This window comes from Nonomuraea sp. NPDC049028 (assembly GCF_043197735.1).
Lineage (GTDB): Bacteria > Actinomycetota > Actinomycetes > Streptosporangiales > Streptosporangiaceae > Nonomuraea.
Genome location: NZ_JBICTR010000013.1, coordinates 230,687 through 288,357, shown reverse-complemented (window position 1 = coordinate 288,357; position 57,671 = coordinate 230,687). Strand labels below are relative to the sequence as shown.

Below are 57,671 nucleotides of genomic sequence, written 5' to 3'. Positions count from 1 at the left end.
CGGTACGTCGTTCGGCGTCTGGGTGACGAAGAACACGCCCACACCCTTCGACCGGATCAGCCGTACGGTCTGGGCGATCGACTGCAGGAACGCCTTGGACGCGTCGTCGAACAGCAGATGCGCCTCGTCGAAGAAGAACACGAGCTTCGGCTTGTCGACATCCCCCACCTCGGGGAGCTCGTGGAACAGGTCGGCGAGCAGCCACATCAGGAAGGTGGAGAAGAGCTGCGGCCGGTCCTGTACGGCGGGCAGCTCGAGAACGGAGATCACCCCATGACCGTCCGGCGTCACCCGGAGCAGGTCGCGCACGTCGAACTCCGGCTCGCCGAAGAACGCCTCCGCCCCCTGCGCCTCGAAGTTGGTCAAGGCACGCAGGATGACCCCGGCCGTCGCCGCCGACAGCCCGCCGATGCCGCTCAGCACCTCCGGCGTGGTGGTCAGATACCGGATGACCGCGATCAGGTCTTTGAGATCGAGCAGCGGCAGCCCTTGCTTGTCGGCGAAGTGGAAGATCAGCCCGAGAGTCGACTCCTGCGTCTCGTTGAGCCCGAGGACCTTGGCGAGGAGGGTCGGGCCGAAGGCGGTCATGGTGCCGCGGATCGGGATGCCGTCTCCCAGACCGCCCAGGGAGAAGAACTCCACCGGACAGGCCGCGGGCTGCCAGGTCTCGCCCACCTCGGCGGCGCGCCGGGTGACGCGCTCGGAGGCCGTACCCGGTGAGGCCAGGCCCGACAGGTCGCCCTTGATATCGGCGAGGAAGACCGGGACTCCCTGGGCGGCGAGCTGCTCCGCCATGAGCTGGAGGGTCTTGGTCTTTCCGGTCCCGGTGGCGCCGGCGACCAGTCCGTGCCGGTTCAGCATGCTCAGGGGGATGCGGATCCGCTCGGCGGAGTCGGCGGTGCCGTCCTCGCGCACCAGAGCACCAAGCTCCAGTGCCGCTCCTTCGAAGTCGTACCCCTTCATCGCTTCTCCCCCTCCGGACGTCCACCGAGGGGTCGTGCGCATCATGCTCACTTCGCAGGTGCGAAAAACCCGCGTCTGGGCAAAAGCGATTATGCGCTGGACGAGTTCTGTGACTTTTGACTATCGTGTGGCCTATGTCCAGTCCTGAGGCGTCAAGACGCTAGCCACCGGTTCTTCCGGTGGCTTCTCGTGATGTCACGCGGCAGCGCCGCCCCCTGAGGCCAGCGCGCCCTTTCGTCACTCCCGCCGCCGGATCACCGTCGTACGGACTGATTCGTTCCAGGAGTTCCGCCCCTGTCGTGGTGCCGGACCTGGTCCTTTCCTTTCACGCGGTAGCGCCCGCGTCCCTGATGGACGCTGGTGCGCGCCGCGTCGTCCTGTGATGCCCTTTCAACGCGGCCTGGAGTCTTTCGCTCATGCCCTTCGCCATCTACATCCTCGGACTGGCGGTCTTCGCCCAAGGAACGTCCGAGTTCATGCTCTCCGGACTGGTTCCGAACATCGCCGCTGACCTGAACGTGTCCATCCCGGCCGCCGGCGCGCTGACGTCCGCCTTCGCCGCGGGAATGATCGTGGGAGCGCCGCTGATGGCGGTGCTCAGTATGCGCTGGCCACGTAGACGGGCATTGCTCGTCTTCCTGGTCGCGTTCATGCTCGTGCACGTCGCCGGCGCCCTCACCGCCAGCTTCTCGGTGCTCCTGGTGACCCGGGTGCTCGGAGCGCTGGCCAACGCCGGCTTCCTCGCCGTGGGGCTCGCGACGGCGGCCGGCATGGCCCCGCCGAACGCCAAGGGGCGGGCCACCTCCATCCTGCTGGGCGGCATCACGCTCGCCTGCGTCGCCGGGGTGCCCGCGGGTGCCGCGCTCGGTCAGACGTTCGGCTGGCGGTCGGCGTTCTGGGCCGTGGCCCTGATCTCCCTGCCGGCCGTCTTCGCCGTGCTGCGCTCGGTGCCGGACCTCGCGCCGGCGACGGGGGGCCCCCGCGCGGGGCGCGAACTCCGGGCCCTGCGCGGCCCGCGACTGCTCGTCGTGCTGGCGCTGGCCGCGCTGGTGAACGCCGCCACCTTCTGTACGTTCACGTACCTGACCCCATTGGTCACCAACGTGAGCGGCTTCTCGCCGGGCTGGGTGCCGGCGGTGCTGGCGCTGTTCGGTCTCGGGTCGTTCGCCGGGGTGACCATCGGCGGGCGCCTGTCCGACACGCGGCCGACGCTGGTCCTGATCGCGGGCGGGATCGCCCTGCTCGCCGGGTGGGCGCTCTTCGCCGCCACGGCCGGCAGCCCGGTCGCCACGCTCCTGCTCGTCTTCGTCCAGGGGACCCTGTCGTTCGCCGTCGGCTCGACCCTGATCGCCCAGGTTCTGTACGCGGCCACCCAGGCGCCCTCGCTCGGCGGCTCCTTCGCGACCGCGGCCCTCAACGTGGGCGCGGCGGCCGGTCCCGTCATCGGGGGCGCCACCATCGCCGCCGGGCTCGGCTACCACTCGCCTCTGTGGGTCAGCGCCGTGCTGGTGGCGGCGGCGTTCGCCACAGCGGGCCTCGCCGAGGCCGTACGGCGTCACGCTGTGGTGGCCGCACGGTAACCTAGGGCCACCTGGCGCGCTCGCGCACGCGTGCTTTTGGTCGTTCCCTACAACTGTGGAGCCTTGGTGTGCTCCCTCTGCGACATTTCCCTACGAGCCGGCAGAGGCAAGGCTGTACAGGTGCGGGGGGTGCCACAGGGAAGGCGCGCACAGTCAACAGGAGGGCTCGGTCGGGTGTTCAGTCGTGTCGCCATCGTCAACCGTGGTGAGGCCGCGATGCGGCTCATCCACGCAGTCCGGGAGCTGGCCGCGGAGACCGCGACACCGATCCAAACCGTCGCGCTGCACACCGACGTCGACCGCGCCGCCACGTTCGTGCGCGAGGCCGACCTCGCCTACGATCTCGGTCCGGCGTCCGAGCGCCCGTACCTCGACCTGAAGGCGCTGGAGCGCGCGCTGGTGGAGACCGGGGCCGACGCCGCGTGGGTCGGCTGGGGGTTCGTCGCCGAGGACCCGGCGTTCGCGGAGCTGTGCGAGAAGATCGGCGTCACCTTCGTCGGGCCGAGCGCGGAGGCCATGCGCCGGCTCGGCGACAAGATCGGCGCGAAGCTGCTCGCCGAGGAGGTCGGCGTGCCGGTCGCGCCGTGGAGCCGCGGCGCGGTCGAGACCCTGGACGCCGCCCTCGCGGCGGCGGCCGAGATCGGCTACCCGCTGATGCTGAAGGCGACCGCGGGCGGCGGCGGGCGCGGCATCCGCGTGGTCACGGACGAGGCCGAGCTCGCCGACGCCTACGAGCGCACCAGCCAGGAGGCCGCTCGGGCGTTCGGCAGCGGCGTGGTGTTCCTGGAGCGCCTGGTCACCGGCGCCCGGCACGTCGAGGTCCAGGTGATCGCCGACGGCCAGGGCACCGCGTGGGCGCTCGGCGTCCGCGACTGCTCGGTGCAGCGGCGCAACCAGAAGGTCATCGAGGAGTCGGCCTCGCCGGTGCTCAGCCCCGCGCAGACGGCCGAGCTCAAGGCGTCGGCCGAACGGCTGGCCGTAGCGGTCGATTACCGGGGCGCGGCGACCGTCGAGTTCCTTTACCACCCCGGCGACCAGCTGTTCGCCTTCCTCGAGGTCAACACCCGCCTGCAGGTCGAGCACCCGATCACCGAGTCCACCACCGGGTTCGACCTGGTCAAGGCGCAACTGCGGGTGGCATCCGGCGGCCGGCTCGACGGCGCGCCGCCGGTGGAGCGCGGGCACGCCGTCGAGGCCCGGCTCAACGCCGAAGACCCCGACCGCGACTTCGCGCCCTCCCCCGGCCGCATCGCCCGTCTGGACCTGCCCGCCGGGCCGGGCATCCGCGTGGACACCGGCGTCAGCGAGGGCGACACCATCCCGGCCGACTTCGACTCGATGATCGCGAAGATCATCGCGTACGGCGTCGACCGCGACGAGGCCCTCGGCCGGCTGCGCCGGGCCATGGCACAGACCACGGTGATCATCGAGGGCGGCGCGACGAACAAGAGCTTCGTGCTCGACCTGCTCGACCAGCCCGAGGTGATCGACGCCAGCGCCGACACCGGCTGGATCGACCGCGTCCGCGGCCAGGGCAGGCTCGTCTCCCACCGGCACTCCGCCGTCGCGCTGGCGGCCGCCGCCATCGAGGCGTACGAGGAGGAGGAACGCGCCGAGCGGCAGCGGCTGCTGTCCACGGCGTTCGGCGGCCGCCCGCAGGTGCAGCACGAGAGCGGCCGGCCGCTGGACCTCAAGCTGCGTGGCGCCGGCTACCGCGTGCGCGTCGCGCGGGTCGGCGCGCACCGCTTCCGCGTCGGCGTCCAAGCGGGTGACGACGTCCGCACCGCCGACGTCGAGCTCGAGCGCTTCGACCGGCACACCGGGCGGATCATCGTCAACGGCACCCCCTACCGCCTGCTCACCGGCACGCACGGGCCGATCCACCTGGTCGAGGTGGACGGCGTGACGCACCGGATCAGCCGTGACGAGGGCGGCGTCGTCCGCTCGCCCGCGCCCGCGCTGGTCGTCGCCACGCCGCTGAAGGTCGGCGCCGAGGTCGAGGCGGGCGCTCCGGTGCTGGTGCTGGAGAGCATGAAGATGGAGACGGTCCTGCGGGCGCCGTTCAAGGCGCGGCTGAAGGAGTGCGTCGTCTCCGTGGGCAGCCAGGTCGAGACCGGTGCGCCGCTGCTGCGGCTGGAGCCGCTCGCCGACGACGACGCCGAAGCCGCGAGCACCTCGGCCGCCGCGTCCGTCGAGCTGGACCTGCCCGCCGCGCCGGGCGAGATCCCGGCGTGGAAGCGCGCCGCGCGCGGCCAGGAGGACCTGCGCAGCCTGCTGCTGGGCTTCGACGTCGACCCGCACGACGAGGGCGGGGTGCTCGAGGACTACCTCGCCGCGCGCCGGGCGGCCACCGAGGAGGGCCATCGGCCGCTGGCCGAGGAACTCGCGCTCATCGAGGTGTTCGCCGACCTGGCCGAGCTGAGCCGCAACCGGCCGGCGGGCGAGGACGGCGGCGCCGGCCACGTCTACAGCGCTCGCGAGTACTTCCACACCTACCTGCAGAGCCTCGACGTCGAGCGGGCCGGGCTGCCGGCGGCCTTCCAGTCCAAGCTCGCCAAGGCGCTCGGGCACTACGGCGTCACCGACCTGGAGCGCTCTCCCGAGCTCGAGGCCGCGGTGTTCCGGATCTTCCTCGCCCAGCAGCGCGCGTCCGCCGACGCCGCGGTGGTCACGACGTTGCTGCGCGCCTGGCTGCGGGAGTCGCCGCCGGACGAGACGCTGCGCGAGCCCGCCGGTCTCGCGCTGGAGCGCCTGCTGGCCGCGACTCAGGTCCGCTTTCCCGTGGTCTCCGACCTCGCGCGCGGCGTGGTGTTCGCCTGGTTCGCCCAGCCGCTGCTGCGCCGCAACCGCGCCCGCGTCTACGCCGACGTCCGCAAGCACTTGCGCCACCTGGACGCGCACCCCGACGCGCCGGACCGCGCCGAGCGCATCGCCGAGATGGTACGCACCACCGAGCCGCTGGTACGCCTGCTCGGCCAGCGGCTCACCCGCGACAACCTGGACAACGCGATCATGCTGGAGGTGCTGACCCGGCGCTACTACGGCAACAAGGGTCTGACCGGCGTCCGCACCAGCCAGGCCGCGGGCTGCACGTTCGTGGTCGCCGAGCGCGCGGGCTCCCGCGTGGTCTCCTCCGCGGTCGCCTTCGAGGATCTGGGCAGCGCGCTGCGCGGGCTCGCGGAGCTGGTCAGCGGTGAGGACGCCGTCGACGCCGACATCTATCTCGCCTGGGAGAGGCAGCCGGAGGGCTCCGAGGCGATGGCGGCCGCGCTGCACGAGGTCATCAGCGCGCACCCGCTGCCGAGCCAGGTCCGCAGGCTCACCGCCACCGTCGCGGGCAGCGGCGGCACGGTGATGCACCACCACTTCACCTTCCGCCCGTCGGACACCGGGATGACCGAGCAGCGGCTGATCCGCGGCCTGCACCCGTACATCGCGCAGCGGATGCAGCTGGAGCGGCTGAGCAAGTTCGACCTGACCCGGCTGCCGTCGTCGGACGAGGAGGTCTACCTCTTCCAGTGCGTGGCGCGGGAGAACCCCTCCGACGACCGCCTCGTCGCCTTCGCCCAGGTGCGCGACCTGACCGAGCTGCGCGAGCACGACGGCCGGCTGGTGGCGCTGCCGACGGCCGAGGACACCATCGCCACCTGCCTCGACTCCATCCGCCGCGCTCAGTCGCGGCGGCCGTCGGAGAAGCGCTTCAACACCAACCGGATCGTGGTCTACGTCTGGCCACCGAGCGGCATCACCCGCGCCGAGATCGAGATGATCGCCGCGCGCGTACGGCCGACGACCGTGGGCGCCGGCCTTGAGGAGATCCTGTTCATCGCGCGGCAGCGCGACCGGACGACCGGCGAGCTGACGAAGATGGCCGTACGCATCACCTTCGACGCCACCGGCGGCACCGACCTGACCATCGGCGAGCCGTCGGACGAGCCGGTCGAGCCGCTGGACGACTACCGGCAGAAGGTGCTGCGCGCCAGCAGCCGCAACACGGTCTACCCGTACGAGCTGACCGGCCGGCTCGGCGACTTCGTCGAGTACGACCTCGACGACGACCACGCGCTGGTGCCGGTCGACCGGCCGAAGGGGCGCAACACCGCGGCGATCGTGGCGGGCGTGGTCACCACGCCGACCCGCCGGCACCCGCAGGGCGTCACCAGGGTCCTGCTGCTCGGCGACCCGACCAAGTCGCTCGGCGCGCTGTCGGAGGCGGAGTGCCGCCGCGTGATCGCCGCGCTGGACCTGGCCGAGCGGATGCGGGTGCCGCTGGAGTGGTACGCGCTCTCGGCCGGCGCCCGGATCTCCATGAAGTCCGGCACGGAGAACATGGACTGGGTGGCCGCGGCGCTCAAGCGGATCGTCGAGTTCACCCAGGACGGCGGCGAGATCAACATCGTGGTCGCGGGCATCAACGTCGGCGCGCAGCCCTACTGGAACGCCGAGGCGACGATGCTCATGCACACCAAGGGCATCCTGGTGATGACGCCGGACTCGGCGATGGTGCTGACCGGCAAGCAGTCACTCGACTTCTCCGGTGGCGTGTCGGCCGAGGACAACTTCGGCATCGGCGGCTACGACCGCGTGATGGGCCCGAACGGGCAGGCTCAGTACTGGGCGCCCAACCTGGCCGCCGCGCGGGACGTGCTGATGTCGTACTACGACCACACGTATGTCGCGCCCGGCGAGCAGGGGCCACGGCGGGCGAAGACCACTGACCCCGTCGAGCGCGACATCTCCGACTTCCCGCACTCGTTGCCGGACAGCGACTTCACCACCGTCGGCGAGATCTTCTCCATCGAGGCCAACCCCGACCGCAAGAAGCCGTTCGACATCCGTACCGTGATGCGGGCGCTGTCCGACCAGGACCACCCGGTGCTGGAACGCTGGGCGGGCATGGCCGACGCCGACACCGCGGCGGTGCAGGACGTGCATCTCGGCGGCATCCCGGTGTGCCTGCTCGGCATCGAGTCACGGGCGGTGCCGCGGCGCGGGTTCCCGCCCACCGACGGCCCGGACACCTACACCGCGGGCACGCTGTTCCCGCGCTCGTCGAAGAAGGCCGCGCGGGCGATCAACGCGGCCAGCGGCAACCGGCCGCTGGTGGTGCTGGCGAACCTGTCGGGCTTCGACGGCTCGCCGGAGTCGATGCGGAAGCTGCAACTGGAGTACGGCGCCGAGATCGGCCGCGCGATCGTGAACTTCCGCGGGCCCATCGTGTTCTGCGTGATCTCGCGCTATCACGGTGGCGCGTTCGTGGTGTTCTCCAAGGCGCTGAACCCGAACATGACCGTGCTCGCGCTGGAGGGCTCGTTCGCCTCGGTGCTCGGTGGCGCCCCCGCCGCCGCGGTGGTGTTCTCCGGCGACGTCAACGTCCGCACCGCGGCCGACCCGCGCGTACGGGACCTGGAGGCTCGCACCGCGGCCGCCGCCGGCACCGAGCGCGCCGCGTTGACCGCGGAGCTCGACGAGCTCCGCGCGTCGGTCCGCGCGGAGAAGCTCGGCGAGGTGGCCACGGAGTTCGACCGGGTGCACAACATCCAGCGCGCGGTCGAGGTCGGCTCCGTGGACGCCGTGATCCGCGCCGCCGAACTCCGCCCACGCATCATCGAGGCCATCGAGTCGCGTCTGCGTTAGCCCTCTGTGAGCGCCGCTTTCATGACGTCCCGCAGGGGCGTCGGCGGGTGGCCGATCAGGTCGGCCAGCGCCGGGCCGACCTGGGCGAACTCGCCCTGCCTGCTGGCGGCGAACATGCCCACGAGCATCCGTGCCCGCGGCTCCGGCACGCCATGGGAGAGCAGGTTCGCCACGTACTGCTCGTCGGTGATGGTGACGCGCCTGATCGGGCGTCCGGTGAGTTCGGCGGCGATCTCGGCGACGTCGCCGAGGTCGAGGGCTTCGGAGCCGGTGAGCGGCGGGGTCGGGCCGTTGAAGCGGCCCTCGTCGGCCAGGACGATCGCGGCGGCCTCGGCCAGGTCGGCGTGGGCCGTCCAGGAGACCGGCCCGTCCTGCGGCGCGGCCAGTTCGCCGGTCCGCAGGGCGTCGCGCAACAGCATCAGCGTCGTGGTGGCGTAGAAGCCGTTGCGCAGCGAGGTCCAGGCGACGCCGGACTCCCCCAGCGCCGCCTCGGTGGCGGCGTGGTCGGGCATGGGCGCGAAGAGCGAGGACGGGTTCGCGCCCATATGGCTGGTATAGAGGATCCGGCGCGCGCCGGCCCCCCTGGCCGCCGTGATCGCGGCGCGGTGCAGACTGAGCGCCGTGTCGCCGGTGGCGGCGGCGGACACGATCAGGACCTGGGAGGCGTCCTCGAAGGCGTGGGCGAGGCTCGCGGGCTCGGCGTAGTCACCCCGGCGGACGCGGACGCCCCGTTCCCGCAACCACTGTGCCTTCTCAGGGTCGCGGACGCTCACCGCGACCTTCTCGGCGGGGACGCGTTCGAGCAGATCCTCCAGAATCGCCCGGCCGAGCTGTCCGCCGGCCCCGGTAACGATGATCATTATGACCTCCAGTTGTCGCCTTGCAGCAGAGTCGCCGGGGTCAGATAAACTCCCGCGCATCACTGCTAACGAGACGGACGTTATCACCGATAAATAGTGATGCTAACGCGAATCTGTTATCGTTGCCACCATGGATGCCGATGACGTCGACGCCGGGGGCGGCCCTCGCGAACGCATCCTCGCCGCCACGGCCAAGCTGCTCGCCGAGGGCGGCCGGGAGGCCGCGTCGACGCGTGCGGTGGGCGCCGCAGCAGGAGTGCAGGCGCCGACCATCTACCGGCTCTTCGGCGACATGCGGGGCCTGCTCGACGCGGTCGCGGCCGAGGGCTTCGCCGCCTACCTGAGCAGCAAGACCGACCGGGAGCCGACCGCCGACCCGGTCGAGGATCTCCGTGCCGGCTGGGACCTGCATATCGGGTTCGGCCTGGCCAACCCGGCCCTGTACCTGCTCATGAACGAGCCCCGCCTCGGGGACGTCGCCGCCCCGCCCGCCGCCGTCGCCGGCGAAAAGGTCCTCGCCACGCACATCCGCCGGATCGCCGAAGCGGGCCGGCTGCGCGTCAGCGAGGAACGCGCCGCCCACCTCGTCCAGGCCGCCGGCCTGGGGGCTACGGTCACCCTGATCACCATGCCCGCGGACCGTCGCGATCTGGAGCTGTCCGTCCTCGCCCGCGAGGCGGTCATCGCCGCGATCACCACCGACGCTCCGGCGGCCACGCCTCCAGGCCCGGTCACCGCCGCGGTTACCCTGCGCGCCGTCCTGCCCCGGACCACCGTCCTGACCGACCCGGAGCAGCGCCTCCTGGAAGAGTGGCTCGACCGCATCGCCGACCCGGCCACCTGACGGTCCCCCGGGGGATTCGTCACACAACCGTCTCGGTCCGTGGTGGCTGGGGTTCTTTGAGAGGGATGCCCCCTGCGGGGAGAGGAAGACAACGGTCGGTCGTGACGCGTCATGTACGGGGCCCGCCGCCCCGCACGCGCCCGCCTCGTGTACCACAAGGTGACCATGAGCTCCCTGGCCTTCGCTTCGGGCACCTAGGAATCGGGGCGACGGACTGGGGGACCTGGCGGCGTCGGACCTGGACGGCGGAGCTGAAGTGCTCGCACGCCGAGGCGCAGCCGCGGTCGGTGAGCACCACCAGCGGCAGGTTGAGCAGCGCGACGCTGTCATCGGGTCTGCATGGACTCGCACCTGCCGTCCACGGCGCACTGGTACGCCGTGACCTTGCCGCATCCAATTGGGAGGCCGAAGGGAGACCGCCAGTTTCGGACGCCTCCCCCACAGCCACCGCCCGAGGCACCAGAACGGCAGTGGTTTCGAGACCGCCCGCCGCCTGACCGAGGCCGGGGCGGTCCCGCAAGCACTGTCAGAATCTACGTGGTGATGATAAAAATCGACACTGTGTAGACTTTGAGATGGGGAGCAGTCCAACTCCTCGCGAGTCTCCTCAGGAGGAACAATGCAGAGGCAGAACTGGCTCATCACCGGCGTCAGCACGGGCCTTGGACGTGCCTTCGCCCAAGCCGCCCTGGCCGCCGGTCACACCGTCGTCGGCACGGTCCGCTCCGAGGAGGACCTGCGGGCCTTCGAAGGGCTCAAACCCGGGTACGCTCACGGCCGCATCCTGGATGTGACCGACGACGCCGCCGTCTCGAGTGTGATCACGGAGGTGGAACAGAGCGTCGGCCCCCTGGATGTCGTCATTGCCAACGCGGGCTACGGCCTGGAGGGCACCTTCGAGGAGACGCCGCTGGCCGACGTGCGGCGGCAGTTCGAGGTCAACGTGTTCGGGACAGTGGCCACGCTGCAGGCGGCCCTGCCCCACATGCGCCGGCGGCGCCGCGGGCACCTGATGGCCGTCACCTCCATGGGCGGGCTGATGGCCGTGCCCGGCATGTCCGCCTACTGCGGCAGCAAGTTCGCCCTGGAAGGCATCCTCGAGGCACTGGGCAAGGAGGTCGCACAGTTCGGGATCCATGTGACGGCGATCGAGCCCGGCTCCTTCCGCACCGACTGGGCCGGACGGTCCATGACACGCACCGCGCGGTCCATCGACGACTACGACGAGCTGTTCACCCCCATCCGTGAGGCGAGGCAGAAGGCCAGCGGGAACCAGCTGGGCGATCCGGCCAAGGGCGGGGAGGCCGTCGTGCACATCGCGTCGGTCGACCAGCCGCCGGCCCACCTCGTCCTTGGCTCGGATGCGCTGCGACTGGTCACTGCCGCGCGCAAGGCTGTGGACGAGGACATCCGCGCATGGGAGCCCCTCTCCCGTACGACCGACTTTGCCGAGGGTGCTCAGCTCTGATGCCCAGCCACCACTCCGCGCGGAGCCGGCGCGCCACCGAACGCAAGGGCGATGTCCGGGAGAGGGCCATTCTGGACACCTGCGAAACTCTACTGGTGCAAAAGGGCTACGACGCCATGACTGTCGGCGACATAGCTCAGGGCGCCGGTATCACCCGCGGCGCCCTGTATTTTTACTTCGGCTCCAAACAAGAAGTGGTCACGGCACTCGTGGCCCGAACCGTTGAGCATCTGTGGGAGCGGTCCCGGGCCACTGCAGAGACCGACGAGCCGCGCCAGGCCATCGCAGCAGCCATGCAGCGCACGGTTGAGCTGTGGGATGAGCACGGTCTGGTCATGCGCACGGCGATCGATCTGTCGTTGACCGTGCCGGAGATCGGCGAGCTGTGGAGCCACACGGCTGACCTGTTCATCACGGCCATCACCGCTGTCCTGGAACGAGCCGGCGTTCAGGCCGGCACCGAACCAGAACAAGCGTCAGCGATGGCACGCGCCCTGTGCTGGATGATCGAGCGGACCTTCTACCACGCCTCGCAGGAATCCCGCGAGAATTTACAAAAGGCATCTTCGACCTGCGAACACATCTGGCTGACCAGCGCCGGTCTCACCACCTGAATGAGGCATCTGGCCTGGAAGTGAAGGCGCAGACATGCTGGCGCCGGCACATCCCAGCCCGAGATCAATCTGATCGAGAACCGCCGTACGACCGCCTCGGGCGGGGTTCGGGGGCCGGGAAGAGTGGCCGCCACCGCGTGGCGAGGTCGAGGTGGGAGTTCATGTCCAGCTCGACTCGGCCGTAGGGGTTCACGTGGGTCCAGAACAGTGGCGACAGGGCCCGCCGGTCGGCGTCGGTGGGCCGCTTCTGCCACTCGCCGTACGTACCGTGCGGCCCAGTTCCTCGATCGCCCGGTAGGCGGGGTGCTTGGGCCCGCCGCCCCCCCGCACCGCCTTCAGCACCAGCCGCGCGGCCGCTTGGCGCTGTCGTGATACAGCTGCGGCAACACCGAAACGTAGGTGCCGGCGGTCAGCACGATGCTGGCACGCCCCAGCGTGCCCTGCACTGGGTGGCATAAGAGCGGACAAGCATTCTCCGCAGCTTGAGGACCGGGACTCAAGCCGACTTGCGCCGGTCGGGACGACAACACAGCCGGGGTCGGTCTGGACCTCGCCGCCTTCCGCCGCGCCGGTGAGCAGGGGACGGTGCTCCGTCACGGTAGGGTTCTGGCGGACTTTCTATAAGGTGGACGGCACGTGTGAGCAAGGCCAATGAGCTGATCGGCGCGGCGATGGAGGCGCTTGCCAGCGAGGATCAGGCGGCCTTCGACTCCGCTGCCGCCTTCCTGGCCGACCGGGACGACGCCGATCGCGTGCTGGTGGAGGTCGTGACCCGTGCGATCTCGGGGTTGTGGCGGAACGGCTGGCAGCCCGCCGACGTGGTGAGGATCGCGGCCAGGCGGCTGACCGACTGGCACGGGCGGGCGGCGGCCGACCTCATCGCCTGGGAGATGCGGGCCTATGAGCCGGCCACGGTTGATGAGCGCTGGCGCGACCAACTCGCCGGCTTGGAGGCCGCGGTGTGGTGGAAGGGCGGCTACCTGGCGGCGCGGCAGGCGCGCGACGGGGCCGGCCGTCTGGTGACCGTCTCCGGTGTGCTGGAACTGCTGGGGTTGCTGACCGGGCTGCCCCGGCTGGAGTCGTTGAGCCCGCCGCCCGGGGCCGCTCGCCGTACGGTCCAGGCACGCTCGCACGTGGTCAGTGAGAAGACGCTCGGGCGGGTGCGGGCGCTGCTTGCCAAGGCGGAGTCGACGGCGTACGAGGCGGAGGCGGAGACGTTCATGTCGGCGGCGCAGAGCTTGATGGCGAAGTACAGCATCGACGCGGCGATGCTGGACGCGCAACCAGGCGGAGGTGAGGCCCCGGCGGGCATCCGGGTCGGCATCGACGCGCCGTACGAGCAGCCCAAGGCCGTGCTGCTCGTTCTCATCGCCGAGGCCAACAGGTGCCGGGTGATCTGGTCGAAGGAGCTGGGGTTCGCCACTGTGCTGGGGTTCTGGGCGGACCTGTCCTGGGTGGAGATGCTGTTCACCTCGCTGCTGGTGCAGGCGCAGACCGCGCTGGTGAACTCGGGCACCAGAAAGCACGGCACCGGCCGATCGAGGAATAAGACGTTCCGCCAGTCGTTCCTGTCGGCGTTCGCCTCCAGGATCGGGGAGCGGCTCGCCGAGGCCACGGCGGCCGCGGTCTCGCAGGAGAGCGCCAGCCGGGGCACCGACCTGGTGCCGGTGCTGGCGGCCCGCGAACAGGAGGTGGAGCAGGCGGTCGAGCGCATGTTCCCGAACCTGGTCTCGCATGCGGTCCGCACGTCCTGGGACCGGGAGGGCTGGGCGGCGGGCCGTACCGCCGCCGATCAGGCCAGCCTCGGGGCGCGAGACCGATAGCGCTCCGGGTGCGGGGGACCAGGCGCCCGTGTGGCCGGGTATCGCCGACTCCAGGGCCGCTCGCGGATGCGCGCCGCCGCGGGCCTCGCCGGTGTTGTCCACGTTCGACGAAGGCGAAGGCCGCGTACGCCATGGGGACGATCCCGCGCGCCGAACACCAGGGGATCCAATGCCGCGCGGAGACGACATCAGCGTGTCCTCTCGAGAGGCGGTCCGAAAGGTGGTCATGAACAGGGCCTCGATGCTTTCGTCGTCCCCTCTTGCAGCAGGCCCAGCCGCAGTTAAGGAGCTGGCACTCCCGGAGCGGTCCATCAGGCTGGAGCCTTGCCATGACCAGCGGGATACGTGATGCTTACTGACCTCTTATGTGAATCGGCCGAAAGCTCCCAGAGCGCATCACTCGTGCTGTTACGTCTGCACCGACGTGGCGACGGGAGCAACCAGAGAGGTAGTTCGTCCCCGTGACCCATGGCCCGTGGCCCCAGCAGCCTGCGCAAACATCACCGTCGACGCCTATTGAACCGCTGCTGACCAGGGAATACGACGCTGATCCCGCGCTCGTGCACGAGCGCCTGCGCGCCACGTACGGACCGGTCGCCCCGGTCGACCTCCTCGGGGTGCCGGTCTGGTTCGTCCTTGGCTATGAGGAAGTGTTGCGCGTCCTGCAGAACACGGGCGGCATCTGGAGCAAGCACGTCGACAGGTGGCAGGCCAACATCGAGGGGCGGCTACCGGCGGATTGGCCGCTGCTGCCCGTCTTCCAGGTCAACAGCTCGGCCTTCCAGGAGGGCGCGACGCAGCGCGAATTGCGGGGCGCGTGGACCAGCGCGCTCGCGCCGTTCCAGAACCCCGGCCACCTCCAGGCGCAGCAGTTGGAACGTTCGATCGTGCGGTACGCCGACGACCTCCTCGACACGCTGGCGGAGGGCGGTGCCACGGGATGGGCGGATCTGGCGGCGCAGTACGCGCGGCCACTCCCCCTGATGGTCGCCAACCGCATGCTCGGCTTCGCCGCCTCACGTGGCGAGGACGTCGTGATGGATCTCTGGCGGATGATCGACGCCGGGCCGGACGCGCCCGCGGCGTTCGAGCGGCTGTACGCGGCCATGACGGAGCTCGCGGCGAGCAAGCGTGAGAGCCCCGGCGACGACCTGCCCTCCTACATGATCGAGGCGAAGCCGGACTTCACGCTGGACGAGCTGGCCCGCGAGCTGCTCATGCTGCCCGGCCTGCTGGACTTCACCGCCAGCCTCGTTTGCAACGTGGTCGTCGAGGTCATCTCCAATCCGGATGTCCGGGAGAGCCTGTCCGTGGGTTCGATCGACGAGACGGTCAACCGGGTCGCCCTGCTCAATCCGCCGATGGCCAACCTGACCTTCCGGTTCCCGATGACGGACGTGAAACTGGGCAACTACACGATCGCCGCCGGGGATCCGGTCATGCTCTCGGTCGCGGGCGCGCACGCCGACCCGCGATTCGCCGGGGCGATCGATCGGCAGGCCATCCGCAGCACCCGCGCTCATCTCGCCTGGGGCGCGGGGCCGCACAGCTGCCTGGGTCAGCGGCTCGCGACCCAGATCACCACCATCGCCGTACGCCGGCTCTTCAACAGGTTCTCCAAGATGAAGCTGGCGCTACCGGCCGACCAGTTGCCCTGGCGCCCCTCTCCCTTCATGCGGGCGCTGCGGTCCCTGCCCGTCCAGTACGAACTCGCCAGCCCCCACGTCCCCGCGACCGCCCCCGCTCCCGTGGACGTGCAGCCGTCCCCGGCGGGTGAGGCCGCCACCGGTCAAGGGGCGCCCCGTTCCGCGCTGTGGAACTTCCTGCGCGGGCTGCGTCGCGGACGATAGGCCCTTCAGGTGGAGGGGTCGCTCCAGTTACCGTGCTACGGTATCCCGGTAACTGGATAACCCACTCCAGTTACCGGGATGGAGGATTCGTGCCCTACAAAGGACCCCTGCCGAAGCAAGTGGTCACCCGTGTCAACGCCTGCGCGAGCGCGCTGCGCTCCTCTCCTCGCTGGGGCAGGCTGGTGCGCAAACACCTCACGATCGTCACCTACACAGGACGTCGCTCGGGACGTGTCTTCAGCACACCCGTCGCCTACCGGCGGGCGGACGACGTCGTCACCATCGGCGTGCAGATGCCGGACGCCAAGAAGTGGTGGCGCAACTTCCTGGACGAGGGCGGCCCGATATCGCTGGACCTGGACGGCGCCGACCGCACCGGGCACGCGGTCGCCCGGCGTGACGGAGCGGGCCGCGTCACCGTCACCGTGCGCCTCGACGGCTAGAAGCAGCCCTCTCCCTCGGTGCAGCCGGGAAGCGGGATCGAGGCGTAGCGCTGCGCCTGGCCCGGAGTCAGCGTCAGGGGGACGCGGTTGGTCTGGAAGAAGAGCACGGCGTCGGCCAAGGCCTGCCGGACCGTCGGATCCTCGCCCTTGAGCCCCCGAGGGGTGGTCAGCGGACGCGCGGGATCGAACGGCACCCGCCAGGGACTGAACCTGGGCTCTCCCGGCTTGGTGGGACGCTCGAGCCGGGTGTAGAACTCCCGCCACAAAATGGCCCCCTGGCCGTCGAGAGTGGCACGCCCGTTCCAGTCGCCCAGCGTCCGGCAGGCCTCGCGCAGGTTGGCGGCGCTGACGTCGGCCAGCACGTACGCGACCTTGTGGGTCTGGCCGACGACGAGCACCGGGCCGTAGCGCGAGGTTTGACGTGCTCCTCGCCCTGAAGAGGCGGGGATTCCCGTGCTGCTTACGCAGCAGTCCGTGCCGCGTAAGCAGCACGTGCTGTGGAACAGGATGCTTGACGCCTCACTGACCCGCCTACCGGCAAGTCTCCACGTCCTGTCACCGCCCGTCCGGCGGCCTCGTCATACCGGTGAATCCAGGAAGCGATCTCACGGCCAGCTTGGTTATCGCTTGCCCGTTCAATCACGGAAACCTTACCGTACGTGATTGAAGCGTCGCAAGCAGTTTCGATCACTGCACGCTCACGCCCCAGAGGGCACTCACACGTGGGCCTACACCATCCCGCCTGAAGACAGGAGCACTAGCCCGCATCTCGGTAGACGTCGCTGGACAGGTTGGTGACCGGGCGGACCGGGTCGTCGGACATGGCCGTGGCGCCGAAGTAGCGGGACCGCTCGCCCCGCATGGTCACCACCCACGAGGCCAGCACGCACAGGTTGTCCTGCGCGAAGGCGTAGCCGTACCCGAACCCGAGGCCGCCGTAATCCTTGGCGGAGATGTGCGGGATGCCGTACTCGGTGCGCCGGATCGTGGCGGAGTAGCGCTCGTCGGCGGCAGCGGCGGACGGCGCGGTCGCGTTCACTACCACGGAGGAGGCGAGCACGAACAGCGCGACCAGCACGGCCGGTCGCGGTATGAGCTTCATGTGGCTCCTATTCGAAACGGGCGTTGTCGGGCGCGGTCAGGCGCCTGAGCAGCGGCAGGCCGGCGAGAATCACCAGCAGGGAGGCGGTCAGGCCGCCGCCGACGGTCGCGAAGTAGACAGGGCCGGGCAGCGCCAGGGCGGCCTTCTTCATCGCGAGCTGGCCGATGAGCGGTTCGGCCACGCCGAAACCGGCGCCGGCTGCGAGCACGGCGGCCAGGACGAGCGGCAGCGCGGACTCCAGCAGCACCACTCCGGCCAGGGTCCGGGTGGGGGTGCCGGCCAGCCGCAGCAGGGTGAACGGCTGCCGGCGTTCGACCAGCCCGCCGCCGACCGCCACCACGAGGCTGCAGCCGCCGACGATGAGGGTCAGGGCGACGACGGCCAGCGCGATGTTCTGGCCCTGGGTGTACAGGGTGGCTCTGACCTGGGCGACCTCGGCGAAGGTCATCGGGGCTTCGACGGTGTGCTCGGCCAGCAGCGTGCGGAGCCGCTCCACCGCCGCCGGGTCGGCCGTGGAGATCAGGATCGCCTCCATGGCGAGGCCGGTGGTGGAGGAGACGGATCGGCTGCCGGCTCCCGCGACGGGCAGGATCTTGTCGATGGTGAGCGGGTTGTCGGCGCCGGCCACGCGGTTGAAGACGCCCGCCACGGCGTGCGCGTCCGCCGGGCACCGCCCGAGCACGGGGAAGCGGGCCAGGCTCGCGCATTCGACGGCGGTTCGCGGGGGCGGCGGGCCGTCCGTGGGCATAGGGGCGGCCGCCGGCTCCGCCAAGGCGTAGATCGGCAGTATGTCCACGCCCGGGAAGCCGCGCAGCCGGGCGAGCACATCCTTCTGCGCCTGCTGGGACAGCCCCGCGCTGCCGGGCCGGTCGAACTGGGCGCGCAGTACGTGGTTCAGCGCTCCCCCGGCCACGGCCCGCTGGCCGGACAGCACCGCGGGGACGATGCCGGCGAGCGCCGTACCGACGAACACCGCCAGCATGAGCCCGCTCACCGCGCGGAAGGCGGCCTTGGGGTCGGCGGCCATCCGCTGCGCGGCCAGCAGCGTCGCCGCGCTCCGGGTCCGCCGGGCGGCCAGGCGAGCGGCCCGCATCGTCAGCCAGGGACCGGCCAGGATCAGCCCGACCATGATCAGGGCGAGCCCCGCCACGGCCAGCACGGTGTCGAGGTCGTTGCCGCCGCGGAACACCGGGCCCGCGAACAGCCCCAGCCCGGCCAACAGCGGGATCACCCGCCACGCCCTCGGCGCAGGCGCCGCGCCCTTCCTGGCCACTCCGAGGGGTGAGATCCGCACCCTGCGCAGCGACCATAGGGCGGCGCCCGCCGCGGCGACCGGCACGCAGGCGAGCACGGCCGCGTACTGCCAAGGATGTGGGGCGATCAACTCGGGAAAGAAGCGGACACCGGTGATCCGCACCCCGGCCAGCGCGGGCCGTACGACCTGGAAGAGCGCCAGGCCGGCCAGCGCGCCGAGCAGCGCGCCCAATGCGGCGTCCACCGCGGCCAGCACGTTGATCTGCCGGGAGGTGGCGCCCACCAGCCGGATCGCCGCCAGGCGGGTCTCACGGCGGGCGGCCGCCAGCCGGGTGGCGGTGCCCACGAGCGCCAGCAGCGGGACGACCAGCGCGATGGCGCCCACGCCGAAGCCGAACCGGTAGATGTCGGCGTAGCCATCGGTCGCGGGCCCGGTGGCCACCGTGTCGACCTGCGCGGCGCCGGGCATGGCGGCGACCTGCCCCGATGTCCGCCCCACCACGATGGCCAGCTCGTCGGGCCCGGACAGCCCGGCCTCGCCGATCAGCCCGGCACGGGTGCCGGGGAAGCGATCGGCGAGTCGCTCGCGCGGCGCCGAATCCAGCAGCCTGGCCAGCGCGGGCGAGGCGTAGTACTGGCCGGGAGCGGGCATGCGGGACAGGCCGGGGATGACCGGTGCCCGGGCGCCGAGCGCGGCGGCGTCCAGCCTCGTGATCGTCTGGCCGGCGTAGTAGTCCTCGTGCAGGTTCCACAGCGCGCCGTCGGCGGTGGCGTCCAGGGCCCAGCCGTTGGGGGCGGTGCCGCGCGTGCATTCCCAGCACTGGCGGTCGTTGGTGGCCTGGAAGGCGTTGAAGAGTGACAGCGTGCCCAGCAGCACCGCGACACCGGCCGCCACCCCGCCGACGATCAGCGCCAGCCTTGCTGCCGCCTCCCTGCCGCTGCTCAGCGACAGCCGCAGGCCCAGCCGGATCATCGGACGATCCCGCTGGCGTACGGGTCGGTGACCCGGCCGTCGCGGACGACGACCTCCCGGTCGGCACAGGCGGCCACCCGGGCGTCGTGGGTCACCACGATCACGGTGGTGCCCTCCTGGCGGGCCAGGCTCACCAGCAGCTCCATCACGTGCTCGCCGGTGAGCGAGTCGAGCGCGCCGGTCGGCTCGTCGGCGAAGACGACCCGCGGCCCGGTCACCAGCGCTCTGGCGATGGCCACCCGCTGCGTCTGCCCGCCGGACAGCTCCCCCGTACGCCGGCCGCCCAGGTCGGCCAGCTCCAGCCGTTCCAGCCAGGAGGCGGCCCGCGCGTAGGCACGACGGCGGCGGGTACGGCCGAGCAGCAGCGGCAGCGCCACGTTGTCGGCCACGGTCAGCTCCGGCACGAGCTGGCCGAACTGGAAGACGAAGCCGAAGGCGCTGCGCCGTAACTCGCTGCGGCGGCCGTCGTTCAGCGTGTCCAGGCGCCGCCCGTCGAACCACACCTCGCCGCTGTCCGGGGTGAAGATTCCGGCCAGGCAGTGCAGCAGCGTCGACTTCCCCAACCATGAGTTATGACAGTTCTATTGGGTAGAATTACAGGTGAAAGCCCAGGTCAGAGAGGATGTAGCCGGATGGCACGCAAGGTCCAGAACCCCGCTCTTGCCCCCGACGAGCAGGCGCGTATCACGGCAATCAGGGTGGCGATGCGCGAGGGCGCATCAATGAGCGTCAACGACATCCCCGGCCAGTGGGACCCGCGCGGGGAGGTCTGGACGGCGGATGTCCGCCCGTCTGGGGCCGCCCTGTTGCTTGTCCGGATCTCCGATGCTGACCCCGGCGACATCAACGGCGTAGCCCGCCAGGTCCAGGACACCATCAGAAGCGCGACTCGTAGTGGGTGGCGCGTGGGCATGATCCTTGTGGAGAACGACACGAGCGCTTTCAAGCGTCGGAAGATCAAGCTCCCCTCTGGGGAAATCCAGCTCCGCACGGTCCGCCCGAAGTTCCGGCGCGCGTTGGAACTGCTCAGCAAGGGCACCTACCGGCGGTTCATGACCTACCACCTTGACCGCACCGTTCGTGACCCGCGTGACCTCGAAGACCTGATTGACGTGGTCGAGGGTTCCCGCCCTCGCATCGTGGTGGGGTCCTGTACCGGCAGTCTGCGCATGGCCAACGACACCGACATCACCTCCGCTCGGATCCATTGCGCTATCGCGAACCAGGCATCCCGCGACACCGCACGGCGGGTCTCCCGCAAGCGTCAGGAGCAGGCCGAGGAGGGGCGGTTCGGCGGTGGGCGCCGCGCCTACGGGTTCGAGCCCGACGGAATCACACACCGCCCCGAGGAAGCCGAGCACATCGCCCACTACACCGCCGTGGCGCTGACTGGCGTATCCATGAAGGAAGTAGCCCGCGACATGAGACGCGCAGGCGTGATCACCGTCAGCGGCAAGCCGTTCTCAGCGGCTGAGGCACGGGCCATGCTGCTACGCCCGCGTAACGCGGGTCTGACCGTCTACCGGCCAGGGCGTGACCACGTCACCCCAGTGGACGCCGACGACTACGAGGACAACGACGACAGCGAGAAGAGCCAGCAGGAGGAGGTCACCCGGCCCCGGCACTACACCCCGGATGATGTGGTGGGGACTCTTCCCGGTGACCCGATTGTTGACCCCGAGGACTATTGGGCATTGGTGCGCAAGCTGACCGACCCCGACCGGCGCACCAACCACGTGGGCACGGCCCCGGTCCTGCTGGGGTCATGCATCTACAACTGCCCGTGCGGTGACAGGCTGCGCGCGCAGAACAAGCGCCGCAAGGTCAAGGACCGTGAGACGGGGGACGTCCTCCGCATCGATGAGGAGCGGCATTACCGGTGCGTGATCACGGGTCCCGGACACGTCTCGGTTGCCGCCGCAGACCTTGACCTGTTGGTGGCCGCGACGATCCACGAGCTGATCACGCTCTCTGACCCCGCCGAGATCATCGGGCACGAGCCCGGCAAGAAGACGGCGGACGTGCCGACGCTGCGCGCCGAGATCGCCAAGCACGAGCAACGGCTGATCGAGATCAGCGAGGAATACGAAGACGACGAGATCACCAAGACGCAGATGAAGGCCCGGACCATCAAACGGCGTAAGAAGCTCGACGCGGCCAAGGCCGCACTTGACCGAGCCCTGCAGAACACCAACCCCGTCGCCAAGTTGATCGGTGTCGCGAACATCGAGGAGGCATGGGAAGAACTCAGTCTCGGCGAACAGCGGGAGATCTGCCGCCGCATGGTGAGCGTCACGGTTCTACCGGTCGGACGCGGCAGACGCGGTGTCCCCATCCGTGAACGCGTCCGCATCGACAAGCACCAGCCCCCGGCCAACCAGCCCCCAGAGAGCACCACCCCGCAAGCCGCCTGACCTGCACACGCGGCGATGCCCCGGAAGACGATCCCCGGGGCATCGATCACACGCGAGCCCTACCGGCGACGGTTGCCGAAGACCAGCGCCAGGTAATCCCGATCTTCCTCCGCAAGCGGGCCGATCGCCGCCGCAGCACGCCGCGCCCATTCGCGATCTTCCGCCGACAACCGATCAGCGCCAGAGGCCCCCGTCGGCGCAGGGTCCTCCACGGCTTCGCGGGCGCGCTGGGTACGCCGCCGCGACCTGCCCGTCCCGCTCTCGTCTCCCCGACCATGATCATCGACAGGGGGGTTGCTCTGCCGCGCGCTGTCGGCGGCCCTCCCACCCGCCCCCGGCTCCGTGATGGCTGACCGCCGACCGCCATCCTCGGTATCCCCACCTGAAGTCGTGCCTTCGGCGCTGCCCATCCTCGTGCGCCCCTCCTCGTGAACCGACCCCGCCGCCCCGCACGCCAAGTCCTCCAGACCCGGCAACGGCAGTTGCATCATCGCACCACCTCCAACTCTCCCGGCCCCGATTTCGCCCGTTCCATCTCCCTTCGCCATCGCTGCCGTTCAGCCACCAGCGACATCAGCCGCAGACGCAGCGGAGGCACGTCCCGGTCTGACGGGCTCAGCAGCTCCCACACGAACCGCTGAGGGTCCGACGCCTCCACCTCGATGCCGAGCGCTTCCAGCACCCAGGCCCGCCGATCCCGCACATGCGCACCCAGCGTCTTGCCCGACCACTTACGGCTGACCAGCACCCGCCGCCCGCCGTAACCGAGATGTTCCGCCCGATGCGCCTTGTTCCGGCACCGACCCGGCACCAGGCCCGCCCTGGCGTCTTTAGGCTGCACCCCGTAGCGCAGCCAGTTCGCGCACGCAGGCGAACACGGCTCGAACCGCAGCGCCTCCATCAACCGGGCCACGTGCGCACGCCGAGCCCGCCCGGCCGACCCCTGAGCCGTCAGCGCCCCCTCACTGACACTCTTAGTCACGTACTTGGCCAGATACCTGATGCACGTGTCAGCGTCCTTGCTCCCCGCCAGCACCCCCTGCACATCGACCTGAGCGCCGAACCGCGCCACATGCACCGGAACCGCCTCGGAGTCCTCCCCAAGCCGGTCCAACGCCTCATCCCACGTCGGCAACGCCTCACCCATGCCCGGATCGACATAGCCCGCCCCGTCCCGCCAGACCGGCAAGTGACCGCCGTCGTAGACGACCCGATCCACCGCAGGCCACCACACCTGGTGATAGGTCGCCTCCACCACCCGACGCAACTCCGCACGCGGCAACGTCCCCCGAACCGCCATGTGCAGATGCGGCGTCAGCCGCTTCTGAAACTCCACCGCCGCGAAATACTGCACATCGAACCCCGCCACCCGGCGAAGATTCTGCACGAACCGATCCACCAGCTTGGCAAAGTGCAACGCATCCCGCGCCGCCCGCCCGTAGTCATAGCTCTCCGGATCCACCGGCACCCCGCCGCGCACCCGCCCATAAGACGGCAGCGTCAGCGTGACGAACATCGACGGCCGCAACACCTTCCCCTCCGACGTGGTGAACGTCCGCCCGAGCGTGCTCGCCGATTGATCCCGCTTGGGCAGATTCGGCGCATCCTGCCGACGCCGTGTGGACCGCACCCGCCGAGCGCCATCCCCGCCCTGAACCTCTCCCGCGGAATCGATCATGCAACTGCCGGCCGATTCCTTGACCTGCCCGCCATCCCCGCTTGAGCCGGTAACCGGCTCCTCCTCCAGATGCCAGCCCTCGCGACACTGAGCCATCCGCGCCAGCCGGTTGCGCTTGGCACACGGCGGACACTTACTGTCCAACCGCGCCCCGCACGCCACGTTCACGATCCGGCTCTGACCGCCCTCCACATCCAGCACCCGAAACGCCAGAGGCCGGATGCACACCCCGTTCTCGATGGCCACCAGTTCGGCTACTTCGGAGGACAGGAGCCGCGCACCCGCCAGCGCACGCGGCACCCCCTCAACGGCACCGACCGTCAAGCAGCCCCCCTCTCCCCGCCGATCTCGGCGTCGAAGTCGACGCCGCCCACGCTCCCGACCCCGCTGCCGCCCTCGGTACCGACATCGACACCTGCGTGCCCGTCCCGTTCCGCCCCCGCCTCACGGAGCACGAAGGTCAGCTCCACCCGCCCCGGCGAGGGAAACGAAACCTGGCAGCTCACCGCCCCGAACCCGTCCAACCACGCCGCCCCGTCCTGGTCGTGACCCACCAAGATCGCGACCGCCACCGGATCCGCGTACTGACACGAAGTGACCTTGAGCAGACCAGGCAGATACCGCCGCCCGCTGATCGGCCCGGCCAGCCCCGCAATCGCGATCACCGCCCGCACCCGGCGCTGATACACCACCACCCGCCGCCACCAGCCCAGCACCGGGCGAGCCCACCGAGCCAAGCGTGGCGACCACAGCGGCCACATGTCCGGGCAGGTCACCACGGCGTAGCTCACCGCCCCGAGCAACCAGACCGCGCCGAGCAGCCAGACCGCCATCGTGCGCCAGCCCACCACCCAGACACACGCCAGGAACGTGCCCGCCAGCCAGAACACGACCAGCGCCCGCCACCACGCCCTGACGAAGGCGACCGACCGCCGCCACACACCAACCACCGCCGCGACGACCCCCCGCCTGCGAACCGCGATCACACGATCCCCCTCTCCGCGTCCATCTCCGTGCCGGAGCCGGTGTCGAACTCTTCGCCGAACTCCTCGCCCGGCAAGTCCTCCTCCAGCAGGCCCGCCAGGGTCCGCGCCCCGCAGCACCGGCACTCCACCAGCACCCGCACCACGTCCAAGACCAACTGATCCTCTTCGCCACACGCCGCGCAGCGCAGCCCGTACAAGATCTCCTCGTACCTCACTCCGCCTCCCCAGCCGCCCCGTACTGATGGACCATGTCCCTGATGTCGGCGTCGCTGACGTAGGCCGCCCGGACCCGGATCGGTTGCGGCCGGTTCTCCAGCCGGACGAACCCGATGCCCGCCCCGACCTGCGGATTGTTCGGATCGCGGGCGATCTGATCGGCCAGCGCGCCCCGATCCCGCGCCCCGTCGCCCAACACCATGTCCACCTGTTCGGCCTCATCCAGTCGCAGCGCGACCCGGTCGGGGAACAGATTGCGGATGTTGAGCACGTCCTTACGCGGGTCCTGAAGCGCGGCCACCACGCCGATGCCCACCGCGCGCCCCTGCGTGGTCAGCGTGGACAGCGCCGCCATGATCCGCGCCTTGAGATTGCGATCGGGCTGGTAGGCGGTCAGGAAAGCCACCTCATCCACGATCACCACGATGAACGGGTCCCTGCTCGTCGGCACGTGATCACGCCGCACCCCCGCGTACCGCTCCGCGCGTTCCTGCATCACCTCCACCGCTCGTTCCAGCAGCAGCGCGCACGCCGTAGGCGAAGAGGCGTACTGGTGGAACAGCGGCATACCGTAGGACAGCTCCATAAGCTTGGGATCCAGCGCCCACAGCTCCGCCAGCCCCTCCGCGACGGCGGGCAGCAGCCCCCGCACGATGCACCACAGCCACGAGCCCTTCCCGGCCCCGGTCGCCCCGGCCAGCAGCACATGCGTTCCGTGCACCTTCAGCCAATACCGCCGCCCGGTCTCATCGAGCCCGATCTCGACCTTGCGCACACTCGTGCTCACCGGATACGGCAGCGCCGCGATCGGCTCCGCCAACGCATCCCGACGTGGGAAGGACAGCAGCAGCCATCCCGGCTTGAGGACCGCCATCTGACACGACACCGCGCCGAACCCATGCGCCAGATTCCCGCCCTTCGTGGCCCAGTCCTCATCCGACTGACCGCCCAGCATCTTCACGGTGACCTTGTCGGCCCACGGCCCCGACTGCACTCGCGCCAGATCCGGCAGGAAACCCCGCCCCCCGACCGAATGTCCCAGGCCGGAGACCGCCATCACCCCCCGCCAGCGACGCCGATACACCACCAACCAGCGCCACCAGCTCACCAGCGGCCAGCGGACATACCGCGCGAACGAACGCGGCCACACCGACCCCCAGATCCCCAGCAGGCACGCCTCCAGCGCCAGCGCCAGCAGCATGGCCTTCCAGCCGAAGACGTACAGATACGCGCCCGCCGCCCCCCACAGCGCGCATGCCATCGGATGCCGCCACACCATCCGCCCCAGCGCCGAGAACAGCTTGAACAGATGGCCGAACAGGAACACGATGCCGGGGGTTCGCACCACCAGCGGCCGGTAGTGAATCGAGGTGTCCGGACGGGTCGAGACGACGTTCTCGACATGATCACCAGGCAGTTTGCGGAGCACGAAGCACGCACCTTCCACAGGAGGATTCCCGAACCGGGAGGACAGACCGCTCAACGCGATCGAGAGAAAGGGACGCCGAACCAACGGCAGGTCATGACGCGTGTCCGGAAAGCCGCCCGATCGGCACCGACCCTCACGGGCAGCTCCCCAGACCTCTACGGCGCGGTGTTCCTGATCACCTCACCGCGCGCGCTTGCTGCACCACACGCACGCAGGTGGCGGCCACGTAGCCGTACGGGCTTCCGTTGAAGGTCCGGCGACCCGACACGACCCTGTACCAGTCGTAACCGGCCCGCCCGCACTTGCTGCCGTAGCCGGACCCGCTCGGATGCACGAGCTCACAGCTCGTGAAGACAGAGCCACGCGACACAATCCGCAAGATCAGACCGTTGACGAAAGGAAAGTCGCGAACGGCGACCCGGCCCCCGACGACCTGGATCGTCCGGCACACCGACGCCGAGCCCCGCGCCGTGCTGCTCTGCGCGTTGACCGGACCGGCAGCTGCCATAAAGACCCCGAGCGCGGCGAGGATGGAGGCGGCCAGCTGCGTGGACGGCTTGAACATGATGCTTCTCCCTTGGTGCATGGGATTGATCCCGTTGGACACAGGCTGTGCACGTCCCGGAGGGCGACACGGACAGGTGACGCGGACAGCGCAACCACCGCCCGCCCATCTCCAGGAACTGACGACGGCGCGCAGTTCGACCGCGTACACCGCCAAGCCGGACGGCCGCGTGTCACCGCCGCAACCACAGGCGGAGCCGCAGACCTGACCAGAGAAGACCCGCGCGGATCAGCGCAGCGCGGATGCGCAGCCGCCGCTACGACCACCGGCCCCCAAACCGACAGCCGCACCAAGGCAGCGTGTTACGCGGGGATACGCCCCGCAGACGCGCCGGGCGCACCACAGCCCGGTCTATGCCAAGCCGCCACCGTGGACGGCCCGACCCCCCTCCCACAGGGCACGACCACCAGCGGCCCGCAGGCGAGCACCCCCGCCCCGGACATCAGGCGGCTTCCTTCGAGCCGCCCCTGCCCGACTTCGCGCCCTGATCCGGCGCGGCACGCAGGCCCGTGGCCTTGAACGAATACGCCATCCGGCCATTGGCCGCGACGTAAGGAGTCACCGTCAGCCCGTCGAACACCACCGGCACGAACGGCAGCCCCGCCATCGACGCCGGGGGAGCGGGAATCGTCGGCTCCACCCCGGAAAGGATCTTGACCGCGACCGCCTTAGCGGACGCCTTCAACGACGGGTCAGCATCCATCACCGGAACCGACCACATCAGCTCCCCGGTCGTCTTGTCACGCGCCGCAACCGGACGATCCTTGGTCGAAGCGTCGAAGTCGAGCACCGGGGACACCTCCCCCACGACATAGCAGCCATGTGGGAACACCATCTCGTGAGAGACAGGAATCGCACCTTGTAGAGCCATCTAACTCCCTGGGTAATCGAACAGTTCCTACGTTTGAGTAACGAGCCATATACCCTCCGTAGTTCCCGCGTTCCCACAGCCCCAGGCACCATTACCGCACTTACGGACGCCCCATAAGAAAGACGAAAACAAACGAAATCACGACGCACCGGGGCGTAAGCACTCCACAGGCAGACCCGTATGACCCTTCCGCCCCATTGATCTCCGCATTCCCGCGACAGAAAGGGATTCAGTGTGATCTACGCCACACCATGAGTGGTCGTCGCCAGTCGCCGCGCGGTCGCCCTGAGTAACACGGCAAGCCAGTCCCCCAGCACCGTCACGCACACGGTGACCTGATCACGTGGCCCCGCGCGCCATGCTGCTGACTCGGCGGCGCCCCTTGACCCACCGGAGACGCGTACTGGACGAAGGCGCCTGACGACCGTGTCTCAGAATCATCAGGCGCCTTCGTCCACCGCGTGGCCAGGAGCCTCCAGTGGCCCCCGGCGGGCCCTTGGGCCGCAGGTCTCAAGATCCCACGTGCCACGACGGCGAGCGGGGAGCGTTCCAGGTCCACGCCATTACCGAACATGCCTAGCATCCCTGCGGTGATCATCGCCGAAGAAACTCCGGCGCTTTCCAGAAGGATCACCTTGTCAATGCTGAAGGCAACCAGCGGAGACCTGGAAATCCAACAGGCTTGGGATGGGCAGATCGCCCCCATGCATGGGGGCGCGGTACCCCAACGTGTGACCCTGAGCGGAAGTCAGGGACGCCTTGGGTGGATTCGAACTCCTCACCCTTTCACCACACGCCCCGGACGCGCCCTTGATCTCGACTTGACTACAGAAAGTTATATTTCAACTGCGAGACGTAGCGACATGTCGGAGTCCTGGAACTCAAGGCCACTAATTCGAGCTATGCCCTCGCTTCTCACCTCATCCTCGCTTGAACATCGGAGCAACGATGCGTAAACCGTTTGCCGTGGCTGCTGCAGCCATCGGCCTTGGCCTCGCCGCGACGACCGCCCTTCCAGCCCTGGCTGACGACACGACCACCACGTTTACGATCACCGGCGGCGCCCTCACGATCAACGCGCCCGCCACCTCGAACCTGGGCTCCGTCACCTCCGGCGCCGCCAGCGTCTCCGGACAGATGGGCGCCGTCACGGTGACCGACGCTCGCGGCGGCCTGGCCAGTACCTGGAGCGCCAGTGTCATCAGCACCGACTTCACCACCGGCGGAGCCACCGCTCCCGAGACGATCCCTAACATCAACGTCACCTACAGTCCGGGTGCGGCCACCGGCACCACGGGGACAGGCACCTTCACGCCTGGCCCCGGCGGCATCATCAACGTGCCGCGCGTCGCGTTCACCGGAACCGAGCTCGTCGGCGACAACACCGCCACCTGGAATCCCACGGTCAACGTGACCATTCCGGCCGGCAAAGTCGCCGGTGTCTACACCGGCACCATCACCCACTCCGTCGGCTGACCCCACCAGGGACAACGACAACCGTGCGTTTTCACAACCTCCTCGCCGGGTTGCTGGTGGCCGGAATCCTCGCTCCGGCCACCAGCATGTTGCACGCGCCAGCCTCCGCAGCCGCCCACACACGCGGAAACGGCATCGGAATCCGCCTGGTCGACGCGCCTATCCAAGCGCGAGCCGACTCACGAGCCCGCCGCTACATCGTCGATCACCTCACGCCGGGTTCGGTCATCCAACGGCGCGTTGAGGTGTCCAACACGAGCAGCCTCACCCAGCATGTGTCGCTCTACCCGGCAGCAGGGGAGATCCGCGACCGGAGATTTCAGTTCGCTCCCGGTCGCACCGCCAACGATCTGTCCACCTGGATCAGCACGAGCCGAACCGACGTGACCCTGGCCCCGCAGTCTCGCTCGATGCTCACCGCGACCATTGCCGTGCCGAAGAACGCCGCCCCCGGAGAGCGGTACGCGATGATCTGGGCGGAGGTGACCAAGGCCCCACCGCCCGGAGGGGGCTTGCGGCAGATCAACCGCACCGGCGTGCGGGTCTATCTGTCCGTCGGCGGCGACAATCCGCCAGCAGCCGACTTCACCATCGACTCACTCACGGCCCAACGATCGCTGAGCGGACAACAGAGCGTCCTGGCCCAGGTGCACAACACCGGAGGCCGCGCACTCGACCTGAGCGGCGAACTGACCCTCTCCAACGGCGGCCTCAACGCTGGCCCGTTCATGGTCGCCACGGGTACCACCCTCGCACCGGGCGACGTCGGATCCGTCTCCGCGCCGCTGACCCAACAAGTGCCCGATGGCCCGTGGCACGCCCGCATCCATCTCGAAAGCGGACTGACCGAACACACCGCCGAAGCGACCCTCCAGTTCCCCTCCACTCCGGGGACCGCGAAAGCAGTCGCCGTAGAGATGGACCACGACAACTCCCTCATAGCGGCCTTCGCCACCGGCATCGGCGTGTCCGCCCTCGTAGCAGCAGCCTCCTTCCTACTCATCCGAAGAAGACACCGATCATCGCGGCCCTCACTCGCCAAGGCGCGCCGCTGAGTTGCCGAATTATTCTTATGGGTATCAAGGGGCGGCACCGCTCCCCGCAGCGGCACGGCGGGCGACGCCCGCCGTGCCGCCCGGCCAGCGGATCCGGGCATGCGGCCTGGAGGCCGGTCCCGGCCCGCGCCGTACGACACGGCACGCGCAACCCACCGCCCACCGACCAGGGCCAGCCGCCGCACCCACCGGCCCCGCCGACCGCCAACCGCTCAGCCGCCCGCCTGCTATCCGTGAACAGCCCAGCCCCGTGGCGTGTTTGTCCCGTGCAGGTCTTAAATGATCATTACCGGGTCCGCGGTGGCCTGTGATGATCATGAAAGGTCGTGGCGGCGCCGGCCGAACTCGCTCACGCTCGCCCTTCGGGTGGCCTACGGCCATTCCGCCGGCCCCGCCACTCCCGGCATGCTCCGCAACGGTCTTCCCAGCACCGCTCACACGAGCCGGACACGGCGAAGGCCCCCGACCAGAATCAACCGGACGAGGGCCTTTCACTACCGCCTATCGCATGGGCGGCGTTGCAGGTATCCGCGAAGGAGGCAGATGCTCTTTCGGTTCCGGATCGCTGAGGGCCAAACGGCCACCAATCGGTGACGCTTTCCGCTCCTATTGTGGGAGTCGCCACGTCAACGACTCATGGGCGGGTATGAAAATGTTCTGCTGGCCGGGGGTGACAATGATTCGGAATTCGTCGATGCCGGGCGATCCGACCTTCCGCCAGTCGGTTATCGCGCTCTCGATGCTGCTCCAGATCGCGACGGGACCGATTTCCCGGACAAGGGGCATACCATCATCTTGCGGGGTGACGGTAGCGATAGAGCCCGTGGTGGTGTCTACGTAGTAATCGACCCATGGGCCGCCATCCACGCTCTTGCCAACGCATTGGGCGTCGGGGGCCGCGAGTTGCGCGATGAATTGCGCAGTCCAATCGTGAAGAGTGTCAGGGTGGATGACGGCCGGTCGGGGTTGGCTGGCGTCTATTTCTTTGGTGTCCCCCAAATCGACCGGTGGTGGCATGTGGGGGCGGGCCAGCATGAATGAGTAAGTGTCGGGCAGGAATCGGCCGGAGGCGGTTCCGTCCGCTTCAACGGTGAGCCTGACGTATCCGGATCCGTATTGCCAGCCGGAAAGTGTGGTCAGGATGGTTGCGCCTGGCTTGCTTTGGGAAATCCACGCGGCGGGGATATGTCGGACTGAGCAGGTCGCGATGATCCGGTCATAGGGTGCCTGTGGTGGGAATCCGTCGAGCCCGTTGCCAGTGATAAGCGTTGGTTGGTGTCCAGTCTGATGAATCGCACGGGCCGCACGCACGGCAAGATCAGCGTCCGTTTCGATGCTGACGACGTTTTCGGAACCGACTCGCTCACACAGGAGCGCTGTTGAGTATCCGGTACCGGTTCCGATTTCCATGACATTGCTGTCATCGCTCACGTCCAGGTCTTCGAGCATCGCGACCACGAGTCCGGGAAGTGTTGATGACGAGGTGGGGTTTCCGGCGGGAACCGGTTTTTCCGTCTCGCTCGGGCGAATATGTCCGTCGATTTGCGTGACCCAGGTTTTGTTTTCGTAGGCTAGTGTCATCCATTCGTCGATTCCGTTACTTTTCGGCGTAACCGATTCCCACATCATCCCTTCGGGAGTGGTGACGGAGCGAAAGAATTCCGGAATGAACAGATGGCGGGGGATTGTTTCGACGGCTGCGCGCCACTGCGGTGATCTGAGGTCGCCGGATTCTTGTAGCTGCTCGGCTAGTCGCTGACGCAGTTGTGTTTCGTTCACGATCGGCCCTTTTCTAGGAGATCGGCGAATGCGGTCGCCATGGGCAATTCGGTCGGAGCTTGCATCCAAGCCCATTGCCCGTTTGGGTTGCATTCCAGAAATACGGGCCGGTCGTCGGTATCGATAGCGAAGTCAAAGCATCCCGACACGAGGCGGAAGTGGTTCAGGTAGAGATGTATCTTGTCGGCGATCTTATCGGGAACTTGCATGACTCGATATTCTATCTGCTCGTAGTCGTGCCGCCAGTCGAGCAAAGGGGAATGAATCCGCACGGCGAACATTGCTCCCCCGGCAACGGTGATCCTCAGATCCCATTTCTTGGGCACCACCCGTTGAAATAGATGCATGGTCCCCGCAACCCTGTTGTCTATTTCATCGGCGGACACTTCTTGCGTCCATACCGTGACGGCCGTCCCGTCGATTTCGTACTCGGCGGAGCGGAGCGGTTTATAAACGACTCTCCGATGGTCGTTTATGAACCTGCGAGCTTTGTCGGGATCGTTGGTGATGAGAGTCGGAGGGACGTCGAATCCCAATGCGATCGCTGTTGAGAGTTGCGCCGGTTTGAATTCCGCGTCTGCGATCGCATGGGGATGATTCACATAAAGGCAATCCGGCAGGGATGCCAGCACACCACCCAAACCATATCTTGCCTGGAGGGTCGCGAATCGCGAATCCTGACCGTCAAGGCCAGGAAAGGCAAATCCGGAGGGACGGCGATAATACAGTGACCGCACCGCCGAAAGGTCGGCTTCCCGTGTCGCCGTGGTCAACTGTCCCGACAGTCCACACCCGTCGCCGATTTCCGCTGACATGGTGAGATCGCGTGGGAAGTCTGCGGCATCAAAACGCACGACCGGCACGTTGCGGTAATGCAGTTCAGCGATCACCAGGTCAGCAGTCATGTCGTCTGCTTGGGTGACCACCATTACCGGCCGCTTGTTTTCAGTCCTGGTCACTGTCCTGCGACGTGTCCTCGTCGAAAGCCTTGGGTGAACTCCCGTCGCCCTTTGACGCCCGCGTCTTTTGCTCGGTGCCGGTATTGGACTTCTTGTGCTTCATCTCTACAACGACGCCGCTTTCGCCGACGTATCGACCGATCTGTGTCGCAGGGTCAATGATGACCGTGTATTCGGGGAATTCGATGACGTCCGGATAGGGGGACATGCGGGAAACTCCCCACGGCTGTATGGCTGTGGATTCACCCTGCATTTTGGGGGGATGGGACATGGGGATTCGGTCTGCGTGGCTAAACATTTCCGGAAGGCTCCTTTCAAGGGATGTTCGACCGCGCCGTGATCGCGGGCGGTTCTAGGCCGATCTTCTTTTGTTTCGGATCGATAATACCTCGCCCGCTCTCGCCTGGCGATCCCCTTCAGTCAAAAGGGCGAACATAATACTGACGCTTTGTCGAATGAATTTGGCGCAGAGAAATATCGCTCTCCGCACTAAAGCTGCTTATCGAGTGGAAATAGCGGAAACTCAGGCTACATACTGCCCCGAGGCCGCACCTACCGATAGTCGATGCTGATCGACGTAGCCGTCTTCGCGCACGGGGCGCTCCCGTATCAGGCCATACGTTCAGGCGGATCACGTGATCCGCCGCCCCCGGCTGCCAGCTCCACGCAGTTGGCGCAGGCTCTGTAGGCCGAGGCCACGCATCGCCGGGACCAATCGGTGAACGGCAACGGCCGCACCTCAGCCCCGCAAAGGCCCGTACTCGTCTCCGGCCGTATCGCATGCTGTACGGTCCTCCGGCCACGGCCCGTAACACCCAGGCGATAGACGGTCTCCCCAACGCGACCGTGCCCATCAGCCTCGATCACGGTCAGGTCATCCAAAGCGAATGACCAACGACGCACTCCCTGTGGCCAATCGCACGAGTCACCGTCGAGTCGCACCACGGCAGTGTTGCCGAACTTGGAAAGCGACACGATGACGCCGCACCAGCCCTCAAGCTGATCTCCGAACAAGCGCGTCATCGCCGGACTGTGCATCAGCTCCGTGATCATCACCCGGTTACCCGGAACCTTCAGGCTTGTCACAAGCAGCCCCCACCCGAGACAGGGCGACCCCACCAGCCGGCCTGCACCGATACCCACCTCATCGAAGGTGTCCCATCAGCACGGCAGTCCACTGCGCCATGGCCACCCCGCCATCCCATCGCGGACTCTCCTCCGTCACCGTGGCCCGCCCCTCCATCCGGACCCGGCGGATGAACCGCGAACAACCCGACTGCCACAGCTCGTAAGAAGTCCCTTGACAGGCGCAGCTCCGCAGAAGGAGAAAGTCAGTCCCCAGATCCTGGCTTGGGGCGGTCCACACCCCCTGCTCGTAATGCGATGTCGGCGGGCAGACGTGAGGCCCGCCACATCCACGCGGCCTGTCAGCGCGACTGCGCCATCTGGCCGCTTCGGGCTGCTCAGGCGGCGGAAACTCCCAAAGAACCATTCAGCTCACGCCCCGATCTCTCGTGTCAGAGCCTTGCCGGTCGCCTCGCACAGGTACGCGGCGTCCATCACCGTGGCGAACCGCGCCCAGACCGTGAGGTGGCCAGAGCCCAACCAAGGCGGCATCCACCCCATCCCACTAACCCGCCCCTCCGAGGCCATCACGCCGCCGCCACTTCCAGCGACACCAGCGACGCAGCAGGGGGCGGCGGCCCCTCCATGGTGAGCACCTCGGCCCACACCATGCAGCCGGGAAAGCTTCGCCTCACGCCCCACCGGACGGACAACGCCTCCACCAGCTGCAGGCCGCGCCCGAAGTCACCGCCGTCGCCCGTCTGACGGGGGAGCGGAACGGCCCGGTCTCCATCGTCGGCGACCTCGATCCGCACTAGCCGATCACCAGCGTCCGAGATATCCACCGCGACCAGGCCGCTGGGATCGCCCGAACGGGTATGCAGCACGGCGTTGTTGAGCAACTCGCCAAGGACGAGGAGCACGTCGTCCAGGTCTCGGTGTCCCGCCGCAGTCAGTACCAGCTTGGCGTAATGCCGAAGCAGCGGCACTGAAGAGTTCAGCCCCGGAGCGACCACCTCAGAGAGAAACCGCGTACCCGTCGTGTGTCCTCCCAGATCTTGGCCGCAGCCGCCATCCGTACCGTCCTGCCCGCCCCACGAGCCCGCGTCCATTACGACACCGCCCGGTCTAGGATCTTGAGCGCCGCGTCGCTCTGCGTAACCGGGATATGCGCCCAGCGCCACCGCCCCCAAGAGAAGACGTAATCGCCCCGGTACCTCTCGACCCTTACCCGAAGCGCCCGCCGCCGCCCAGACGGGGACAGAATCAGCAGATCGGGGCATTTACCGACAGACCGTCCCGGAATGACGATATTTGCCCCCAGAAGGAACAGATCGTCTGCCAACTGCGCAATGTATGCCATTCGTCGCACCTCGTGAGCACTATCGGGCATGTCGAACCTCTTTCGAGCGCAGAGGGTTGCCGTTTCCGTCCTCGCCCCAGCTGGCGGGGTGTATGAGTGCTAGTGTTCACCTGCCAGTCCATAGATGCAAGCCATTCAAATGACAGCCAGTTATTTATGACCGAAGGGAAAGGAGGAGATCATGGCTCGTGGCAAGCACATACCGACCGTGGCGAGCACGCGTCTGGCAGCCGAGCTTCGGAGCCAGCGAGAGAAGTTGGGCATGAGCCAGGAAGCCGTGGCCGAACGGATGGGCTGGGCCGAAAGCAAGCTCTACCGGATCGAGAACGACAAGAGCCGGGTCTTGGTGCGCGACGTCAGACGGATGTTGGGCCTGTATGAGACCGAACAGGCGCAGGCCGACGCGATCATCGAGTTGGCCCGAGTGGCTGGCGAACCTGACTGGTGGCATCAGTATTCCGGGGCCATCCCCGAGTGGTTCCAGGTCTATGTAGCGCTTGAGACATCCGCCTCGCATGTGCTCGGATACGACTCCGAACTCGTTCCGGGCATCATGCAGACCGAGCGTTACGCACGGGCGATCATGATGACCGCCCCCGGACGCGGCCCGGATGAGGAGATAGAAGACCAGCTCAAGGTACGTGTGAGCCGTCAGGCGCGACTCACCGGAACGAACCCTCTCAACCTCTGGGCAGTTCTGAACGAGAGCGTCATTCGCCGCAAGGTAGGCGGTCCGGATGTCATGCGCGAACAGGTTGAACGCCTGGTCGAGATCGCGCAACTTCGTACCGTCACGCTCCAAGTTCTGCCATTCGAGGTCGGCGAACACAGTGCTATGCACGGTTCATTCACGATCTTGCAGTTCCCGCCAGCGCACGACCCCGACAAAGTGTATCTAGAACAGCAGATCGGGGGCATATACACACAGAAGATGCAGGAAGTCGAGCGGTATAGGCTTCTATTTGACGACCTGCGTGCCCGGGCGCTTGGCCCTGGGGAGACGATCGCCATGCTTCGCTCAACCATCACAGAGTTAACGTGAGAACGCCCGGCAGCAAGGGAGAAGGATCGTGGACTTGACCGCCGCCAAATGGCGTAAGAGCGCCCAGAGCGGCAACAACGGCGGCCAATGCGTAGAGGTCGCAGTGGTGCGTGGCCGCGACGCAGGGGTCACCAACAAGGCAGACGAAGAGTTCGTTGTACTCGTTCGAGACAGTAAGAACCGAGGCCGTGAGCCGCAGGTGTTCACGCTCGCAGAATGGGATGCCTTCTGCGAGGGTGTGCGAGGCGGGCAGTTTGAGCCCTCGGCCATGATCAAGGACCTTGGGCCAGTTCCTGCCATTTGATCAATGCTGAGGTGTACAAGGTGCCTGGTTGCCGGACAGCAACCGGGCACCTTCGCATGATGGCGAACCCCGAGCGCTCCTCGTGATTCAGGGCTTTACCGAATCGTTTCGGAGCCAAACACGCGGGGACCCCTCCAAGATCACAAGAGGGGGGCGGAGGGGCCAATTACGAGGGCAGGGGCGCTGCCCCTCCCCATTGGCTGGCCAGCGTAATGCCCCCCTCTTGTGATCTTGCCCCGCGTGTTCAGCACCACCGCAACGATTCGTCAAAGCCCTACAGAGTGCAGGTCCGTCCACGCCCGCCGACCTGGCCGCGAGTGGCTCCAGTCTGTTTCAGTAGTGTCACAATCCCGTCTTAGGCTTGCCGGAGCCGCTGGGCCCCATGACGGCCAGGACCTCGCCCGCGCTCACCGACAGGCTGGCCTCGCGCAGCGCGGGCGTGTTGCCGAAGGCGCGGCTGATGCCGTCGGCCCGCAGCACCGGGTTGACGATCATCGTTCGCGCACCGCCGCCGTCAGCGCGTCCAGCCGGGCCTGGGTGACGTCGATCCACCGCAGATCGGCCTCGAGGCGGAACAGCCCGTGATCGGCCAGCAGCGCGTCGACCAGGTTGCCGGCGCGCTTGATCTCGGTCAGCTCGCGCATGCGCCGCAGATGCGTCGCCCGCTGGGCGTCGAGGTAACCGGCCGCGTCGCGGCCCAGCATCAGGGCCAGCACGACCTTGGTGAACAGCACGGTCTGCAGGTACGGCTCGGCCGCCACCGGCTCGGCCAGCCACTCCTCGACCTCGCCCGTGCCCACCGGGGTGATGGCGTAGCGCTTACGGTCGGGCCCGTCGCCCGGCTCGCTCGCCCCGGCGGTGATCTTGCCGTCTCTGGCCAGCCGGCCGAGCGTGGAATAGACCTGGCCGAAGGGCAGGGGCTTACCGCGGCCGAAGAAGGTGTCGTAGTCGCGTTTCAGGTCGTATCCATGGCTCGGCTCCCGTTCCAGCAGGCCGAGCAAGGCGAGGGGGACGCTCATGGGACGCCACTATACCCCGAGGGTATATACGACGGGGATAACGACATCCACTCAGCCCGATGTGGGCCGGACCCCCACGACGGCAGTGGCGAGCCGGGTGAGCTGGGCGCGCTGAGCGGCGGAGAGGCGGTCGGTGAGCCCCATGACCCGGCGGCCGATCTCGGCGGCGCACCCCTCGGCGAACCGCCTACCCTCGGGGGTGAGGCGGACCAGCACAGCGCGGCCGTCATGGGGGGAAGGCGAGCGCTGGACCAGTCCGCGCTTCTCGGCGCGGCTGACCAGGCCGGTCATGGAGGACTTGTCCAGGCCGAGGTAGCCACCGAGTTCGAGCATGCCGCACTGCCGGTCGCGCAGGATGCCCAGCAGCCTGATCTGGATGATCGACAGGTCGTGCTCCGCGCCGGCCTCGGACAGGACGCGCTGGACCAGGAAGGACAGCTGCACCAGGGCGTCCACCGTGTTCAGGGGCCCGTCGGCCGGGGTGGAATCGGTCGTCATGGGGTCAGCCTACTTGACCTAGTACGTGGCACAAACTACTTTCAAAGTAGTACGCGCCACAAACCAACTACGGCAGGAGAGCCCTCATGCGCGCCGCAGTCGTCCACTCCTTCGACGCCCCGCCCCGCTTCGACAATTTCCCGACCCCCACCCCCTCAGGGGAGCACGAGGTCCTGGTCGACGTGCTGGCCGCCGGGCTGCACCCACGGGTGCGCTCAGCCGCGAACGGCAGCCACTACACCTCCGACGGCACCCTGCCCCTGGTGCCCGGCATCGACGCGGTCGGCCGTACCGCGCAGGGCGAACTGCTCTACTTCGCCGCCCCCGACACCGCGCTGGGCACCATGGCCGAGCACGCCGTCGTCGACCGCCGCCGTGCCATCACCCTGCCGGCGGGCACCGATCCGGCCGCCGTGGCCGCGGCCATGAACCCCGGCATGTCCTCCTGGGTAGCGCTGCGCCGCCGCGTGTCCTTACCGCCCGGCGGTTCCGTCCTGGTCATGGGCGCCACCGGCAACGCCGGACAACTCGCCGTCCAGATCGCCAAACACCTCGGCGCCGCCCGCGTGATCGGCGCCGGCCGCGACCCACTACGCCTCGACCTGCTGAAGAGCCTCGGGGCCGACGAGGTGGTCAGGCTCTCCGACCCCGACCCCGGCTCCGGCTCCGGCTCCGGCTCTGACTCCCACGACGTCGCCGAGCGGCTCGCGCGGGCGGCCGCGGACGTCGACATCGTCATCGACTACCTGTGGGGCCGGCCCACCGAGCAGGCCATGCCCGCCCTGCTGACCGCCCGCTCCGACCGGTCCAAGGCCCTGGCCTGGGTCCAGATCGGCTCCATGGCCGGCCAGGACCTAGCCCTGCCCTCGTACCTGCTGCGCGCGGCGAACCTGAACATCATGGGCAGCGGCCAGGGCTCCCTGACCACCGCCGGCATCATCGCCGAACTGCCGTCCCTCGCCGCGGAGATCGCCTCCGGCGCCTTGGCCGTGGACCCCCTGCCCATGCCGCTGGACCAGGTCGAGCAGGCATGGAACACCCCGACCGCCCCCGGCCAACGCCTCGTGCTGACCCCTTCTCGCCGGTGATCCGTTCTCCGCGGAGCCGCCGCCGGGCGACCGGTGGCGTCTGAGGAGATCGCCGCCGCAGGCGTCCGGGATCCCAGAGCGAGTATCTAGGTGAAAGAGACTGGGCCCATGACGAGGACCCGGACTCCGTGATCTGGAAGTGATCGCGCCCCGACGTGGCGGCGGTTAACCTGATCATGTGACGGATGCGATCCCGGTCGAGCGTATGCCGACCGCCATGCGAGTCGCCATGTTCGTCCTGACGCTCGATGTGGCCTTCAGCCTCTTGGGGCTCGCCATCATGATCGGCACGGTCGCTTTCGCCTTCAGTGGGCCGTTTCTCCTACTGCTGCTCTACAGCGCCGTGATCACAGCGTTCATGTGCTGGCTGCTCGCCCGCTGGACTTCGCGGCGTAAGCTCGTCCGCTGGGGTGCCATCGCCGTCGAAGGGGTCTCGGTCGGTGGTTCCCTCCTCAGGAACGCGATCGACGGCGGTTTCGGCTGGACCACGCTGCTCCCGGCCATGCTCCTGCCGCTGGTGCTCGTCATCATGCTGCTCACGCCTTCGGCGGCCCGCTGGTTCGACCGCTGATGACATAGCGGACCGCGCAGGTTCGCTACAGCACGCTCAGTGGACGCCCGCTTGGCGGTCAGACGCTTGGCGGTTGGGTGCCTTGGGTGCCCAGAGCTGGTCGGCGTCGCCGGCGGCGAGCCGGCCCCGGTAGACGTCGATCTTGTGGTCGATGAGCCGGAGGTTCTCCTGCAGCTCGGCCATCTTGGCGAGCACGTCGGCGCGGTGGCCCTCCATGAGGGCGAGTCGTTCCTCCTCGTTGCCGTGTCCGGCGGAGACGAGTTCGGCGTAGCGCCGGATGGCCTTGATGGGCATGCCGGTGGCCCGCAACCTGGTGCAAATGGTGATCCACTCGAGGTCCAGCTTGCGATAGCGCCGCCGGCCGCCGGCGGTGCGGTCGACGGCGGTGACGACCAGGCCGGCGCGTTCGTAGTAGCGCAGGGTGTGCGCGCTGACCCCGGTGAGGCGAGCGGCCTCGGCGATGCTCAGGCCGGCGTCAGGGACAGAGCGGGTAGGGATAGAGCGGGTAGAGACAGCGGAAGCAGGGGCAGAGCGGGCAGGGCCGGAGCGGGCAGGCTCGGGTTCCGGCTGCGACTCGACCGGCTGCGGCTCGACTTCCGGCTGCGGCTTGACTTCGAGCATGCTCTAAATCCTAGCGTCGTGGTCATGAGTGACTCAATGCGGCCGAAGGCGACGGCCGTCGAACGCGGGCCGGTGTCGCGTGACGTGCCCGGCCTCAGCCGGCGCCGTCGATACCTGGTGCTCGCCATCTGCTGCGCCAGCATCATCGTCGTGGTGATGGACATCTCCATCGTCAACGTGGCGCTGCCCGCGATCCGTCACGACCTCCACACCTCGGTGTCCGGCCTGCAATGGTCGGTCGACGCGTACACCCTGGTGCTGGCCGCCTTTCTGTTGCTGGCCGGGTCCACCGCCGACCGGGTGGGCCGTCGGCGGACCTTCCAGGTCGGCCTCGCCGTCTTCGGGCTCGGCTCGCTGATGTGCGGCCTGGCGCCGAGCATCGGCTGGCTGATCGCCGCGCGTACGCTCCAGGCCGTCGGTGGCACGATGCTCAACCCGGTGGCGATGGCGATCACCGCCACCACGTTCCCCGACCCGGCCGAGCGGGCCAGGGCCATCGGCATTTTCGGCTCGATGTCCGGTCTGTCGCTGGGGCTGGGTCCGATCCTCGGCGGCGCGCTGGTCGACGGCTTCGGCTGGCGCTCCATCTTCTGGATCAATGTGCCGATCGTGGTCGCCGCGATCGTGTGCACGGCGCTGTTCGTTCCCGAGTCCCGCGCCGCCCGTGCGCGCCGCTTCGACCCGGTGGGCCAGACGCTGGTGATCCTGGTGCTGGGCAGCGTCGTGTACGCGATCATCGAGTCCGGCAGGTCGGGCTGGACCTCGCCGGTCATCCTCGGCCTGCTCGCCGTCGCCGTGCTCGGCGTGCTGGGCATCCTCGGGTACGAAACGCGCCGTGCCGACCCCCTGCTGGAGCTGCGCCTGTTTCGCAGTGTGCCGTTCAGCTCGGCGATTCTGATGGCGTTGTTCGCCTTGTGCGGGTTCGGCGCGTTCCTGTTTGTGACCACCCAGTATCTGCAGGACGTACGCGGCATGTCGGCGCTGACGGCCGGGCTGTGCCTGCTTCCGGTCGGCGGGCTGGTCGTGGTGCTGTCCCCGCTCACCGGGCGGGTGGTCGGAGCGCGCGGTCCGCGCCGGCCGCTGGTGGTCGCCGGGGCCGCACTGGCGCTGGGCGGCGGGGCGTCGCTCTGGCTCGTACCGGCCACCCCGCTGCCGGCCGTACTCGCGATCTATTTGCTGTTCGGCGTGTTCCTGGGCACGGTCAACCCGCCGATCACCAACACGGCGGTGTCCGGTATGCCGCGCTCGATGACCGGGGTGGCCGCCTCGTTGGCCTCCACCGGCCGGCAGACCGGCACCAGCCTGGGCGTCGCGATCTCCGGCACGATCGTCGGGTCATCCGTGGCTCACGGCGGCACGGCGTTCACCGGCGCGGAGCACGGCGTGTGGTGGCTGGTGCTCGGGCTCGGCGTCGGCGTCCTGGCCCTGGGACTGCTCAGCACCGGGCGCTGGGCCTCGGAGACGGCCGGGCGGGCGGCGGCGCTGTTCGAGGGGATGGACCGGGGCGAACATCCACAAACCGCCTCTCTGAGCCACCGCTGATCGGCGCTGGTGATCGGCGTCGTCCGATGCATGGCGCCACGCCTCGGCAAGCTGTGACCCCCGGCACGGTATGAAGCGAGGACTCCGGGCAGAGGAGCACCCGTGCCGGAACACTCTGATCCCCCCACCGCGCAGGCCCCGGGCGATGCCAGGGCCGTTCGAGAGGAACCCTCGCCGTTACCGTTCGGCCGCCCCGGCCGTCCCTTCGGCAGCAACCCCTTCCTCTTCGGCTTCACCGCCGCGCTCGGCGTACTGGCCGCCTGGCTGCTGGTCCAGGCGTTGACCGCCGCCGTCTCGATACTGATCTTGATCGTGATGTCGCTGTTCCTCGCGGTGGGGCTCAACCCCATGGTGGAATGGCTGGAAGAGCGGCACCTGCCGCGCTGGCTGGCGATCACCCTGGTGTTCGTCGCGGTGATCGCGTTCTTCGCGGTCTTCGTCATCGCGGTCGTGCCCGCCGTGTCCCAGCAGAGCGGCCAGTTCGTCGAGCAGTTGCCCACCTACATCAGCCAACTGCAGAACAACCCGCAGGTGCGCGAGCTCGATCAGCGCTTCGGCCTGCTGGAGCAGGCCCAGGCCTACCTCACCGGCGGGCAGGTCGGACAGCAGTTGTTCGGCGGGCTGCTCGGTGCGGCCAGCGTCGTGGTCAGCGCGGTCTTCTCCGCCATCACGGGACTGATCTTGACGCTGTACTTCCTCGCCGCACTGCCCTCCATCATCCGGGTCGGCTATCGGCTGGTCCCCAAGAGCCGGCGACCGCGCGTACAGATGCTGGGCGATCAGATCTTCAAAAGCGTCGGCGGGTACGTGGCCGGGAACCTGCTCATCTCCCTGATCGCCGGGGTGACCACGTTCATGTTCCTGTCGATCGCCGGCGTGCCCTACGCGCTGCCGTTGGCCATCATCGTGGCGATCACCGACCTGATACCGCTGATCGGCGCCGGGATCGGGGCGACCATCGCCATCTTGGTGTCACTGTTCGTGTCGTTTCCGGTGGCCATCGCCACGCTGGTGTTCTTCATCGTCTACCAGCAGATCGAGAACTACCTGATCGCGCCGCGGGTGATGAAGTCCTCCGTCGACGTACCCCCTGCCACCACCATCGTCGCCGCGCTGATCGGCGGTGCGCTGCTCGGCGTGGTGGGCGCGCTGCTGGCCATCCCGGCGGCCGCCGCCCTCCAGCTGATCACGGCCGAGGTGGTGCTGCCGCGCCAGGAACGCCACTGACCTTGCGGTTGTGGTTCTCAGTGAGGGCCCTGGGCAGGCGCGACCATGGTCGGGTCGTGTCCGTCGGCCAGAAGGATCATGATGCGGTGGGCGTCGGTGAGCAGGCTGCCGCTGACGGCCCAGCCCTCAGGGTGGTCGACCCGACCGGCCTGGATTTCGGCGCTCATCTCCTCGTGGATCCCGATGGCCCGGGCTTGCGCGCGGGCCAGTTGGTCCCGGATGGAGTCGGGGTCGTCGGCGTGCCGTACCTGAAGGGTCAGGATGTCGGCGAGCCGGTCCAGCAGGTCGGCGTAGTCGCGGGCGAACGCGTCGCTGACGTCGGCCGAGCCGGACGGCGGGGTGTGACTGTGGTCGAGGTGGGCCAGAGCGTGGATGATGGCGCCGATGTGGGTGCTGACGGCGGCCATGGTCCGCAGGTGCGGGGTGTGGTCGCGGCCGGGTGGCGCGGTGAGGCGGCGCAGGTTGTAGCGACGGCTCTCGGCGCCGGCCGCCACGGCGGCCTCGGCGGCGTCCAGGCGCTCCGTCAACCGCGTGGCCTGGGCCTGCCACTCGGCCAGGCCGGACAGGTCCCAGCCTTGGCGCAGCCCGTCGGCCACGTCGCCGAGCAGCGCGGCACCCTGTTCGGCCAGGCGCCGGAAGGCCGCGTCGGGGCGGCGGTGATAGAGCGGTGGCCACAGCAAGGTGTTGATGGCGGCCCCGCTCACCGCGCCCATGGCGGTGGCGATGATGTAGGCCAGCAGGTAGCGCTCCTGAGAGGCGGCTCCGAAGGAGAGCATCAGGACGGCGGTGGTGGCCACGTCGGAGCCGTACCTGCCCATCCGGCGCCAGCGCGCGGCCAGCAGCGCGGGTGGGATGACCAGGACGAGGCTGAGCGCGGTCAGACCGATCAGGGAGCCGATGCTGCCGGCCAGGATGACCCCTGCGGCCACGGCGGCGACCCGGCGTAACCCGTTGGTCAGGGTCTGGTACACCGTGGCGTGCACCATGATCACGGCCGTGGCGGGGGCGATCCAGATGCTCTCGTGCGGCAGCAGCCGGCTGGCCAGGAACCAGGCCAGCACGGCGGCCAGGGTGGCTTTGCCGATCTGGCGGGCCTGCAGCCGTTGGTGGGAGTCCTTGGTGGCCAGCCCGTGCCAGCTGCCGCGGATGTACGCGAGCTCACCGCGCAGCGCACGGGCGAGTCGGCCACGCCAGGTACGGATCACGAAATGTCATGATATGTGCCGCGAGGACGGCGACCTGCCGCGATGGTTCACAGACCGTGGCGGCTTTCGCCCATCGCCAGTTCGCACAGACGCGCTTCGGCCTCGGCCGAGAACGGGTCCCGGTAAGCGGCCACCGCCTCTCGGGTCTCCTCGGCGATCAGGTCGGCGTTGATCTGGGCCGCCGCGGTGGCGCCCGCCGCCGCGGCGGTGCCCACCTGGGCGACCAGATCGCTGACATTGCCAGCGACCCAGATCCCGGGCACGTCTGTACGGCCGGTCGCGTCAGCGGGGATGTACTCGCCGGCTCCCGTGGGATGTTCGACCGGCCGCAGCCCGAGCGCCGCCAGGAACCCGGCGCGCGCCACCATCCGCGTGGCGACCGCCATCACCTCGCGGCGGACCAGGGTGCCATCGCCCAGCCGTACTCCCACGACGCGGTCCTCGACGATCTCCAGGGACGCCACCTCGCCGGGCACCACGGTGATGCCGCGAGCGGCCAGCCGCTCCGCCTCCTCCTCGTCCGGCGGCGGCATGGTGTGGGAGAAGAGCGTGACGTCGGCGCTCCACTGACGCAGCAGCAGCGCCTGGTGCACCGCCATCGGCCCACTGGCCAGTACGCCGATGGCCCGGTCACGAACCTCCCAGCCGTGGCAGTACGGGCAATGAATCACATCCCGGCCCCACCGAGCCCGCAGCCCCGGCACGTCCGGCAGTTCGTCGACCAGGCCGGCGGCCACCAGGAGCCGGCGCGCCCGGACGGACCTGCCGTCGGCCAGCGCCACGGTGAACCCCTTGGCGTCCCGCACCGCCGTGGCGACCTCCCCGGCCACCACGTGACCGCCATAGCCGCGAACCTCGGCCCGGCCGCGCTTCAGCAACTCGGCCGGCCGGATCCCCTCCCGGGCCAGCAGCCCGTGGACGCCCTCCGCCGGTGCGTTGCGCGGGGCCCCCGCGTCGATCACCGCCACCGAGCGCCGCGCCCGGGCCAGCATCAGCGCCCCGCTCAACCCCGCGGCGCCACCGCCGACCACCACCACGTCATAGCCGTCCTTCAGCTGATCGGTCACCTTGACCACCTCCGCGACGAACTATGCGACCCCACGGGTCACAGCCGCAAACTCTGTTGCCGATATGGCAAAGGGCGCGTCTGCGACTTCCGTGGTAGGCCACACCCACGGTGTCAGCGAACGGAGTAGAAGCGGCTACCGCGGATGGTGGACCGCCGGTTCAAACCAGGGATTGAAGACGGGCCGCCGATCTCTCCATAGATTTCGAGCACCGTTCCTTTCCTCGAAGTCCCCTCCTCGCCGGGGGAACCCCGCGCTCCACGAAGAGTGATCGTCGACCCCCGGCACTCGTCCAGCGGGACCGCGAGCGTCTTCACCCAACGACGTAAGGAGAGCTTCATGAGGCGATTAGCCATCGTCACGGCGGTCACCGCGGTGATCCTGCCCCTGCTGGCCGTCCTTCCCGGGCAGGCGGCCGTCGCCGCCACGGCGTCGGACAGCGACCAGCCCGTCGGCCCCGGCCAGTACTTCGCCGACACCAAGACCTTCGAGCTCAACGAGATCGACGCCTCGGTGGGCGCGATCGGCCGCAAGCACGGCGTGGCCGCCATCGACGGCAGCCTGGCCCAGCCGAAGGCGGTGCCGGCCTCCCGCGCCGACCTGTCGGTGTTCGGGCCGGGCTGGCAGGCCGAGTTCCTCGGCGGCATGACCGGCAGGAAACTCGAAGTCCTCAGCGACGCCGTCCAGGTCACCGAGCTCGACTCGGGGGAGAAAACCCGATACGCGCTCAAGAGCAGCGTCTCCTTCCCCGACGGCGGCGGGGTGCGGCGCTACGAGGCCGAAGGCGGCGCCAAACTCACCGAGACCACCCGATGGGACGCGACGGCCGGCGCGACGCGCAGCACCATCAGCGAGACGATCGCCACCGGCCTCGGCACGACGGAGGCGGGCGACGACGGGTTCACCGACGACAGCGGCAACCCGATCAGCTCGGCGGACCTCAACCAGGTCTACACCTGGCAGCAGACAGGCATCTCCCAGGGCGACACCTGGAGGGTGACGGACGTCGGCACGAAGGCCTTCGGGACCTCGACCGTCAAGTACGACGCGCAGGGCCGGGTCGCCACCGTCACCGAGCCCGCCGCCGGCGAGGAGCCCCAGAGCGTCCTGGCCTTCACCTACGCGACGGCCACCACGGCCACCGGCACGGCCTTCGGCGACTACGCGGGCCGCCTCAAGCAGATCACCCAGACGTCCGGCTCGGCGGCACCGGAGACCGTGGCCGGCTACACGTACGACGCCTCCGGCCTGCTGCGCAGCATGGCCGACCCGCGCGAGAGCGGCATCCCGCCGGCGACGTACGTCTACGACACGACCGGGCGGCTGAGCACCATCGACTCGCGCCAGTCGGGCGCCTGGTCGCTGGTCTACACCGGCGAGTCCGCGCTGCCCGCCGCTACCGCCACCTCCACCACCAGGTGGCCGGACGCCTCCGACAGCCCGCCGCCGGCCCTCGACCCCACCGCTCCGGGCGGCACCCCGAGCGGCGACGTCGCGGGCCCGATGTCCTACCCGGCCTCCTGCTGGGCTGCCGTGCACTGGCTGTACTACAGCCGCGCGTGCGCGGCCTGGGCGGCGCACTACGGCTGGCACAAGCCGCTCTGGAGGCAGTTGCCCACACACCGCTGGGTCGTCGGCATCGACCACGACCAGTGCACCAGCGCGCCGGATGCCCCCTCGGGATTCAACTTCCGCTCCGCCTGCGACATGCACGACTACGGCTATGGACTGATCGGCAACAACCTGAAGAGGTGGTACTACCCGTACTACCTCGACTGGAGCCGTAAGACCGATGTAGACGTCCTCTTCTACACGACCCTGCGTGACTGGACGTGCTCCGCCTACAACCGGTTCGTGCGGCCGCTCTGCAGGAACATCGCGTGGACGTACCGGCAAGGCGTACGTAGGGGCAACCCAAGGAACGGCGCGAACGCGACCAGGGACTGACGGGTCAGCGGACGCCACCACCGGGGAACAGCGCCCCGTGGTGGCGTCCGCGGCCTACCACCATGTTCTTCCCGCAACTCCTTCGTGGCCCTGAGCGGAGACCGTAATGAACCGACGTCCGATTCGCCGCATCATCGCCTTGGCGGCGATCCTGCTCTCCTCGATGGCGCTCTCCCCCGGCGTCTCCGCGTCGGCGCTGAGCCCGCGGGAGGCGCTGAGCCCGCAGGAGGCGGCGGGTCCGTGGGTGGAGCCCGGCCTGGCGCAGAAACTCGCGGGTGGAGGCCACGTCAGGGTGAACGTGGTGACGAAGGCCCGCGCGGACCTGCCGGCCGCCGCGAGCGCCGGGCAGGTGCTCCAGACGTTGTCCGTCTTACCCGTGGTCACACTGCGCGCGGACCAGGCGGCACTGGAACGGCTGGCCGCGCAGCCCGGCGTGGTCAGCGTGTCGGAGGACCGGCCGGTACCGCCGACGCTCGGCCAGAGCATCCCGCTCATCGGCGCCGACCGCACGCGCGCGGCCGGCCTGACAGGCGAGGGAAGCGCGGTGGCGGTGCTGGACACCGGCGTGGCGGTCAATCATCCCTTCCTGGGCGGCCGGGTCGTGGCCGAGGCGTGCTTCTCCCCCATCGACCCCGACTACTCGGCCACCAGCCTGTGCCCGGACGGCGCGGAGCAGCAGGACGGGCCGGGCTCGGCGGACTCCGAAAGCGGCCCGTGCGCGGACGCCGCGCTGGACTGCGACCACGGAACGCACGTGGCCGGCATCGTCGCGGGCGACGGCGAGGGCCTGGACGGCGATGACGGCAGCGGCGTCGCGCCGGCGGCCGACATCGTGGCCATCCAGGTCTTCAGCAAGTTCGACAGCGAGGACTTCTGCGGGCTGGGCGGGACGCCGTGCGTGCTCAGCTTCACCAGCGCCCAGCTGGCCGGGCTGGAGAAGGTACGGGAGCTGAACGGCGAGCTGCCCATCGTGGCGGCCAACCTGAGTCTGGGCGGCGGCCGGAACACCGCGCCCTGCGACGGCGACCCCCGCAAGCTGGCCATCGACAACCTCCTGGCCGCCGGGGTGGCCACGGTGGTCGCCGCGGGCAACGACGGCTACACGGACGCGATCAGCGCTCCGGCCTGCGTCTCCTCGGCCATCGCCGTGGGCAGCACCACCAACGAGGACGCGGTCTCCTCCTTCAGCAACCGCGGCCCGCTCCTGGACCTCTTCGCTCCGGGAACCGACATCATCTCCTCGGTGCCCGGTGACGCGTGGCGCTCCATGAGCGGGACGTCCATGGCCGCCCCCCACGTCGCCGGCTCCCTGGCGGTGCTGCGCCAGGCATTCCCCAACGCGAGCGTGACCGAGCTGGAATCGATGCTCAAGGAGAACGGCAGGAGCATCAGCTATCCCGGCGCCACGACGCCGCGGATCCAGCTCGACGACGCCGCCCTGGGCGCGACCCCGAGACCGGGGCCCGACCAGTACTTCAACACCCGCGGCCGGATCCTGGACAGCGTCCAGCTCAGCGCCAACTCCACCATGGCGGTGCAGGTCGCCGGCGTGGCCGGACTGCCCGCGACGGGGATCCGCGCGGTCGCGCTCAACATCGCCGCCAAGGGTGACTGGTTCAACTCGGGCTCCCTGGCGGTGTACCCCTCCGACGAAGCGGAGCCGGAGAGCAACGTGCTCTTCTACGACAGCAACCGCTACACCTCCACCATGGTCATCGCGAAGGTCGGCGCGGACGGGAAGGTCAAGGTGGTGAACAGGAGCGGCGCACCGGTGCGCGTGACGCTCGACGTCCACGGCCACACCCGCGCCCAGGCCGACGGCGCCGTGGTCGGCACCTACATGCCGATCTCCCCGGTACGGCCGGCGGAGCGGACCGTCATCCCGGCCTGGGGCAACGTCCAGCTGGCCACCTCCAGCATGTCCGGCGTCCCCGCCTCCGGAGTGGACACGGTCGCGCTCACGGTGATGGTCAAGAGCGCCGCCACCGGGACGATACGGGTCTACGCCGCCGGGGACATCTATCCCATCGACGCCAACATCGACTACCCGGCCAACACCGCGGCGCAGTTCTTCACCATCGTCAAGCCCGGCCCCGACGGGAAGATCAACCTGCACAATCTCGGCGCCAATACGGTGGAGATCTCCGTCGACGTGAGCGGCTACTACACCTCGGCCCAGCGGGGATCGACCACCAAGGCGATCCGGCCGGCGTCGGTGGCCAAAGCCGTCACCATCTCCGCGGGCGGCACCCGCGTGCTCAGGTTCACCGGGGTGCCGGACATCCCCTCGTCCGGCGTCGCCGCCGTCGGCTTGTCCGTCGCCGCGAAGGCTAGCGCGGCCGGGATCGTCTCGGTGGTGCCCCAGAGCGGCCCGAACACCGTCCGGGTGGTGGCGTACCCGGCGAGCAAGGACACCAGCGGCTTCACGACGGCCGCGCTGCGGCAGGACGGGACGGTCGTGCTGAAGAACGAGGGCACCTCGCAGGTGACCGTCTCCGTGGACGCCTACGCCTACTTCCCGGCCCGATGACCCGTCGTTCATGCCCCCCGATCGCGCCGGCACCGAGGTGGAAGGAAAGCGTAGTCCAGAGCGAGCCCTTCGCGATTGCGAGGGAAGATCGGGGACGGACCTGCGACCGGGTTCTGACCATGGGGAATCTGCCGCGGACAGCAGCTCTTTCCAGCCGGGAGGTGCCCAGCGAGTCTCCCTTCCAGAGGCCGCCCCCCGAGTGCGGTCGGCGTCGGTGGTGATGTTCGTCCGCGATCTGGACGTCAGCGTGGATTTCTACCGTGAGCTCCTGGGGATGGAGGTCAGGGTCCGCAGTGCCACCGCGGCCCTGCTGGTCAGCGCGGACAGCCTCCAGGTTTACCTTCGCGCAATGGGTACCAATGCCCCCCACGCGCTGGGCACCGTCGGCATTCAGTACGTGATCTGGACCGCGGCTGACGAGCATGACCTGCGGCGCTGCGAGCAGTTCCTCAAAGACGCAAAAGCCCATGTCCACACGCGGACCAGTGGCGGCTTCACCCTGGTTGAAGGCAGTGATCCGAGCGGCGCCCCGGTGATGGTGGCATTTCCTGGCCCGGACTTGGCGATGCGCCATGGGATCATGACGCGGATCTATGCCTGGTGAGGACATGCCTGTCCGTGCGTAGTAGCGCTGAGGGCCGGGCCGTCGTCCGATTCGGTCAACGGCCGGTCATGTTGGGCCGGCGCTGATCATCGGTTGCATCAGCCGCCGCAGGACCTGCCGTGCGGCCGTCGAGCGCCGCGCCGACCGTTGGTCCGGATGAAGGATCCGGGACCTGCCCACCGGATGCGAAATCTTCGGACGAGAGCTCGGCCGGCAGCCGCGCCACGCAGGCGATGAGGCTGCCGGCCGGTCTGGTCAGGGGGTGACGATGGCGAGCTGGTCGACGGGGTTCTCGGTGACCCAGAGGTTGTCATCGGATCCGACGGCGATCTGCATGGGGCCGGCGTAGCTGGTCGGGAGAGCGTATTCGCTGATGGTGCCGGTTGTGGTGATGTTGGCGACGTTGTTGGCGCTCTGTTCGACGAACCACACGTTGTCGTCCAGGCCGAGGGCCATTCCCCAGGGGAAGCTGTTGGGATCGCTGAGGGAGTAGTCGGTGAAGCTCCCGGCGGTGGTGGCCTTGCCGATCCTGCCTTGGGCGTCGGAGTACCACAGGTTGCTGTCGGATCCAGTGACGATCCCTATGGGCAAAGCGCCAGTGGGACCGGCGTACTCGGTGACGGTTCCGCTGGTGGTGATCTTCGCGAGACTGCCCAGAAGGGGCTGGGTGAACCACAGGTTGCTGTCGGGGCCAGTGGTGATGAACATGGGGTAGGCGCCGGAAGTGGGCAGACTGTATTCGGTGATCGTTCCGGACGTGGTGATCTTTCCGACCTTGTCGGCGTTGGTCTCGGTGAACCACAGGTTGCCGTCCGGACCGGAAGTGATGCCCCATGGGTAGGCGCCGGAAGTGGGCAGACTGTATTCGGTGATCGTCCCGGACGTGGTGATGCGCCCGATCTTGTTGGCGTTCGCTTCGGTGAACCACACGGCGCCGTCAGATCCGGTGGTGATGTGGCCGGGCTGTGAGTCCGCGTTGGGCAGGCTGTATTCGGTGTACACGCCGCCCGGGGTGACTTTCGCGATCTTGTTGCCGTAGTTCTCGGTGAACCAGATGTTGCCGTCCGGACCGGAGGTGATTCCGACAGGGCTCGCTTGGTTAGTCGGTACGGAGCTCTCGTTGATCGTCGGTGTGCGCAGGGAGTCGGCTATGCGCATCGGGGCGTTCGCGTGCCGGTCGGCGGGCGGGAAGATGCACCGGATGTGCCTATGGTGCGGCCGCTGCTTGAGCATGAGGCAGAGCTTGACCCAGGGGCGTAGGGGCGAGGGGAGGTGGGGTGGCTTGGCGTCGGATGCGGCGGCTGGTATGTGGGCCGCCAGGAGCAGGGCCATGACGGCGAGTGGATATCCGAGGATTCTGGAGCGTCGACGCATGACATCCCCTTTCAGGAAGAATGGAAATATATCGGCTGAATGAGCGGCTTTTACCGCCACAAGCAATGTCTGGAATGCTCGAATATCCGCCGCGAACACCGCCGAATAATCGATACTTCGGACATTCCTCACCTCCGCCCGGCTCAGCCGTCCCAATATCTCCCGGCGCCACCGTTCCACCTCGGCCGTCTTCGTTTGTGGCCGGTCATGAGTCCGCCAATTCACCGGCCGGGTTGCCAAAGCAGCGGGCGGGCGGTTAGTGGGAAATGTCGGCTTCGCCGCAACGAGCCCCTATGAAGACATCGAACCGGGGCCCGCGCGATGGCGGGAAGCGAGTGATCAGGTAACCGTATGGGTGATGACGCCGGTGTAGTGGCCAAAGACGGCCGCGATCGGGACGCTGATCACGAGTGTCGGCTGCCAGCTGGTGGTGGTGGTGAGCGGCGCCTTGGTCCCCTTGAACGCGATCACCGGCGAAGACAGCGGAACCTTGTCCGCCGCGGTGGGCTGCCCCGGGACGCGGGAGCCACCGCCCGATTGGCTGGTGACCGGGCCGGACCAGTACGCGACGTTGCCTTTGGTGATCGTCTCGCCCGCGCTCCCGCCGCCGGTGGTGAAGTTGGTGGACGTCACGGTCGCCGTCCAGGACATGGGCCCGTTACGGGAATCCTCCACGGTGATCGTGCCCATGCCGGCGCTGCGCGTGTTGCCCTGAGTGCCGTTTCCCAGGCTGGCCGAGGCAGGCACGGTGATCGTGAGGGTGTTGACGTGCAAGGCGAACGTGGAGTTCGTCGCGGCACCGAGGGCACCGGCGGCGGCCACGGGGGCCGCGGGAGCACCGAGCCCGAGGCTCACGACGATCGACGCCATCAGCGAGGCGAATGTCCCCACGTATCTCCCTCGATTCCGATGAATCTGCATGAGCCGGACCGCCGACCGTTCAGGCGACAAGCGAATGCCGTCGGCAGTCTAATTGGCGAATGGCGGGCCGCGTTCATAGGGCAATCCCCGCGTCCGGTAAATTCATCGCCAAACATGATGCAGCACTTGGGCGGGCACCTCACAGAACGGGGGCGACTACCAGGCCAATCACGGCATTCGAAGGCTTGGCGTTTTTTGGTGGGGCGATTAACTGTATCGGCAGAGGGGTCGCTTTCGCTCCATGTTAATGTTCCCACATCCTGCGCCCGGAGCGGGCCGGGGGTTTTCGATGTCTGCGAGTTCAAGGAGAATTCACCAGCATGAAAGCGCTTTTGCGGACCGGCCTGGTGGGATTGGCGGGGGTGATGACGGTGGGAACGCTGACCGGAATGCCGGCCGAAGCCGCCACCTGTGCCAACAACACGGCGTGCAACACCACGGTCACCTTCGATGTGACCGTGGGTGCGCTGGAGATCACCGTGCCCAACAGTACGGTCGACCTGACCAATGACGCGGCACCGGGCGGCTACTCCTCCGGCCAGCTGGGGGCGGTCACCGTGAACGACGCGCGCGGCTCGGCCACCCCCACCTGGACGGCGTCCGTGACCTCGACGGCCTTCACCACCGGCGGCGGTGACGACCCCGGGGAGACCATCTCCAACGCCAGCGTGTCCTACTGCTCGGGAACCGCCTCCGCCACGACCGGCAACGGAACCTTCACCGCCGGCCAGACCGGCTGTGCCGCACCACCTCCCGCGACGGGACAGGCCTTGAGCGCCTCGCGCACCGCCTACAGCCATTCGGGCGGCACCGGCAGCAACTCAGCGACATGGAACCCGCTGATCACCATCGCAACCGCCCTGAGCAACGTGGCAGGCCAGTACACCGGCACGATCACGCACACGGTGACCTGACCACGTGGGCCTGCGCACCATGCTGCTCTCCTCGCCGCCGCTCTCCTCGCCGCCGCTCTCCTCGCCGCCGCTCTCCTCGCTGCTGCTCTCCTCGTTCGGGGCGCTGACGCTGCTGCTCAGCTCGGTCAGCGCCCCCGCCCTCGCGCAAGGCGAATCGGGCGGTTCTGACCCGTCCCACCGCGCCCCCCGCGGCGTCATCGGCATCAAGCTGCTGGAGGCCTCCGCCAACCGTCGCGACGATCCCCGCGCCTACCTGTACATCGTCGACCACATCAACCCCGGCTCCAAGATCTCCCGGCGCTTCGAAGTCGAGAACACCTCCAGCAGTCCCCAGCGCATCACGGTCTATCCCGGTGCGGCGGAGATCCGCGACGGCAAGTTCGTGCCGTCGCCGGAGCGCGACGCCAACGAGCTGAGTTCGTGGGTGTCCATCAACCGCACCGAGCTGGTCGCGCCGCCGCACAGCCACATCCCGCTCAAGGCGACGATCAGCATTCCCCAGACCGCCACCAAGGGAGAACGGTACGGCGCCATCTTCGCCGAGGCGACCTCCCCAGCCGCACCCGGCTCCGCTCCCAACGTCCAAATGATCAACCGGGTCGGTATCAGGATGTATCTCGACGTCGGCCCCGGTGGTGACCCGCCGTCGGACTTCCGCATCGACCGGCTGACCCCCGGCCGCACGGCCGACGGCATGCCCGTCGTCCAGGCCGCGGTGCACAACACCGGACAGCGCGCCCTGGACATCAGCGGGCAGATGCGGCTGAGCGAGGGGCCCGGCGGACTTGGCGCCGGACCGTTCCCAGCCCAGCTGGGCACCACGTTGGCGATCAACGCGAGTGCACCGGTCTCCGTCGTGCTCGACGAACGGCTGCCCGAGGGCCCGTGGAAGGTCGAACTCCTGCTGGAAAGCGGCCGTATCCACCGCACCGTCACCGCGACGCTCCTCTTCCCCGGTAAACCCGCCAGCTGGGGTATCCCGGCATTGATCGACTCGTCTTGGCCGTGGGTCCTCATCATCGGCCTCGTCACGACGGTCGTGGCCACTCTGGTCCTCGCCCTGTGCCTTTCCCGGCGACGTCGAACCCGCCTCGCCTAGTCCGCGACCACCCGCCGCCTGGGGCGGGTGACTAGACGGTACAGCGCAGAGGGAGTCCGTCGATGACCCCGACTGCGCTGGACGGCACTCTGATCCCCATCGACCGCTACCCACCCTCGCCGACCGGCAATTCGCTGAGATCACTTCACTTAGTTCTCCTTTGAGTGCGCCGCTAACGCGGGGAGAGGGGAACGTCGCCGATTACGCTGGGGGCCGGCGGTCATGCGTCGGAGCACGCGGTCAGCCGACGTGAGCGCGGCTCCGCAGACGGATGGCGGATGCGGCGGCGGCGAGAGCTTGTTGTTTTACCGGGCGTCGTGCGAGGTAGGCGGTACGGGTGATTGACTGCTCTTTCGCGCGCGGAGCCAGGGAATCAGCCCACCGGCCAGCAGCATCGCGATCTGCCGGTCGGACAGTCGATGTCGGGTGGAGTACAGCTGGTCTCGGCTGGTGTTGTGCACGGTGATCTCGGTGCCGCCGGAGGCGATCGCGTGCCGTACGTCGTCCAGCACGAGAACATCGCCCTGTTCGACGCGGTGGTAGTCGTCGGGGTCGGCGAACTCCAGCGCGAGCACGCCGAAGTTGGCCAGGTTCTGCCAGTGGATGCGCGCGAAGGACACCGCCAGCACCACGCGCAGGCCGAGATAGCGGGGGGCGATGACGGCGTGTTCACGCGAGGAACCCTGTCCGTAGTTGGCGCCGCCGACGACGATGTGCCCGCTGCCGTGGGAGGCGTGTGCCCGGCCGACGTAGTTCTCATCGATGGGGGCGAAGGTGAACTCGGCCAGTTTGGGGATGTTGCTGCGGTAGGGCAACACCCGCGCTCCGGCGGGCAGGATCTCGTCGGTGGAGACGTCATCGCCGACCTTGAGGGCGACCGGCGCCTCCATGCGGTCGGGAAGCGGCGGGAAGTCGGGCAGCGAGGAGATGTTCGCTCCCTTGATCAGTTCGGCCTGAGCGGCGTGCGTCGAGGGCGGCGGTTCGAGCATGGCGGTGTTCACGCTGGACTCGGCCGGCAACTCCAGGTGCGGATGGTCGATGCCGAGTAGGTGCGGCAAGTCGCGAGGGTCGGTGATCTGGCCGGTGAGAGCGGCCGCGGCGGCGGTCTCGGGGGAACAGAGAAAGACCGAGTCCTCACGGGTTCCGGACCGTCCGGGAAAATTGCGAGGGACGGTGCGCAGGCTGTTGCGCCCGCCGGCCGGCGCCTGGCCCATGCCGATGCACCCCATGCAGCCGGACTGGTGCAGCCGCGCACCGGCCGAGATCAGCGAGAACGTGGCACCCATCTTCGTGAGGTCCTGGAGGATCTGCCGCGAGCTCGGGTTGATGTCCAACGACACCCTCGGATGCGCCTGCCGCCCGGAAACGATGGCGGCGACGACTGCGAAATCGCGCAATCCTGGGTTGGCTGACGAGCCGACCACCACCTGGTCCACCTGCCGACCGGCCACCTCGCGCACCGTGACCACGTTTCCCGGTGAGCTGGGCAGCGCGATCAGCGGCTCCAGACTCGACAGGTCGATCTCGTCAGTGACGTCGTAGGTGGCGTCCGCGTCGGCGAGCAGTTCGACGAAGTCGTGCTCGCGGCGTTCTGCCCGCAGGAACTCCCTGACCTGATCGTCGGCCGGGAACACCGTGGTGGTCGCGCCCAGTTCGGCCCCCATGTTCGCGATCACATGCCGGTCCATGGCGGTCAGATGCGCCAGCCCGGGGCCGTGGTATTCGATGATCCGGTTCACGCCGCCTTTGACGCCGTGTCGGCGCAGCATTTCGAGAATGACGTCCTTGGCGCTGACCCAGGCCGGCAGTTCGCCGGTTAGCCGAACTCCCCAGATGTCGGGCATCCGCAGGTACACCGGTTCACCGGCTATCGCCATCGCTACCTCGATGCCGCCCAGGCCGATCGCCAGCATCCCCAGCGATCCCGCCGCCGGTGTGTGGCTGTCGGAGCCGACGAGCGTCTTGCCGGGGATGCCGAAGCGCTGCATGTGGGTCGGGTGGGAGACACCGTTGCCCGGCTTGGAGTACCACAGTCCGAATCGATGGCAGGCTGAACGCAGAAAGGTGTGGTCCTCTGCGTTCTTGCTGTCGGTCTGCAACAGGTTGTGATCGACATACTGCACCGACACCTCGGTGCGTGCTCGGTCCAGGCCCAGCGCTTCCAGTTCGAGCATCACCAAAGTGCCGGTCGCGTCCTGGGTGAGGGTTTGGTCGATACGCACTGCGATCTCTTGCCCGGCGGTCATATCGCCGGACACCAGGTGAGCTGCGATCAGTTTCTGCGCGATGTTGTGCCCCATGCCGCGCCTCCTGGCCCTGCGTCAAAGAGTCTGCTCTCGCCTCCGCGCGTTGGCCGCGCCGATGGCGTTCCGGCCTGTTGCCGGTGATCAGGTAGGCATCGTGGTGGTGCGGGCTGACGGCTGATGCCTGTGCGTATCGGCCCTACGAGCACGGCCGTCCTGCCGGCGGCCGTGGTCACTGCTGGAGCAGTTCGGCGAGCACGGCGGCCTCGCTGATCTCCGGCTGTTTGGTCGCGGTGAGCAGGGTCAGCACTCCGCTGTTCGCGAGCTCGCGCAGGTGCGTCACCGCGGCTGCCCGTTCGGGATCTGCCAGTTCGCTGCGGTAGCGGCGGCCGAACTCCGCGAAGAGCTCGGGATCGTGGTGATACCAGGTACGCAGCTCTGTCGACGGAGCGACCTGTTTGCACCATTCGTCGAGGCCGGCCTTGATTTTGGTCAGCCCTCGCGGCCAGATCCGGTCCACCAGCACCCTGGTGCCGTCGTCTCCCGCCGGCTCCTCATAGACCCGGCGCACCTGAACCTTGCCCTTGC

At 68.6% G+C, this 57,671-nt stretch carries 48 protein-coding genes (2 of these 48 running past the window's edge); 22 read left to right on the top strand and 26 right to left on the bottom strand.

The window, feature by feature from the left end; all coding sequences use genetic code 11:
- Positions 1-963, bottom strand: the 5' portion of a protein-coding gene (locus ACGFJ2_RS44670; protein WP_393478956.1) for a helicase HerA-like domain-containing protein. The gene continues 534 nt to the left of window position 1, outside the view; the window shows 963 of its 1,497 coding nt (coding positions 1-963); its start codon is at positions 961-963; the stop codon falls past the left edge of the window.
- A gap of 416 nt (positions 964-1,379) precedes the next feature.
- On the opposite strand from ACGFJ2_RS44670, the gene ACGFJ2_RS44665 reads away from it, so the two are divergent.
- Both ACGFJ2_RS44665 and ACGFJ2_RS44660 read left to right on the top strand, forming a co-directional pair.
- On the top strand, positions 1,380-2,543 hold the full coding sequence (locus tag ACGFJ2_RS44665) for a Cmx/CmrA family chloramphenicol efflux MFS transporter (protein WP_393478953.1): 1,164 nt from the start codon (positions 1,380-1,382) through the stop codon (positions 2,541-2,543).
- Between the two features lie 174 nt (positions 2,544-2,717).
- Positions 2,718-8,180, top strand: coding sequence for a carboxyl transferase domain-containing protein (locus ACGFJ2_RS44660; RefSeq protein ID WP_393478951.1), 5,463 nt, complete (start codon positions 2,718-2,720; stop codon positions 8,178-8,180).
- On the opposite strand, the gene ACGFJ2_RS44655 is transcribed toward ACGFJ2_RS44660, so the two are convergent.
- Complete coding sequence (locus tag ACGFJ2_RS44655; protein WP_357958811.1) at positions 8,177-9,040, bottom strand: NAD(P)H-binding protein; 864 nt, start codon at positions 9,038-9,040, stop codon at positions 8,177-8,179. The genes ACGFJ2_RS44660 and ACGFJ2_RS44655 overlap by 4 nt on opposite strands.
- Before the next feature lie 130 nt (positions 9,041-9,170).
- On the opposite strand from ACGFJ2_RS44655, the gene ACGFJ2_RS44650 reads away from it, so the two are divergent.
- From ACGFJ2_RS44650 to ACGFJ2_RS44625, 6 genes are all read left to right on the top strand, one after another.
- A complete protein-coding gene (locus ACGFJ2_RS44650; RefSeq protein WP_357958814.1) occupies positions 9,171-9,884 on the top strand; it encodes a TetR/AcrR family transcriptional regulator in 714 nt (237 codons plus the stop codon).
- 619 nt (positions 9,885-10,503) lie between these two features.
- Positions 10,504-11,352, top strand: a complete 849-nt coding sequence (locus tag ACGFJ2_RS44645) for an oxidoreductase (RefSeq protein WP_357958817.1) — start codon at positions 10,504-10,506, stop codon at positions 11,350-11,352.
- Positions 11,352-11,966 (top strand): TetR/AcrR family transcriptional regulator, encoded by a 615-nt coding sequence (locus tag ACGFJ2_RS44640; RefSeq protein ID WP_357958820.1) that lies wholly within the window; start codon positions 11,352-11,354, stop codon positions 11,964-11,966. Before ACGFJ2_RS44645 ends, ACGFJ2_RS44640 begins: the two co-directional genes overlap by 1 nt.
- A gap of 638 nt (positions 11,967-12,604) precedes the next feature.
- Positions 12,605-13,789, top strand: a complete 1,185-nt coding sequence (locus tag ACGFJ2_RS44635; RefSeq protein ID WP_393478946.1) for a DUF2786 domain-containing protein — start codon at positions 12,605-12,607, stop codon at positions 13,787-13,789.
- 560 nt (positions 13,790-14,349) lie between these two features.
- A complete protein-coding gene (locus ACGFJ2_RS44630) occupies positions 14,350-15,639 on the top strand; it encodes a cytochrome P450 (protein WP_357958828.1) in 1,290 nt (429 codons plus the stop codon).
- An 89-nt stretch (positions 15,640-15,728) separates the two neighbouring features.
- Entirely contained in the window at positions 15,729-16,082 is a 354-nt protein-coding gene (locus ACGFJ2_RS44625) for a hypothetical protein (protein WP_357958832.1), read from the top strand.
- Here ACGFJ2_RS44625 and ACGFJ2_RS44620 read toward each other — a convergent pair.
- The 4 genes from ACGFJ2_RS44620 to ACGFJ2_RS44605 all read right to left on the bottom strand — a co-directional run bounded on the left by ACGFJ2_RS44620 (position 16,079) and on the right by ACGFJ2_RS44605 (position 19,974).
- A complete protein-coding gene (locus ACGFJ2_RS44620) occupies positions 16,079-16,480 on the bottom strand; it encodes a penicillin acylase family protein (protein WP_393478942.1) in 402 nt (133 codons plus the stop codon). The two genes, ACGFJ2_RS44625 and ACGFJ2_RS44620, sit on opposite strands and share 4 nt — an antisense overlap.
- Positions 16,481-16,839: 359 nt before the next feature.
- A complete protein-coding gene (locus ACGFJ2_RS44615) occupies positions 16,840-17,184 on the bottom strand; it encodes a penicillin acylase family protein (protein WP_357958838.1) in 345 nt (114 codons plus the stop codon).
- Between the two features lie 7 nt (positions 17,185-17,191).
- Positions 17,192-19,411: an FtsX-like permease family protein gene (locus ACGFJ2_RS44610; RefSeq protein WP_393478939.1), complete on the bottom strand. Its 2,220-nt coding sequence runs from the start codon at positions 19,409-19,411 to the stop codon at positions 17,192-17,194.
- The gene (locus ACGFJ2_RS44605) at positions 19,408-19,974 is read right to left on the bottom strand and encodes an ABC transporter ATP-binding protein (protein ID WP_393478936.1); all 567 of its coding nucleotides are present in this window, start codon (positions 19,972-19,974) and stop codon (positions 19,408-19,410) included. The genes ACGFJ2_RS44610 and ACGFJ2_RS44605 overlap by 4 nt, the downstream gene beginning before the upstream one ends.
- Positions 19,975-20,043: 69 nt before the next feature.
- Between ACGFJ2_RS44605 and ACGFJ2_RS44600 the strand changes: the two genes are divergently transcribed.
- A complete protein-coding gene (locus ACGFJ2_RS44600; protein WP_393478933.1) occupies positions 20,044-21,825 on the top strand; it encodes a recombinase family protein in 1,782 nt (593 codons plus the stop codon).
- Between the two features lie 487 nt (positions 21,826-22,312).
- Here ACGFJ2_RS44600 and ACGFJ2_RS44595 read toward each other — a convergent pair whose 3' ends face one another.
- From ACGFJ2_RS44595 to ACGFJ2_RS44570, 6 genes are all read right to left on the bottom strand, one after another.
- Positions 22,313-23,827, bottom strand: a complete 1,515-nt coding sequence (locus tag ACGFJ2_RS44595; protein ID WP_393478930.1) for a replication initiator — start codon at positions 23,825-23,827, stop codon at positions 22,313-22,315.
- Complete coding sequence (locus ACGFJ2_RS44590) at positions 23,824-24,489, bottom strand: hypothetical protein (protein ID WP_393478927.1); 666 nt, start codon at positions 24,487-24,489, stop codon at positions 23,824-23,826. Before ACGFJ2_RS44590 ends, ACGFJ2_RS44595 begins: the two co-directional genes overlap by 4 nt.
- Positions 24,486-24,704, bottom strand: coding sequence for a hypothetical protein (locus ACGFJ2_RS44585; RefSeq protein WP_393478925.1), 219 nt, complete (start codon positions 24,702-24,704; stop codon positions 24,486-24,488). Before ACGFJ2_RS44585 ends, ACGFJ2_RS44590 begins: the two co-directional genes overlap by 4 nt.
- Positions 24,701-26,134, bottom strand: a complete 1,434-nt coding sequence (locus ACGFJ2_RS44580; protein ID WP_393478923.1) for an FtsK/SpoIIIE domain-containing protein — start codon at positions 26,132-26,134, stop codon at positions 24,701-24,703. Before ACGFJ2_RS44580 ends, ACGFJ2_RS44585 begins: the two co-directional genes overlap by 4 nt.
- A gap of 175 nt (positions 26,135-26,309) precedes the next feature.
- Complete coding sequence (locus ACGFJ2_RS44575; RefSeq protein WP_393478921.1) at positions 26,310-26,699, bottom strand: hypothetical protein; 390 nt, start codon at positions 26,697-26,699, stop codon at positions 26,310-26,312.
- A gap of 442 nt (positions 26,700-27,141) precedes the next feature.
- Positions 27,142-27,489 carry a plasmid replication, integration and excision activator gene (locus tag ACGFJ2_RS44570; protein WP_393478919.1) on the bottom strand — a complete coding sequence of 116 codons (348 nt, stop codon included), beginning with the start codon at positions 27,487-27,489 and terminating at the stop codon, positions 27,142-27,144.
- Between the two features lie 1,011 nt (positions 27,490-28,500).
- Here ACGFJ2_RS44570 and ACGFJ2_RS44565 point away from each other — a divergent pair.
- Positions 28,501-29,046, top strand: coding sequence for a hypothetical protein (locus ACGFJ2_RS44565; RefSeq protein ID WP_393478916.1), 546 nt, complete (start codon positions 28,501-28,503; stop codon positions 29,044-29,046).
- Between the two features lie 23 nt (positions 29,047-29,069).
- Positions 29,070-30,101, top strand: a complete 1,032-nt coding sequence (locus tag ACGFJ2_RS44560; protein WP_393478914.1) for a peptidase — start codon at positions 29,070-29,072, stop codon at positions 30,099-30,101.
- A gap of 606 nt (positions 30,102-30,707) precedes the next feature.
- Here ACGFJ2_RS44560 and tgmC read toward each other — a convergent pair.
- The 4 genes from tgmC to ACGFJ2_RS44540 form a co-directional block, all read right to left on the bottom strand.
- Entirely contained in the window at positions 30,708-31,880 is a 1,173-nt protein-coding gene (gene tgmC / locus ACGFJ2_RS44555; protein ID WP_393478911.1) for an ATP-grasp peptide maturase system methyltransferase, read from the bottom strand.
- A complete protein-coding gene (gene tgmB / locus ACGFJ2_RS44550; RefSeq protein ID WP_393479284.1) occupies positions 31,877-32,809 on the bottom strand; it encodes an ATP-grasp ribosomal peptide maturase in 933 nt (310 codons plus the stop codon). Before tgmB ends, tgmC begins: the two co-directional genes overlap by 4 nt.
- Positions 32,810-32,825: 16 nt before the next feature.
- On the bottom strand, positions 32,826-33,092 hold the full coding sequence (gene tgmA / locus ACGFJ2_RS44545; RefSeq protein ID WP_393478909.1) for a putative ATP-grasp-modified RiPP: 267 nt from the start codon (positions 33,090-33,092) through the stop codon (positions 32,826-32,828).
- Positions 33,093-34,491: 1,399 nt separating this feature from the next.
- A complete protein-coding gene (locus tag ACGFJ2_RS44540) occupies positions 34,492-35,016 on the bottom strand; it encodes an ATP-binding protein (RefSeq protein WP_393478906.1) in 525 nt (174 codons plus the stop codon).
- Positions 35,017-35,448: 432 nt separating this feature from the next.
- Here ACGFJ2_RS44540 and ACGFJ2_RS44535 point away from each other — a divergent pair, with 432 nt between their 5' ends.
- Both ACGFJ2_RS44535 and ACGFJ2_RS44530 read left to right on the top strand, forming a co-directional pair.
- On the top strand, positions 35,449-36,309 hold the full coding sequence (locus tag ACGFJ2_RS44535) for a helix-turn-helix domain-containing protein (RefSeq protein ID WP_393478904.1): 861 nt from the start codon (positions 35,449-35,451) through the stop codon (positions 36,307-36,309).
- 28 nt (positions 36,310-36,337) lie between these two features.
- A complete protein-coding gene (locus tag ACGFJ2_RS44530) occupies positions 36,338-36,613 on the top strand; it encodes a DUF397 domain-containing protein (RefSeq protein ID WP_393478901.1) in 276 nt (91 codons plus the stop codon).
- Positions 36,614-36,955: 342 nt separating this feature from the next.
- On the opposite strand, the gene ACGFJ2_RS44525 is transcribed toward ACGFJ2_RS44530, so the two are convergent.
- The 3 genes from ACGFJ2_RS44525 to ACGFJ2_RS44515 are packed head-to-tail and all read right to left on the bottom strand — an operon-like array spanning position 36,956 to position 38,130.
- Complete coding sequence (locus ACGFJ2_RS44525; protein ID WP_393478899.1) at positions 36,956-37,108, bottom strand: hypothetical protein; 153 nt, start codon at positions 37,106-37,108, stop codon at positions 36,956-36,958.
- Positions 37,105-37,632: a PadR family transcriptional regulator gene (locus ACGFJ2_RS44520; protein ID WP_357958847.1), complete on the bottom strand. Its 528-nt coding sequence runs from the start codon at positions 37,630-37,632 to the stop codon at positions 37,105-37,107. Before ACGFJ2_RS44520 ends, ACGFJ2_RS44525 begins: the two co-directional genes overlap by 4 nt.
- A gap of 51 nt (positions 37,633-37,683) precedes the next feature.
- Complete coding sequence (locus tag ACGFJ2_RS44515) at positions 37,684-38,130, bottom strand: MarR family transcriptional regulator (RefSeq protein ID WP_358196546.1); 447 nt, start codon at positions 38,128-38,130, stop codon at positions 37,684-37,686.
- 86 nt (positions 38,131-38,216) lie between these two features.
- On the opposite strand from ACGFJ2_RS44515, the gene ACGFJ2_RS44510 reads away from it, so the two are divergent.
- Together ACGFJ2_RS44510 and ACGFJ2_RS44505 are read left to right on the top strand one after the other, a co-directional pair.
- A complete protein-coding gene (locus ACGFJ2_RS44510) occupies positions 38,217-39,218 on the top strand; it encodes a zinc-binding alcohol dehydrogenase family protein (protein WP_357958853.1) in 1,002 nt (333 codons plus the stop codon).
- 178 nt (positions 39,219-39,396) lie between these two features.
- The gene (locus ACGFJ2_RS44505) at positions 39,397-39,789 is read left to right on the top strand and encodes a hypothetical protein (protein ID WP_357958856.1); all 393 of its coding nucleotides are present in this window, start codon (positions 39,397-39,399) and stop codon (positions 39,787-39,789) included.
- A gap of 36 nt (positions 39,790-39,825) precedes the next feature.
- Here ACGFJ2_RS44505 and ACGFJ2_RS44500 read toward each other — a convergent pair whose 3' ends face one another.
- Positions 39,826-40,410, bottom strand: a complete 585-nt coding sequence (locus ACGFJ2_RS44500) for a MerR family transcriptional regulator (protein WP_357958858.1) — start codon at positions 40,408-40,410, stop codon at positions 39,826-39,828.
- A gap of 24 nt (positions 40,411-40,434) precedes the next feature.
- Between ACGFJ2_RS44500 and ACGFJ2_RS44495 the strand changes: the two genes are divergently transcribed.
- Entirely contained in the window at positions 40,435-41,952 is a 1,518-nt protein-coding gene (locus ACGFJ2_RS44495; protein ID WP_357958861.1) for an MFS transporter, read from the top strand.
- Positions 41,953-42,054: 102 nt separating this feature from the next.
- Positions 42,055-43,179 (top strand): AI-2E family transporter, encoded by a 1,125-nt coding sequence (locus tag ACGFJ2_RS44490; protein WP_357958864.1) that lies wholly within the window; start codon positions 42,055-42,057, stop codon positions 43,177-43,179.
- Between the two features lie 17 nt (positions 43,180-43,196).
- Here the strand turns inward: ACGFJ2_RS44490 and ACGFJ2_RS44485 are convergent, their stop codons facing one another.
- Together ACGFJ2_RS44485 and ACGFJ2_RS44480 are read right to left on the bottom strand one after the other, a co-directional pair.
- Positions 43,197-44,384 carry an FUSC family protein gene (locus ACGFJ2_RS44485; RefSeq protein WP_357958866.1) on the bottom strand — a complete coding sequence of 396 codons (1,188 nt, stop codon included), beginning with the start codon at positions 44,382-44,384 and terminating at the stop codon, positions 43,197-43,199.
- Between the two features lie 47 nt (positions 44,385-44,431).
- On the bottom strand, positions 44,432-45,451 hold the full coding sequence (locus tag ACGFJ2_RS44480; protein WP_393478892.1) for an NAD(P)/FAD-dependent oxidoreductase: 1,020 nt from the start codon (positions 45,449-45,451) through the stop codon (positions 44,432-44,434).
- 339 nt (positions 45,452-45,790) lie between these two features.
- Between ACGFJ2_RS44480 and ACGFJ2_RS44475 the strand changes: the two genes are divergently transcribed.
- From ACGFJ2_RS44475 to ACGFJ2_RS44465, 3 genes are all read left to right on the top strand, one after another.
- Positions 45,791-47,398 (top strand): phospholipase A2, encoded by a 1,608-nt coding sequence (locus ACGFJ2_RS44475; protein ID WP_393478889.1) that lies wholly within the window; start codon positions 45,791-45,793, stop codon positions 47,396-47,398.
- A gap of 106 nt (positions 47,399-47,504) precedes the next feature.
- The gene (locus ACGFJ2_RS44470) at positions 47,505-49,928 is read left to right on the top strand and encodes a S8 family serine peptidase (protein ID WP_393478887.1); all 2,424 of its coding nucleotides are present in this window, start codon (positions 47,505-47,507) and stop codon (positions 49,926-49,928) included.
- A 220-nt stretch (positions 49,929-50,148) separates the two neighbouring features.
- On the top strand, positions 50,149-50,532 hold the full coding sequence (locus ACGFJ2_RS44465; protein WP_393479282.1) for a VOC family protein: 384 nt from the start codon (positions 50,149-50,151) through the stop codon (positions 50,530-50,532).
- A 255-nt stretch (positions 50,533-50,787) separates the two neighbouring features.
- Here ACGFJ2_RS44465 and ACGFJ2_RS44460 read toward each other — a convergent pair whose 3' ends face one another.
- Positions 50,788-51,906, bottom strand: coding sequence for a virginiamycin B lyase (locus ACGFJ2_RS44460; protein ID WP_393478884.1), 1,119 nt, complete (start codon positions 51,904-51,906; stop codon positions 50,788-50,790).
- Positions 51,907-52,245: 339 nt separating this feature from the next.
- Entirely contained in the window at positions 52,246-52,797 is a 552-nt protein-coding gene (locus ACGFJ2_RS44455; protein ID WP_393478881.1) for a hypothetical protein, read from the bottom strand.
- Between the two features lie 350 nt (positions 52,798-53,147).
- Here ACGFJ2_RS44455 and ACGFJ2_RS44450 point away from each other — a divergent pair, with 350 nt between their 5' ends.
- Both ACGFJ2_RS44450 and ACGFJ2_RS44445 read left to right on the top strand, forming a co-directional pair.
- On the top strand, positions 53,148-53,741 hold the full coding sequence (locus ACGFJ2_RS44450; protein ID WP_393478878.1) for a hypothetical protein: 594 nt from the start codon (positions 53,148-53,150) through the stop codon (positions 53,739-53,741).
- 4 nt (positions 53,742-53,745) lie between these two features.
- Positions 53,746-54,840: a hypothetical protein gene (locus ACGFJ2_RS44445; RefSeq protein ID WP_393478875.1), complete on the top strand. Its 1,095-nt coding sequence runs from the start codon at positions 53,746-53,748 to the stop codon at positions 54,838-54,840.
- A gap of 305 nt (positions 54,841-55,145) precedes the next feature.
- Here ACGFJ2_RS44445 and ACGFJ2_RS44440 read toward each other — a convergent pair whose 3' ends face one another.
- Positions 55,146-57,140 (bottom strand): aconitate hydratase, encoded by a 1,995-nt coding sequence (locus ACGFJ2_RS44440; protein WP_393478872.1) that lies wholly within the window; start codon positions 57,138-57,140, stop codon positions 55,146-55,148.
- 175 nt (positions 57,141-57,315) lie between these two features.
- Positions 57,316-57,671: the 3' portion of a DUF488 family protein gene (locus ACGFJ2_RS44435; protein ID WP_357958888.1), read on the bottom strand. It continues 7 nt past the right edge of the window; only the last 356 of its 363 coding nucleotides appear in the window; the start codon falls outside the window, past its right edge; the stop codon is at positions 57,316-57,318.

Excerpts from the sequence above, each read along its gene's own strand:
- tgmA (WP_393478909.1), bottom strand. The coding sequence starts at position 33,092 with ATGCAGGGTGAATCCACAGCCATACAGCCGTGGGGAGTTTCCCGCATG.
- ACGFJ2_RS44525 (WP_393478899.1), bottom strand. The coding sequence starts at position 37,108 with ATGATCGTCAACCCGGTGCTGCGGGCCGACGGCATCAGCCGCGCCTTC.
- ACGFJ2_RS44515 (WP_358196546.1), bottom strand. The coding sequence starts at position 38,130 with ATGACGACCGATTCCACCCCGGCCGACGGGCCCCTGAACACGGTGGAC.
- ACGFJ2_RS44450 (WP_393478878.1), top strand. The coding sequence starts at position 53,148 with ATGAAAGCGCTTTTGCGGACCGGCCTGGTGGGATTGGCGGGGGTGATG.
- ACGFJ2_RS44640 (WP_357958820.1), top strand. The coding sequence starts at position 11,352 with ATGCCCAGCCACCACTCCGCGCGGAGCCGGCGCGCCACCGAACGCAAG.
- ACGFJ2_RS44650 (WP_357958814.1), top strand. The coding sequence starts at position 9,171 with ATGGATGCCGATGACGTCGACGCCGGGGGCGGCCCTCGCGAACGCATC.
- ACGFJ2_RS44665 (WP_393478953.1), top strand. The coding sequence starts at position 1,380 with ATGCCCTTCGCCATCTACATCCTCGGACTGGCGGTCTTCGCCCAAGGA.
- ACGFJ2_RS44440 (WP_393478872.1), bottom strand. The coding sequence starts at position 57,140 with ATGGGGCACAACATCGCGCAGAAACTGATCGCAGCTCACCTGGTGTCC.
- ACGFJ2_RS44655 (WP_357958811.1), bottom strand. The coding sequence starts at position 9,040 with ATGATCATCGTTACCGGGGCCGGCGGACAGCTCGGCCGGGCGATTCTG.
- ACGFJ2_RS44600 (WP_393478933.1), top strand. The coding sequence starts at position 20,044 with ATGGCACGCAAGGTCCAGAACCCCGCTCTTGCCCCCGACGAGCAGGCG.
- ACGFJ2_RS44510 (WP_357958853.1), top strand. The coding sequence starts at position 38,217 with ATGCGCGCCGCAGTCGTCCACTCCTTCGACGCCCCGCCCCGCTTCGAC.
- ACGFJ2_RS44520 (WP_357958847.1), bottom strand. The coding sequence starts at position 37,632 with ATGAGCGTCCCCCTCGCCTTGCTCGGCCTGCTGGAACGGGAGCCGAGC.
- ACGFJ2_RS44475 (WP_393478889.1), top strand. The coding sequence starts at position 45,791 with ATGAGGCGATTAGCCATCGTCACGGCGGTCACCGCGGTGATCCTGCCC.
- ACGFJ2_RS44540 (WP_393478906.1), bottom strand. The coding sequence starts at position 35,016 with ATGGACGCGGGCTCGTGGGGCGGGCAGGACGGTACGGATGGCGGCTGC.
- ACGFJ2_RS44495 (WP_357958861.1), top strand. The coding sequence starts at position 40,435 with ATGAGTGACTCAATGCGGCCGAAGGCGACGGCCGTCGAACGCGGGCCG.
- ACGFJ2_RS44460 (WP_393478884.1), bottom strand. The coding sequence starts at position 51,906 with ATGCGTCGACGCTCCAGAATCCTCGGATATCCACTCGCCGTCATGGCC.
- ACGFJ2_RS44470 (WP_393478887.1), top strand. The coding sequence starts at position 47,505 with ATGAACCGACGTCCGATTCGCCGCATCATCGCCTTGGCGGCGATCCTG.
- ACGFJ2_RS44615 (WP_357958838.1), bottom strand. The coding sequence starts at position 17,184 with ATGAAGCTCATACCGCGACCGGCCGTGCTGGTCGCGCTGTTCGTGCTC.
- ACGFJ2_RS44610 (WP_393478939.1), bottom strand. The coding sequence starts at position 19,411 with ATGATCCGGCTGGGCCTGCGGCTGTCGCTGAGCAGCGGCAGGGAGGCG.
- ACGFJ2_RS44465 (WP_393479282.1), top strand. The coding sequence starts at position 50,149 with ATGTTCGTCCGCGATCTGGACGTCAGCGTGGATTTCTACCGTGAGCTC.
- ACGFJ2_RS44500 (WP_357958858.1), bottom strand. The coding sequence starts at position 40,410 with ATGCTCGAAGTCAAGCCGCAGCCGGAAGTCGAGCCGCAGCCGGTCGAG.
- ACGFJ2_RS44575 (WP_393478921.1), bottom strand. The coding sequence starts at position 26,699 with ATGTTCAAGCCGTCCACGCAGCTGGCCGCCTCCATCCTCGCCGCGCTC.
- ACGFJ2_RS44535 (WP_393478904.1), top strand. The coding sequence starts at position 35,449 with ATGGCTCGTGGCAAGCACATACCGACCGTGGCGAGCACGCGTCTGGCA.
- tgmB (WP_393479284.1), bottom strand. The coding sequence starts at position 32,809 with ATGGTGGTCACCCAAGCAGACGACATGACTGCTGACCTGGTGATCGCT.
- ACGFJ2_RS44645 (WP_357958817.1), top strand. The coding sequence starts at position 10,504 with ATGCAGAGGCAGAACTGGCTCATCACCGGCGTCAGCACGGGCCTTGGA.